The organism is Edaphovirga cremea (genome assembly GCF_003332275.1).
Taxonomy (GTDB): Bacteria; Pseudomonadota; Gammaproteobacteria; order Enterobacterales; family Enterobacteriaceae; genus Edaphovirga; species Edaphovirga cremea.
Window position 1 is genome coordinate 1 of record NZ_QOVA01000022.1, and the last position, 56,933, is coordinate 56,933.

Genomic DNA, 56,933 nt, shown 5'->3' on the forward strand with positions numbered 1-56,933 from the left:
GCCTTCCTGGAGGGAGAACACTTTAGTACGGTGATCGCCGCCGATGGCACACTCAAGGGTTTTGCCAACATCTCGCTTGACCTGGTGGGAAAACCTTTACCGTCTCGTGAGCGCGCTGAGCAGATTGCGGCAGAGTTCCTGCGCAAGGCTGCACCCGACTTGCTGACCAGCCTGAGGGGAGCGTCTGTTACCCCCCATGATGAACCTATTCGCCTATCACACGCAGGCCGTAACGAGACCGTCCAACTCACCGGTTTAAAATTCAAGTCACGCAATCAGGCTGATGGGCGCTGGTTCTGGGTCATCGTCGGTAGCGATGAGAAACCGATGCTGTTCGAGCGCGATCTGGAATGGGCATACCTGCTCGCTCGCCGCAAAACGGAACAATGGCTGCATGACAGATGGATAAAGGTACAAGATGCCCAACAGATCGATAAACCAGGCCGTTGGAGTCTGCCATGGACTCATTGACCCAGATCGTTCTTGGTAGCAGTGTCGCTGCACTTGTCGTCTTCCCGTATCATTGACGTAGAGCACAATACTGGAGGGCGGAGTACTCGGTACCCTTGCTGATAGGGGTTATTGCAGCCTGGCGGTTTTCACCATACAAAGCCTCGCAGCAAACGAGTGGCTAAGGTCGAGACAGGGCGGCACACAACTGGCTAGCCGCAGGTTTGCTAGTGAGTTCGGTCTACCAGGCTTGGAGTGTTGCCGCAAAATCTCGGGTCGACCGGGTAACTGGTGGGTTTACTCACCTCAAAACCCGTTAACCGCAAATGTCACTACGACAGTACTTTCCTGTCCTATAGACTCAATATCCTAACAACCACTTGGAGCGATAAGCATGACTGAAAAATTAACTGTGGGTGATTTAAAGCACCTGTTATCAGACATGTCTGATGATACAGAAATCAGTTTCTCAGGTGACCTCACCTTTTACCGATTCAGACGCTGGTCAGATAATGAATTTTTACTGGAGTTTAACGAAGCGCAGGCAGCACCTAGTGAAAACTTTCGCCGCAGACACCCCTATATTCAAGTGAGCCTCGGTAAATCTGGTACCTTTAAAAATATCTGAGATCAGTCTGTGTATTGTTGAGAGGTTATAATGACAGTGAATTTCACGAAAAAGTCGCTGAGGAAAACAATTATACTTTGTGTTGTCATATTTGTTTTGTTCATGACTGTCCATGCTGAAAAACAATAACAGTTAAGTATCAACAGAAAAGGGCTATACTACGTTTGCACTTGTGATAACGAGCATAATTTAAGCTTTGCCTTGCGTAGTCACTCTGGACTGGCAGAGTGACTACGCTAACTTTAAAATAGGTTTATTTATTGTTTCGGCGTCCTTATAATATTATTTACTTCTGAATATGGCGACATTTGTTATATCCAGATATACATAGAATAAAGTGCAATAATTAAGAGAATGTATTTCCAGTCCATAGTATTTATTTACTTATTATTTTTCCCACACAAGGCTTGCCATATGCTCAGTAACTATCGCCACAAAGGCGATAGCCTTAATACATTGCATTGCAACGGGACAATGTCTGTAAATCCCAAGGGAACCTGTTGTGGGGAGGAAGAAGGTTACGTCATATTATCTCCGGTTCCCTACAACTTATTAAAGTCGTTTCGGATTCAGGGCGACATAGACCGCATCCCGTACCTCCTGTGGAAACGCCCCCGACATCCCTTCGATGGCCGTGTTCGTCAGAGCGACGACCGCGATGTCATGTACAGGATCGTAGAACCAGCTATGCCCGTAGGCACCGCCCCACTGGATGGTACCTTTCCCTTGCGGGGTTCTGGCAAGCTCCGGGTTGGTAAGGATTGCCCAGCCATAACCAAACCCCCATCCAGGCCCCAGGGTTTGCACTTGTGGCTCGGTATGGTTTCGCATCATGAGGGCAACCGTTTCAGGCTTCAGAACTCGATGTGTACTGTCAGGACGCAGGCTCAGCAGTAATTTCATAAAATCACCCGCTGTCCCGACCATGCCCGCTCCACCGGAGGGGTAAGCATGAGTATCCCACACCCTGTCCGGGTTAAAACGGATACTCCCTTCACCGATCGCGACTTCGGCGTCCGACGTCATTCTTAGCGGTCTTGTTCCACCATCCTGATAAGGGGTCACCAGACGGGCGCTATCCACGACACTAAAGCCAGTATCCGCCATACCCAGCGGGCCTGTGACTTGCTTACGCACCAGTTCTGGCAGGCTCGATTCCGTAGCGGCGCTGATCGCAGCCCCCAGGACATCCATTGCCACAGAATAACGCCAGCCGGTTCCCGGTGAATAGGTCAGCGGCACGCTGGAAATGCGGCGCAGGTTTTCTTGCATCGGGATACCCATATCCAGCCCGTCGGATACGCCCGCGCGGCGATAAGGGCCATTCAACGGCTCCAGGAATCCATAGCTTAGACCCGCAGTGTGCGTCAGCAACTGGTGGATGCTGATCGTTGGCGTGCTACCATCAAGCTCGCGGGGTTTGAACTCAGGCAACCATCGTGTGACAGGGGTCTGAAGATCCAGCTTTCCCTGCTCAATCGACTTCATTACAGCCACTGAAACGATAGGTTTGGTGACAGAAGCTAGGCGAAAGATATCATCTTCGCGCATAAGCCGGCTTCGTTCACGGTCGGATTTACCCGCCGCACGGTGGTAGACGATCTCACCCTTGTGTGCGACGAGCACGACAGTACCAACTATTTGCTGCCCCTCGGTGGCTTTAGCGATCGCGTCATCAAGGGATGTAAACAATAACGATTGCGCATTGGCAAAGGGTATCGCGACGGTAAGTGCAGCGCTCAACAGGCAGGGTTTTAGCATGATTTTGTCCATATAGACGGATAAGATTACCGGGTTGCTTGTAAGGATTGGGGCAACGCCGTACTATAATCACAGTGATCGTTCCGTAATTTACACTTGGTTTAATTTATTTACAACAATGACCGTTATGATAAATGAAAATAACAAGCCACGACGCCGTGGACGTCCCCCGAGTTTTAATAGAGAAACTGTGCTGAACCTGGCCATGTTGACCTTCTGGAAGCTGGGCTATGAAGGCACGTCTATCGTCGATCTCACGGTGGCCATGGGCATCACCCCACAGAGCCTGTATGCGGCCTTCGGCTCCAAGTCTGCGCTATACCATGAAGTGCTGAGTCACTATCAAAAAACCGTCGGTGCCTTCTCTACACGTGCTCTTAATGAGGAAAGTTCCGCTGTGATGGGATTGGAGCGATTGCTGAGGGAATCGGCAACAGAGTGGTGCAAGCCGGGACGACCACGTGGTTGCATGATTTCGACGGGAGTTCTTGGGTGCGCCGTCGAAAATAAAGACGAGGTCAGCTACGTCGCACAGTTGCGCATGGCAGCAATTGTGGCATTCAAGAGTCGAATAGACCGCGCCATTGAAGCGAGAGAGTTTAAGCCTGGGACAGACAGCTCGACACTGGCGCGTTACCTCGGAGCCATCATTCAGGGCATGTCCATTCAGGCTCGGGATGGCGCAACGGAGGAGGAACTGCTGGAAGTTGCAAATCTCGCCATCCAGACTTTGCGTCAATCAGCATTTCTTGGCAGGTAACATTTAAGTAGGGGTCGCCTCAGAAAACGGGTAGAGTCGAGATGTGGCACGGTAATTTTGCAGGTCAAGCATCACGTAAACAACATGGTCTGACCGCTGCCTGAACCAAGAGTGATCGGGGTTGAGTTGGTCCCCTAAAATGGGCCTGAGTTCCGTCATATCTCCCCTGACAACATACGGTAAACCTTTTGCGGCTGCATTGGTGACCTCGCGATCTCGATGCGGAAACGCGTTTAGTTGGGCCAGAAAATGGATGCATTCAAGATCGTGGCAAATCCAAACCATAGCGCGTAGGGAATAAGCAGCCATGAAGCCATTTTGTCGTGCTTTTGCGCCTGGATAATAAAAGCAGCACCGTAATCAGCAGCAGCGTGATAATAATCAGCGCCTTATCCGGTTGATGCTCCAAGAAGAATACCGGGGACCACAGCCAGTTCAGTGCCATTTGTATCACCCATAAAAGCATGGCAAGACTCCTGAATGCAGGCCGCCAGATCCGCCAGCCCGCCACGCAGTCATGAAATAGAGTAACGTCCAGACGGGCGAAAATACGGCATTGCACGGACTAAAGGAGGGTTTCACCAGATTGCCGTACCAAGCATCGGGGCCACTTAAAACGCCAAGTCCCCCATCCCACGCCGATCATCCCAAACAAGAAAATAAATCAGTACGAAAAAATCGGTCGAACGTTTTCTCGTGTCTTTTACTGCAGGCGTCATATCATCAATCCCTATTAAATGTAGCGCACTTACAAAAAGCTACGTGATATATCACGGTGTTGCGGGATGAGTTCAATGGCTCGATATATCAAGCATAGTCCGGCTTGCAGCCAGAGCCTGAGCATGCTGGTAAATTTTTAAACGCAACCAGCGGCGTAACCGATCGCTATGTGTCCGCTCATGCCAGATCTGCATCATGTCGATACGCGGCAGTGCCAAAGGTAACGGGTAAAGACACAATTCAGGATCGCGGGCAACGGCCTCTTCCCCCACCGAACGCAGGCAGGTGAGTAATAAGTCACTACCTCTGATTAAACGGCTTGGCGCAAGAAAACTGGACAACCCGGCAACGACTTTACGAGCCAGTCCCTGACGTTGAAGGTCACGATCAACCAGCCCGTTCAGATCGCCGGTCAAGGTTGTCAGGACATGCTCGCAAGCCAGATAGCTGTTCAGATCCAGCCCCTGTAACAGCAGAGGATGATCTGCCGCTGCCAGCACGACAAAATCCTCGCTCAGCAAACGCTGCTGATGAAAAGTCTCTGGAAGCTGCTCGTAAAAACCGGCAATAGCCAGGTCACAGGTGCCTTTTTCAAGCTCGTCACGCGGTAGCATCCCACGCGTGTTATGGGTTATCAACACCAGATTGGGAGCCTCCTGCCGCAAGATGGGCAACAAACCCGGCAGCAGGATCTGCTCCATGTAGTCAGTCGTATAGATATGTATCCGCTCATCCCGTGCAAGAAAATCGCGCCCTTCACATTGATCGTAAAACGTCTCGATATCTTCAACCAGTTTTTGAACCTGAGTCGCAAGCTGATGGGCACGTGGCGTGGGGGCCAGGCCTCGCGGTGCCCTGACAAACAGCGGATCGCCAAATTCATGCCGTAACTTGTTGAGCTTATGACTCATTGCGGGCTGGCTGAGTGACATCCTAACCGCAGCCTGAGAAGCGTTACGCTCCTGATACAGTACGTGAAAGAACAGCAGCAGGTTGAGGTCTTTGTTGGCTATATTCATTTTTTGAATACCTGAAATGATCGCTTTTTATTTTTAGAATTATAGCGAGCCATCTATGCTGATATCCAGTTCGCTGATTCACGCGCTGTGAGGGGGGATACTTATTGGCGGCAACCTGATCAGCGCAAGCAGGGATTAATGCCCGTTTTGCAACTGTGCTAACAACGCTTTGGTGAGAGCATGGTCAGAGAATGGGTTTTGACCGGTGATCAACTCACGATCAACAACTACATTCGGGGTCCAGGCTTTTGCCTGTGTCAACTCGCCGCCTGCTGTCGCCATGGCTTTGGCCGGGTAATACCGGATCTTATCCCCCTTCAGTGAACCTTCAAAAACCTGTTCTTCTTCGCCCGCAAAAATAGTCATGCGATATCCCTGATATATCCAGTTCTTTGCCTGTGACGTTTTACCTTGGATCAGTCCTGCTTCAAAATCCTGCGGATCGTCTTGTGCTGACAGTAGGGTAATCGGACCATGGCAGATGGCGGCGGTAGGCTTGCCTGCAGAGTGGAAATGCTTCAGCAACTCCCCCACCTGTGGGTTATTGGCAAGGTCAATCAGCGGCGCATGGCCACCTGGGATCAACAGACCGGCATATTGAGAGAGATCACCAGCCAGTACTTCTGCCAGTTTGTGCGGCTTATTAATCCCTGGCATATTTGCTACCACCGATTGAATACGCAGCATTTCCGTACTGTTACCGCCAAAATAGAGCGGATCAACCGAACGCTGGTCAACGCTCGGTGCCTGGCCGTTTGGTGTAACCAGCACCAGTTCATATCCCGCTTTTTGCAGGCCATCTGCAGGCACGCCGAATTCATTGAGATAATACCCGGTCGGATAGGTTTTTCCCTCTTTAAGCGGTAACTGGTTTTGACCGGAAAGCAGTACCAGTATCCGTCCATGGGTTTCCGCTGCCAAGGCAGTGGCACTCATACCCAGGCAAAGCAGCAGGGCAGTCACATATTTAGTTAATCGCATAAAAAACATCCATTTTATTAAGGTGTTATATTAGTAAACGTGATTTACAACAGTTTTAGCAACGCTTCAGCAGTAGCATCTGAAGACGCCGGGTTTTGTCCGGTAATCAACAAACCATCCACCGCAACGTGGCTTTGCCAGTTTTCGCCACGGCTGTAGTGCCCACCGTTGGCCTTGAGCATTTCTTCAACCAGGAACGGCACTGCCTGAGTCAGTTCTACGGCGTCTTCCTCACTATTGCTAAAGCCCGTGACTTGTTTCCCCATCACCAACGGTTTGCCTGCCGTATTTTTGGCATGGCGCAGCACCGCAGGCGCGTGGCACACCGCAGCCACCGGTTTGCTCTGCGCCTGGAATTGCTCTATTAGGGTGATAGAATAGGGGTCTTCCGCCAAATCCCATAGCGGGCCGTGGCCACCGGGGTAAAACAGCGCATCAAAATCATTGGCGCTAACCTCCTGCAGTCTCAGAGTTTTTGCCAGCGCTTGCTGCGCAGTGTTGTCCAATGCGAACCGATGGGTGGACGCAGTTTGGGCATCCGGCTGGCTGCTTTTCGGGTCAAGCGGTGGTTGGCCACCTTTGGGGGAAGCCAGGGTGATCTCTGCTCCGGCATCGCGGAAAACGTAATAAGGTGATGCAAATTCCTCCAGCCAAAAGCCAGTTTTATGGCCCGTACTACCCAGCTTGTCATGAGAGGTTAATACCATCAGGATTTTCATCATTTTCTCCGTTGAGCGCCGCAGCGTATGAATCATGAACTGGATGTCAGCTTAGGCGACTCGCTATAATTCTAAAAAACAAAACTGTTCATTTCAGGCATTCAAAAAATGAATATATCCAACAAAGGGAATAACCAGGGGCAATTTATCGTTGCCGGCTTTGAGGTGTCGCTGCATGGCGGCAATAGCATATCGCATCATGCGCAGGCCAATATGCCTGTCTGGGGTGCTTTGATGTTCGATCAACGCGTATATGTAACCGTCACCCTGCCCTGCTTTAAGGGAATACAGTACATCAGAGTAGTAGGCGCGTAGATTTTCTTCGATGAAGGAGCCAGACTCCAGTCGCAGGGTATTCAGGTCGCACGCCTGACGTAGTTCTGGCTGCAGGTGTATGTCCAGAAAGTCGCGAGCCATCTCTGAGTGCGTCAAAAACGGTTCTGTCGCATTAGCGTAGAAAAAGTTGGTGTTGTGCTGTACCTGAAGATTTGTTTTCAATATATTGATTTTAAAGTAATAAATAATTTTTGCGATTTTTATGTACTAATACATGTACTGCTCATAAAAGAATGGAGGGAAATTTGGCTGTGTCCCTTAACTGCCCGTGGTGCTGTCACAGCCTCAAAAAACCATCACTTAGGGCCGAATGCTATAGACATTTCCTGTTACCCAGGTCCCCACCAATAAATCAGCGTTACGTCCCCGACCCAGCGCGACCGCACTCCCAGATAAATCACTGACTACGATAGTCGAGTGACCATCAAACGTTACCCTCCGAACTGCGTTAGCACCGTTGTCAATAACGAACACAGCATCTTTGCCATCAGACAAAATACCTACGCCTGGACGATTGAAACTGGCCCCCATTTCCTGATGTTTCCCATCAGACGAGATCCGAGTCACTCGCCCGCCATACTGAGACGCCACCAGGCTACCATCTTCCATTTCCACGACGCCGACTGGCAGCGAAAGTGACCGAGCCACGATCTCAGCTTGTCCGGTTGAGACATCGATAGAGAGTATTTCCCCAGAACCACGGTTCGCGACAAGCAACCGCCCGTTGCGTCCAAAAGCGATCCCAGTAGGTGTAGCCAAATTCTCGGCAATTCGACGACTCTTCCCATCGGCAGCGATGTGTAGGATGTAATGGCCTGAATACGAGCTCACATAGAGTCCTCCTGCGCTATCCAGCGCCAAGCCGGAGGCCGCAGGAATGTTGCGCGCTAAGATGGTACGTCTTCCATCTGCACTGATGCGCGTTACAGTATCGGCACTCCAGTCCGATACGTAGGTCATACCGTCTTGTGCGGTTACGATAGCAGTGGGTGACTGGAACCCTGTGAATAGGGGTTCTCCGGCATGCACTGGGTTCATCAATAAACACAGGAGTGAAGCAGCCATGGTTCTGTTAGTAAGTATTGATTTTGTGAATTTATGCATTTGTAATTTTACGCCGCAATGAGTGAATCTAAAACGTGGTGTCTGCACACTACGCTGTCCAACATCAATATATCTTTTGATCACTTTTGGGGTGCTGTAGACCAACTCGGTGAAGCTGCCATAATGAGTATCAGCCGCATAGAGCAGAAGAGCTTCTTTCCTGCAAGAAGACTTCTTTAGCGGCAAGCAGGCCGTTGATTGCAGCAGGAAAGCCAGCATAAACCGCCATCTGCATGATAACTTCGATGATCTCTTGCCGAGAGCAGCCAACATTGCGAGCGCCATAGATATGCACCTTGAGTTGTGGAGATGCGTTCCCCATCGCTGTGAGGGATGCTACAACGGCAAGTTCTCGAGTTTTGAGGTCGAGTCCCGGTCTTGAATAGATGTCACCAAACGGAAACTCAATGAGTAGCCGAGCAAAGTCGGGGGCGATATCTTCCAGACTTTCTATGACGTTCTCACCCGCTTTTCCATCAATCTCTTTGAGCTTCTCCCAGCCTCTGACATAGCGTTCGTTGTTCATCATCACTCCTTAATTAACTGATGTGTGCACTTTACATTTCGCCCAATAGGTTCATCCAATACCATTTTTGTGATACCTTTTAGGTATGAATGAACCTATAGATCTACGACAATTTCGATACTTCCTTGCTGTCAGCGAGGAGCTTAATTTCGGGCGGGCTGCGGCGCGACTACACATATCCCAACCCCCATTGAGCAGGCAGATCCAGCAGCTCGAAGCGGTGTTGGGCGTTGAGCTGTTCGTGCGAACCCGGAGTGGGGTGACACTGACAAAAGCAGGTGCCGCATTTTTACCCGAGGTCAGGCGGACATTAGTGCAAGCAAATAAGGCTATAGCTGCCGCTAGAGCGGCACGCGTTATCGTTGCAGGTAAGTTCGTCGTGGGTTACACAACCGTGTTTGACCGAAGCGTTATTCCTGATGTATTTGAGCCTTTACGTCAGCGTTTCCCTAACTGGCAGATTGTTACTCAAGGCAAGCATTCGATCAGTCTTGTGCGGGATATCAAAAACGGAATAATGGATGTAGCCTTTATCGGCTTGCATACCGAGGCTAAAGGTCTGAAGGTCGAGATGCTATTTGAGGATCCACTCATAGTCGCATTGCCCGCCATTCATCCTCTTGCCCGTAAGCGCAGTCTAGGCTTTGATGACCTTCGCGGTGAGTCAATATTTCGCTTTGAACGGCGACTGAACCCAGGTTTTTATGATCACTGCCAGTCGTTCTTCGAACAGATTGACTTCAAACCCAACATGATCCCTGAACCCGATGATCACCATATCTTGCTCGGCCTTATTGCCGAGGGGCAAGGGATCGCATTCATCTTTTCATCACTACAGAAGGTCAAGCGGCAGGGCGTTGTCTTTCGACGACTAAAAGCAGAGGTTAAAAGTTTGTCCAGTGGTATCGCTGTTGTATATTCCCCAGACAACTCGTCAGAGATCTTAAAGCAATACCTGGAACTTACCAAGGCTGCGACTTTTGGCGCTACGTGAGGTGCGCTTAGCACCATTCTCAAATCAGAGTAGAGTCTTATTTTACCCATCAGTCAGCAGTAAGTTGCTCTGTTACTTGGCAGGGTGAGCACCACATTTATAAGCGAATCAGTTGAAGGCCTACACTATCCTTTAACTCTTGTATCCAGGAACGCGGGACGGCGGATCTGCCAGAGCATCCAAATAATGCCCAGGCAAACAGTGAACGCACCGACCCAGCCAGTGCTGGCCAACCCTATCGTCTCCAGACTTACCCCGCCCAGCAGAGAACCCAGTGCAATGCCGCCATTGAAGCCTGCGATATTCAACCCGGCAGCTACCGCAGGTGCTTGTGGTGCATGGATGTGCGATAGTCCGATCAAACGAGCCTGTAAGGCGGGCACTGCGGCGTAGGTCAGCGCACCCAACAGGCCGACCAGTGGCACCATGAGCGTTAGCGATGGAGCAAATATCCAGATTGCAATTAACACCACGACCAAACCGATCAGTACTGTCATCACTGCCGCATCAGCATCTCTGCGGTCGGCTAGGCGCCCCCCCCCAGACATTACCGATGGCAGCCATCACGCCATAGCCCAGCATCAGCAGGCTGGCAGTGCTTTCGCTGACTTTGGTTACCACCAGCAGGATAGGCGAAATGTAGGTATAGAGCGTGAACGAGCCAGCATAAGCCAGTACAGTGATGCCAGCACCTGCCAGGAGGCGCGGATTGAATATAGCCTTGAGGCCATCCATCGCGTTGGCCTGCGCCGAAGTATCATTGTGGTCGGTCGGCATCAGGATCAGTAGGCCCACGAAGCCGATTGTGCCACAGGCGGCCACAGCCATGAAGATCACCTGCCAGCTCAAGATACTACCCAGGTAAGTCCCTAGCGGTACGCCCAAAGCCAAGGCAAGCGTCAGACCTGCGAAGACAACTGCAACCGCAGCACCGGCGCGGTTACGCCCAACCAGTTGTGTGGCAACGCTGGAGGCCACAGCGAGAAACACACCATGACCAAGTCCGGAAGCAAAGCGAGCCACCAACATAGGCGTCAGGGCGTCCGACAAACCCACCACCGTATTTCCCAGCGTGAACAACCCCATGGCCGCTAACAGGAGACGCTTTCGCGGCCAGCGGGTGGCGAGCGCTGTCAGTCCCGGGGCGCCAATGACCGCACCCAGCGCATAAACCGTCACTGCCGTTCCCACCTGACTGACGCTGGAGTGCAGATCAGCGGAAATGTTGGACACCAGACCGATGGTGACAAACTCGGTGAATCCCAATGCGAAGGCACAGAGCGCGAAGACGTAGATAACGAAGGGCATGCGCTCGTTCATGGCTTATTCCCGCTCATAAGCGCTAGACACCAACAGAGGCAGCATCGCTTCAGCCACACCTTTAGCAGAGGCTGGGTTCTGGCCAGTCACCAGCCTCTCGCTCACCACGACCTGAACCTGAAAATCTGCTGCCGGTAGATGCCTGGCCCCTCGTTCCTGCAAGGCGTCGGCGAGCAAAAAAGGCACCGTCTCGTACAAACCAACCGCACGCTCCTCTTCGTTGGTGAATGCCGAAACTTCCTTGTCTGCGACCAGATAACGACCATCAGCGAGCTCGATATTCACCAGTCCTGCCGGTCCATGGCATACCGCAGAGACCACTCCTCCATGCTCATAAATACTCGCGGCAATAGCAGCCAGTTCTGTGTTATCTGGGAAGTCCCACATCGTCGCATGACCACCTGCATAGAAGATCGCCGCATAGGCATCGGGATCGACCTGTGACGGTGCCAGCGTGTTTTCGATGGCCTTACGAAGCACCGCATCATTCCAGAATGCAGCATTGACCGGATCCTCCAGATCCAATCCGTCGACATGGGTTTTGCCTCCCTGGGGGCTAACGAAATCAATGCTGAAACCGGCTTCGATGAGCACTTTATGTGGGTGTGTTACCTCAGACAGGTAGAAACCGCTCGGTGCGGCGTCCATTGCATCTGCAGGACCTTTTCGATCATGACTGGTCAATACGAACAGTATGCGCTGTGCCATTTGTTAGCTCCTTTAAACGTAAAGAGGGGGAGGGCATCCGTCCACAGCTCAAAACTGCTTAGGTGGGATGAACATCATCAGAGGTTATTCTGGATGATTTGCTTTAAGTATTGAAGTGACTAAAATAGACAAACACTTTCCCTTAAATGGCCCAAATAAGTTGCGCAACGATGATCTCGCCGTCTTTCTGCATGTTGTTGACTGTCTGAGCTTTTCAGCGGCGGCAAGGAACCTTCAGATTACCCCCAAAGCTGTCAGCAAGCAGATTGCCAGGCTGGAGGGGGCTCTTGGGACCACCTTGTTTGAAAGGAACACCCGTAACTTACGCATCACGGATGAGGGACGCGTCATTGCAGAAAGAGTACGTGTTGCCCTTTCAGTTCTGGATGAAGTGAAAGGGCTTGCTCAAGGCGGAAGTCAGGAACTGACCGGACACATACGCTTAACCGCGCCAGCCCCCTTTGGGCGAAAATTTGTTGCCCCAGCGATAACTGATTTTTGTCGGTTACACCCAAGAGTTGGATTTGACCTGCGTCTTTCCGATCAGATCCAGGATTTGTACAGAGGCGATCTGGATCTGGCGATTCGAATGGGTGAGTTGGCAGACTCAAGACTTCTTGCTCGTCGGGTAGCCGATAACCGACGCATTCTGGTGGCTTCGCCGACGTTTATTGCGGCACATGGAAATCCCGCACGACCGGAAGAGTTAGAGCACTACAATTGCCTGGTGTTTGCCTATCCTGGATTACTGCAAAACACATGGCCGCTGCAAAAAGGCCGATGCGAGAAGTCCATCGCCATCGACGGCACGCTCTGCAGCGACAATGGCGAAGTTTTACATGAATGGTGTCTTGCTGGCTTGGGAATTTCTTTGCGTGAAGTTTGGGACGTCCACGAGGAATTGCACAATGGCCAACTGGTGCGTGTCTTGCCTGACTGGGAAGGCGTGGCATCCAAAATCAGCCTCGTGCGAGCACGCAGAGAACCCGTGCCGCACCGACTGACCGTCTTCAGCGACTTCTTACTTGAACGATGGCAGCAGACGCCATGGGAGCACTGATGCAGTTTGCGGCCACCAATGATAGAGATGTCGAAAAATAGTCTGCCATAACTTCAGTATTCAGCGCGTTTTATAAAGCCGTATATCTCTTTTATTGTATTGATATCAGGCTGAGGCATGGGCCGCCTTCCCCGGATAAAAACGGGAATGCATTTGTGCCCATTTTTCAAAGGAGCATAATAAGGATCATCTTTTCCTGCCTGTGGGTGTCGGACGTATAAGGCATTTGAGCTCCTCCCTGGCACTGACAGAAAGCGACACTAATTTCCTCTTAAACAATGTAACAGTGCAACTTCTACAATGCTTGACATTAGATAGGAATATCTCCCAATCCTATTGGTACGCCTGTACAAATATTTTTTGGGTCGATATCGGGATGAAGAGGATTATGGGGCGCAATCAATGCCAGGACGTAACACAAAGACATGATGACGAGAGCAGGGTGTTCACGAGCGAGCGGCTCTGTCCTGTTACGGAGTCAGCGTTGCGGCAGATTCTTCGCTGTTACCTCTTGCGTTAATGCATCACATTGCACGGCGCTCAGCAAGGCATCGAGCAATCTTGGGAAGCGTGAGTCCAGATCTTCCCGACGCAGTGACAGCAGGTTCTCCCGACCGTAGGGCCGCTGCCAGATGACACCGCTGTGACGCAGCACACGCCAGTGATGGGTCAGGGTCGATTTGGGAATGCCCTGGAGCACGGCGCTGCATGCATGCTCCCCGCCATCGGCCAGCACACGCACTACTGTTAGGCGTAGCGGATTGCCAAGCGCGGTTAGCACGTTCTCTAGGCGGATCTGGTTACGATCAGGATGGTTGGGCGTCATTCAGACAGTTTATTCCATAGTATGAGTACTTACAAACCATTTATCGAGGCAGCCCGTTTTTCGAGACTATTGTTCGATTATACCCGTACTGTTATAGTACGCATTTACTCGAACTATTTAACCTTGCTATCTGGAGATCCGTTTATGCCTTCCCTCTTGTCCGCCACCATGGCACATCGTTCCCTGGGATGGAGTCTGGCGCTACTTGCCTTCGCTCAGCTCATTTACTCACTCGACATCAACATTGTGTTCGTGGCTCTGCCGGAGATTGGCGCTGACCTGGGTTTTTCCGGACAGACCCTGCAGTGGGTGGTCAGCGCTTACACCGTATTCTGCGGCGGTTTCCTGCTGTTGGGGGGGCGTGCCGCCGATCTGCTAGGACAACGGCGTATGTTTATCTTCGCGCTGTGGCTGTATGCCCTGTCATCCCTAGCCGGTGGGTTGGCCTGGAGCCCTGTGGTTATCGTGATCTCGCGTGCAGTGCAGGGTATGGGGGCGGCGCTGCTGTTTCCGTCCACACTGTCGTTGATCAACCGACTATTCGAGGAAGGTCCGCCGCGCAACCGCGCACTGGCGATCTGGGGAGGCGCTGGAGCCAGTGGCCTGACATTGGGTTCGCTGGCTGGTGGCGTACTGACCAGCGCCTACGGTTGGCCGTCGGTATTTTTCGTCAACGTCCTGCTGGCCGGTATCGCCATTGTGGCAGCGTTCTTCGTGATACCCAAGGATCTACCCAGGATTGAGCGCCGCAGCTTCGACCTGCCGGGTGCTCTGACAGTGACAGCCGGTGTCACGCTGCTGGTCTATGCGCTGGTACAGGGGCCTGAAGATGGATGGCGCACCACTCCTATTGTCGCCGCCCTGGTACTGGCTGGCGTATTCCTGTTGGTCTTCGCGCTGATTGAAGTGCGCAGCCGCGATCCGCTTATATCGGTGCGGCTGTTCAGCAACCACAGTATGGTGACAGGCATGGTGATCACCTTCATCTATATGGGCACGTTCGGCGCGTTGCCGTATTTCCTGACGGTGCTGTTTCAGAGTGTGCAGGGTTACAGCGCCTTGCAGACAGGGTTGGCCTTTATCATACCGTCGCTGGCGATCTTCTCCGGCACGCAGTTGGGGGCGCGCCTGGCGAATCGCCTGCCTATACGTACGACGTTGCTGATGGGCTTTGCAGTCGGTATTGTCGGCACACTGGCATTGGCTCCGGCTGCCTTTGTTGGTGCGCCCTATGCGAACATCGTGCCAGGGTTGGTGGTATCGGGTCTCGGCCAGGGTATAGTCTGGACAGCCATGTGGATCGCTGCGGCTTCAGGCGTGGCACATCATGAGCAGGGCATCGCTTCGGGTATGGCTTCGACCACATTGAATATCGGTAATGCGATTGGAATTGCCGTACTGGTGGTCTTCGCCAATCGCGGGATCGATGACTTGCAAGGAGATGCCTTGCATGAGGGGTTGGCGAGCGGCACGCAGCATGCCTTCTATTTGGCAACGGCAGGTCTGGTGCTGGGTTTGTTGGTGTCCTTGGCATTACCACGCAAGGAGACCGATAGCTTTAAGGTCTGAAGTTAAACTTTTATCTATATCGTCACTCAATCCCTAACACGGGAGGAGCTGTTTGATGTTTTTTTACTTCGCTGCTTTTGAAAGAAATGGTAAGGGGCAACATAATTTGACTGATTCGCATCAAGATAATCAGCCCACCACTGCATCATGTGATATCTGACCTCAAGGTACTCAGCCAGATGGCTGTAGGCTGCTCTGACGGAGTTTCTTTCCTGATGGCTCATCTGTTGCTCCACCGCATCCCGCGACCAGAGTTCAGATTCTACCAGTGCGCTACAGGCCATCGCCCGGAATCCATGACCACAGACATCGGCTTTGGTGTCATAACCCATTAAACGTAGCGCCCGGTTAATGGTGTTTTCACTCATCGGCTTATACGGGTTATGGTCGCCGGGGAAAACTAAATCCAGATGGCCGGAGATTTCCTTTATCTGTTTCAGGATGGCGATAGCCTGCCGGGAAAGTGGCACAATATGCGGGGTACGCATTTTTGCGCCACGTCCGGAGTAACGTACTTTGTCGATTGCTTCGCGGGTAGCGGGGATGGTCCAGATTTTGTTTCTGAAATCAATCTCGCTCCAGCGGGCAAAGCGCAGTTCGCTGGAACGGATAAACAGATGAAGAGTCAGCGAGACTGCCAGTCTTGTTAGTTGCCGTCCCTGCTGATAGTCATCTGTTCGGTTAAGCAGTTCGGGCAACCGCTCTAGCGGAAGTGCAGGGTAGTGATTTTTAACCGGAGGAGCGGTTACACCTTCCAGATGCAGAGCCGGATTGTTTTCAGTCAGTCCCTGCTGTAAGGCGTAGCGCATAATGTTGCAAAGCTGCTGCCGGGTACGGGACGCAACTTCCAGAAAGCCTTTATTCTCGATAACTTTCAGCAGCACCGTGAAATGCTGCGTTTTCAGCATCATGACAGGAAGGTGACCAATCGCCGGAAAGATATGGTTTTTCATGCTGGCAAGAATGCGGTCTGCATAGTCTGCCGACCATTTTTTGTTGGTTTTATGCCAGTTCAGCGCGACGACCTCAAAGCATTTCTCCGGTGAAGCGGCGGCTTTCTCAAACATACGTTGCTGTGCTGGGTTGATATTCTGCGCCAGCAGCTTGCGAATGCCATCGCGCTGTTGACGGGCGTTGGAAAGCGAAACCTGCGGATATGCGCCTAATGCAAGGCGGGATTCTTTTCGGTTGAAGCGATATTTGAGATACCAACGGCGGGAGCCACCGGGATTGACAAGCAGATACAAACCCTGCGCATCAGTCAGTTTGAAAGTTTTATCAGAAGGTTTGGTACTACGGATTTTTGCATCGCTTAAAGACATGGTGGGGGTCACTCCATCATCGAACTGAACAGACCCCAGATCTGACCACCAATTTCTTCCGATGCATGCGGATAAATGAATACACATCGGGAAGGATTTTCATGCTAACTCATTGAATCAAAATTAAATAAGGATTCGCGAAGAGGCATGAAAACAAGAAAGTGGCTCCTCTGACTGGACTCGAACCAGTGACATACGGATTAACAGTCCGCCGTTCTACCGACTGAACTACAGAGGAATCGTGTGAACGGGGCGCATCATATCCAGCCCCCCGCAGCAAGTCAACGCTAAATTTCCTGCTCTGTGTTAACTGCTCAGCAACTGAGCAGGGAAGGGTTAGGGATGCTCGTTTTCCCAGCGTTTTAGCCGCAATAACGGATCCTGACGGTAAAACTGGCTGAAGTGCTGATAAAGCGCAGGAAAGCGGTTAGCCAGTAATTCCGGCGCGCTGAAGAAATATTCCGACAATACCGCAAAACACTCTGCTGGATCGGCGGCGGCATAGGCTTCAATGCTGGTTGCGTCTTCGCCCAACATATCGATTTCATCCTGTATATTATCCATAGCCGCATGCAGGTGGAGTTCCCAACCCGCCACGTCCCGCAATGCTATGGACGGAACACCATTTGCGTGCCCGCCATTGCGCATATCCAGTTTATGGCTGGCTTCATGAATCACCAGATTAAACCCTGACATATCAAACGAATCGTGCACATCCTGCCAATTGAGAACAATCGGGCCCTGCTCCCAGCTTTGTCCTGAGTGAACCATTTGACCGGAATGCACCAAACCGTTGTCATCCTGCCAGACATCATCGACCAGGAACGGCGTGGGGTAGAGCAGAATTTCATGGAACCCATCCAGCCATTCGACGCCCAGTTCCATCACCGGCAAGGCGAACAAGAGCGCAATCCGCGCCTCCATCAGGGGAGTCAACTCCATCCCTTGTAAAGGCACAATGCGTTTATGCTGTATTATTTGGCTGGCAATGCGAACAATCCGCTGTTTTTCTTCAACGGAAAGAGGCGCTAACAAAGGGATAGACAAAGCTTCCTGCCATTCTGCAAGCCTGTCTGCCTGAGATTCACTTGCTTTCCACGGCCACTTAATCATCATCTTGCTCGTAAAGTGATCACTCGAACCAATCGGCGGGTGTAAGTGCTGTAAAAATGCCGCAAAACAGGGCATTATAGCAACTCTTAAATGCGGAGAGATGCCGGAGCGGCTGAACGGGATAGTCTCGAAAACTATTGAAGGGGTAACCCTTCCGAGGGTTCAAATCCCTCTCTCTCCGCCACTATTCAAGCACTTACACAGTTTTAATTCAACGACCCCCGTCACACGTAGAATATGGGCTAACCTCCAGACTACCATTTTTTTGAGTAGAGGGACTTCAACGGATGGTGTAACTTTCATTTTTCTATCGTACGCCAAAACTTTGTACACGATCTTACACCCACCAAATTGTTGTATACCTTAGTTACTCATATTGCCCGCTTTGCGGTCGGTTTACTCATATCTAAAACAAGTTATTTTCAGAATTCAATGAGCAAGGTGAAATGCCTGAAGAGACGGATAAAACTCACTATGTTAAAAATGTTAAATCAGGAGAATCCTGTTTTAGCCCTAATAACTTATTATCAGAAGCATCTAATTAAAAGTACAAAGTTGGATGTAGTTATCATATTAAAAACAATAACTGTTATTTTTACCCATGATGGTGCTTACTAAATGAGTAATGTGTTTTTGTTAGGTTAATAGTAAATGTGCAACTCGCGATTAGAATTTGACTTCAAAATTAATTTTTCTCGGATTAATATTATCGATTAATTCTGCAGCCGATTACAAAATTTAATGCCCCATCATAAAATAAGTACCCTCCATGAGTGAAGATCTGGCTGATAATCTGAGCTGTAAATAGCCACATCATTTCAACTGCCTTGCTGCTTAAAGTAATTTATGCACGACCTCCGGTTATAAAGCCAGTAAATGTGGGTAATATTTTCCTTGACGCAGCATAAAATATTAAACACATCAAAATAGTTGCGATGATTGAAAGGAAATAAATAGATGTCACGGCCATACTTGTTTCTGGTCGTGATAATTTATACATTATTTTCCTTGTTATTGTCATTATTGGTTCATGGCTTGCGTACACAAAGAAACTTGCACCAGAAAGCCATGTAAGTAGTGATTTCAATTTTTTAATTTTTATTAAATAGCATGTTGAATGTATCAGAAAGACACAGCCTGTCAATATCGTTACTTTGTGGATTAGAAGATTATATTTTTCACTCTCAGTAAGCGCATCCAAAACTGAAAAAACAGGAAAGGAAAATAGTACTAAAAAATTATGGTTATCAATGATTGATATCCAATTTTTTTGTTTTGACAATAAGAATCCTGCATAAAAGAAGAATAAACCTTCAATAATTATCTGCTGTATATTAAAAGCCCATAAAACTAAAAGAACAACAAATAAAGAAACCATGCTTTTCTTGCTTTTCAATAATAAAAAAAATGGAGAAATTAAGCATAGGAGAAATAGATTCCTTATAAACCAGAGTTGATAGGCAACGGGATATTCAGTTAGTCCTGTAATAACTTTAAGGCAATAGCCTATACCTTTCTCTGTAATCCTGGCTTTGTCGGGACTTAGAAATACTGAAAGACTAGGCGTTGTTTCAATTATTATATAAAATATAAAAACCAAGAGATTCCAGAAAAAATAAGGAATTAAAAGACTTTTTGATCTTTTGGTTATTTGTGTTTTGTACGAATCAATCGTGGATTTAAGCTTCAAAAATAGAAAAAATGAAGCTGTCAAAAAGAATAAAGGTACACTGATTCTTCCGAGCGAGTGTGAGAAATAGTTTATCAATAGTTCTGATAAGAGAGATGAGTTTGCCACGCCAATATTGTGCCCATTTATTTGGACGTCAAAAACAGCTGCATGTATAAAAATAACACCTAATATTAATGGAAATCTTAAAATATGTAATCTTTCAGATTGTTCCTTAGTTAGCATATGCATTCCTTTGACTGTATGCTATGTCAAACTTGATTGTTTTTTTATAGCAATCATAGTTTTTGAAAATCCAATTGTTAAAATGTCCATCTTGGAACCGCAGCAAGTGATAGTGTTGTGTTTTCAGGCGTCATTACGTAACTGAGAACTGTTAGTGAAAACCACACTACTCTAATTTTATTATAAGACTGAGCAAACTTTAGCACAACTCATAGTAATTATTAAGTATATCTTTTAAAAAAACTTCTTGCCAAGAATGATTTTAGGTGATATGGAAATTGGGGAATCGTTGTGAAGTGGTTGTGATCTCGCAGGTACTACCCAAAAATACTCCTGTAGAAGGCGCATAGAGTTTAGTTATTTTGACTGCTTAGGTGCTAATACTTGAAATATTTCATGCATGTTACAAATACACATGACTAGGAATATTCCATATTTCGGGGCAACTCCTAACAAATGCAATTTCAGTTAGAATCACTTTGGAAGCAGCTACCGAGATAATGGTTAGAAATACTTAACGGAATGTTGATCGTTTGGAGCTTATCCCTTGCAAAACCCTACGCCTAAAGAAATATTACTCTCTTTTAAAAACACGCACTCAGTGTCTCCATCTTGATAACCCGATTGCGATGAAATCAAAGACCTCATTGCGATGAAAATCATGGCATTTCTTGAGGCTACAGATTCTTTTTCCAAGTCTATAGAAACATGCAAAAGCAAGGTGGCACCTGAAGAAGTCCTCAATCATGGAACGATACTGTTTTTCGCTTGATGCAGGTGAATTCACCATGGACTGGTCATGCAATGAGTAGTTCAGCCCTGAGCTCCTCGTGCCAGGGTGGCTCATATCACCCGCAAAGAAGGCAATTGCCTTTGAACGTCGTTCTTTTTCATGATGTCCTGGTACAAATCGGTATCTCTCGCTATCTGAATTCCTGTGCATTCGCAAAGTGAATCAATAGCGGCTCTCTTTCAATCGATTATCAGGTGAAAATTCCATGGAAAACAGCGAGGTTTATTATTTATGTCTACTCACGAGTATCTAGAAATCAGGTGTGTTAATTTGCGACAAAACTGGCGTTGCCAGCAGGGGATATTATGAACGAAAAGGATCCAAATCTTTGGTCTGCGGCACTGGACTTCCTATCACAAAATAGATTGATGATGTTTACTGGCGTATCCGCTTTTATCATCTCACTTTGGAGCAGTCTGAATGATGGAAAGAGTTGGGCTCGCTCCATTTTTGGTGGAATTATTTGTGTAATCATCGCCTTTGCAGTGTTGGAGGTGATGAAGTCCAGCGGGATCCAGGGAAATTGGTTGCCTGTCGTTGGCATCTTCGTGGGATTTATCGGCGCAGAGCGATTCAGGGATGGTGTATTGAACGCCTGGGAAACCCGAAAGCAAAATGTGTTGAAGAGTAAGAAACCATAAACTGATTGTTCCCCCATCAAGGTCAGTGTTATTCACATTGGCCTTTCTTATTGGCCGTATTCGCCAACTTCCAATCCGATTTGTTGCTGAAGGGTGTTCTTAATGCCATGGAGTCAGAATATTCCTCGCTGACCTTACATTTTGGCGATAAAATGAATCAGGTTTCTTCTTGAAATGAAGGCAGTCCAGAAATGGTTTTTATCCCGAAAAATTATGCAAAACTCGAAGTCGGATATCGCGAAAAGGCACTCAAACTGTTCCCTTGGGTCTGTGGTCGTTGCTCGCGAGAGTTCGTCTATTCCAATTTGCGTGAACTGACCGTCCATCACGTTGACCACGATCACAGCAATAATCCAGAGGATGGCAGTAATTGGGAGATGCTGTGCCTGTATTGTCACGACCACGAGCATTCAAAATATACCGAGGCAGATCAATACGGTTCAACCGTGGTCGCGGGTGAAGATGCGCAGAAAGATATCGCAGCGGCGACGCACAACCCTTTTGCCAATTTGAAAGCAATGATGAAAAAATAGTCATTTGAGGTAGTGTTGGGCTTTGTCACCCTGACGGGAGAGCCTATGTACCAGAAAATTGAAGGTGGGAATTATCGCCAGATTTTTGTGGTTGGCGATCTGCATGGTTGTTTCAAGATGTTGTTGGCGACGCTTGAAGAGCATGATTTTGATCGCGAGAATGACCTGCTCATCTCCGTTGGCGATCTGATAGATCGTGGTGAAAACAGCCTTGAATGTCTGGCATTGCTTGAACAACCCTGGTTTTGCGCGGTGCTGGGTAACCATGAACAGATGGCGATTGAAGCACTCTTTGAGGGGCAAATCGAGAATTGGTTGATTAACGGGGGAGACTGGTATCTGGCATTGGAAGATGAACCTCAAATTGAAGCCGCCAGACTGATTTCACACTGCCGAACTTTGCCACTCATCATCGAGTTGATCGTGGACGATAAACGTACAATTATTGCCCATGCCGATTATCCTGCGGATCGCTATCATTTCAACAAACCAGTTAACCGCGAAGACGTCGTCTGGAATAGAAGACGCGTTCATCTCGCGCTGCACGGAAAGAGCAAACCCATCGCAGGTGCCGACCTGTTCATTTTTGGTCACACACCGCTGCAAACCCCTTTTCGCGTGAGCAATCAATTATATCTCGATACAGGCGCTGTCTTTGGCGGTTACCTCACCCTACACCGTTTGAAATAAACCCCATCTCAATCTCCGGGGACGGCTTTTCTTTTGCCCGGAGTTTGCCGCGGCAAAAGAAAAAGCCGGGCAAGCCCGGCCATTATTACTTTCTACTAATACTACACAGCAACAACGTACTAATTAACGAACGGTCGTTGTAGTAGTACTGGTGCTTGTAGAAGAGCCGTCACTGTCGTCCTCGGCAATCAGAGCAATAGCTGCCAATGCAGCGACAGCACCAACACCAACAGCGGTCGCTTTGCCTGCGCTCAGACCTGAAGCTACGCTACCAGCTGCGCCTGCCGCTAAAGCAAAAGTAGAACCCATCAGGTAGAGGGAGAGAGTCCCTGCAATCAGTAAAGCTTTATTCATAAAACCTCCACGAGAAACACGATAAGGGTCACTATTCGACCAAGCAATAGAGTAATCTAATTTTAATCAATTAAAAACAATTTGTGAATTATTATTACTGTTTTGGAATTGTCAAGTGGTTGAGAAGTGTGGTGAAATAAAAAAATAAGAAATTAAAATAGAATTAATCTATTTATATACAATGAGTTATATTTTACTTACGTTTGCAACGATTTCGGGGTACATTTCTTTTTGTAAGTTTTTTCTTAATAAAAATCATGCATTGGATGGGAATTCTCTTATAGGCATCGTCCTGGCGTGGGTAAGAATAGCTATAAAAATACATTTGCAAAATTAATCAATTCAGGGTGCTTATCTATATTTTAGATGTTTCGCCTTATCATCATATGGTTTAGTTATATTTGAGTTATATCAAATGGTTATGTTCTTTTTGGTGAGGGTTTTGATGTGGCCTACATCAGCAATATTTCTATCTGACATATCGGCAAAGCGAACGGGTTAGCGCTTTGTGCTGAATTAAGTGAAATATCACCAGATAAGTCTATATAAATCAGGTGATTAAGATTATTCTCGAAAGCGGGCGCTATTCTGAGTTGCTCATGTCTTTCTAGACGGGCAAATATCATTACGCCATAATTTTCGAGAAGCGTCATCGAGCACCATAAATCAGTATCAATGAGCAACGGGTTTTTCTGTTATGAGATGATTAAGAACCAAAAGCCTGCTCCTTACCCATCTTTTTCAGTGCTAATATAGCGGTTTGATGTAACGTTGTCGTTTGGTGACACACTAAGGGAACTGTCGATGCAGATCATGAGTTTGAATCAAATACGCTGGTTAAGCCTGATTATCGTGATGGGCGGGTTATTGATGATTCTTCCTCTTCACCTTCTGGCGTGTTTTATCGCGGGTTTTACGGTGTATGAACTGGTAAATGCGCTGACTCCTCATTTCCAGAAAATCATCAGCGGACATCGAGCCCGCTGGTTGGTGGTGGCTCTCATCAGTACGATAGTGGTCACCGGGTTGATTCTGGCAGTAACCGGTATTATCAGCTTTTTGATGGAAGATTTAAAAAACACGGCAGTTTTCAATGCCAAAGTGGCCATCTTGCTGGAAGATGCGCAATCACGAGTGTCGCCATTTATGTCCCATTATCTGCCCAGCAATATTGAGGAGTTGCAGCGTGAGTTTTTGCAATGGTTGCGTGAGCACATTGTCGTGCTGCAAAACGTTGGAAAGAATGCGGCACATGCTTTTGTAACCATGCTGATTGGTATGGTGCTGGGAGCCATTGTCTCCTTGCAGGTTTATGATCGCTCCAAGCCGCAGCCGCCGCTGAAGAGTGAGTTGTTTATGCGGGTGAGGCTGCTGGCAGGGGCTTTCAGGAACATTGTGTTCGCTCAGTTCAAGATTTCATTGATCAACACGATTCTTTCTGCGGGTTTCTTGTTTGGTGTGCTGCCGATGTTTGGTATCCATCTGCCGTTTGCCAAAACGCTGGTGATCTTTACGTTTGTTTGCGGCCTGCTTCCTGTGATTGGTAATCTCATCTCCAATACCGTCATTTTTATTGTTGGCCTGTCATTGTCACTCTGGGTAGCGATACTGGTTCTGGGGTATTTGGTGATCATTCATAAAATAGAATATTTCCTGAATGCCCGAATCGTAGGTACGCGCATCAATGCAAAATCCTGGGAAATACTCTTGGCAATGCTGGTATTTGAATCTGCGTTTGGACTACCAGGTGTTATTGCCGCGCCTATTTATTATGCTTATCTCAAGAGCGAATTGCAGCACGCCTCGTTAATCTGAGTATCAACTGGCCGAAAACTGAGCATACCGCTGACGTCATCTTTTCCCCCTCTGACGTGAGTGGTATTCTGCTCACTTTCGCCTGGCGAAGGAAAAAAAGTGCCAAAAGATTTTGATGAGTTAATCAGAGATATCGATCTGATTATTGAGAACGTGGACAGCCTGAAAATGGCGGCTCCTCGCGGTAAAAACACACAGCTAGAAAATGCACATCCTCACGCTTACGACTCTTTTTGTGAAATTTTTGCCTTGAAGGCAGTACTTAAAGCATTTATTTCGTCGGTGGATACGATTGTAAAGGTACAAATCGCCAATAAGGTCGAGCAGGATATTGATGAACAGTTGGAGCATACCGTCCGCAAGGTCAGCGGGGGCAGTGTAGATCCGGATGATTTGGCCCAGATCACTGCGTATGTCCGCCACACGGCCTCTGAATTGTTAGAATGAACGATTCTGGATGATGAAGGCGCTAGCAAAAATCCAGTTGCTAGCGCTTTTTTTTTCAACGGTTGATTAGGGTATCTGGTGCTAAACGACACATTAAAAAGGAGGCTCTGACATTTATGACAAGTAAAGCGTCGTCTTATCACACTCTTCGACAGCAAGGCTTCCGGTTATTATTTGACCATAATACGGCAGTCGGACGCAGGGCCGAAACCGTCTGGATCCTTGTGGCAATGGTCAGCGTACTGATGCTGTTCTTCGAGTCGGGCGAGTACACCGTATTTTCTGGCATACCCGACGCCTCGAATTTTTTTCTATGGTGTGAGATTACCTTCACGGTGATTTTTACGCTGGAATACCTTCTACGCCTGATTTGCACGCCAACCTCTGAACGCTACCCTACCAGTTTTTTTGGTGTTATCGATCTTGTCACCATTCTGCCTTTATATATCGTCATGATTTTGCCGGGCATCACCAGCACCACTGAATTGGTGGTGCTGCTAAGGCTGTTGCGTGTACTGCGCGTGTTGCGGGTATTAAAGTTGTTGCGCTACATGAATGAAGCTGGTGCATTGTGGCGCAGTTTGCTGCGTGCGCGGCATAAGCTGACGCTTTTTTTCGGTTTTGTCGGCATTTTACTGTGCGTCTTCGGTGGACTGATGTACGCCGTAGAAGGCGGGAAGGACGGTTTCACCACATTGGCCGCCTCGGTATATTGGGCCGTTGTGACGCTGACAACGGTGGGGTATGGCGATATTACCCCGCATACGGCGCTTGGGCGGATTCTGGCATCAATACTGATATTGGTGGGCTACTCGATTATTGCGGTACCTACGGGAATATTGACGGCCTATATGTCTGAGGAATTACAGCGAAATCGCCAGCGCAGATCCTGCTCGCTCTGTCACCGTATAGGACATGAAGAAAGCGCAAATTTTTGCGTAGAGTGCGGGGATGCCTTGCCTGCCATCCCTGGGATGTCACTCAAAGGCAAAAGATCCGCACAAGAGTAATTGATGCATAAAACGCCAGAAAGGTGGCTTTTTATACATCGGTTCTTAAAATGAGGGAGTGGCTGCTAAAAAGAGTTGCTATTATTCCGCTGTCATGAGTAAATGCTTACCGGCCTGTGGTACAGACCTATTTATGCACGACATCCTGAGTAAAGTAGTTCAAATTTAAGCGTTATCGTTGATAGCCCTTCTCTGACGAATTTCCTTCTTAGTGCCTTCATAAGTAACGACTGAAAGCCGGCTATATATCGCCCACTAGCGGCTCATTTTTTTTATTAAGGAAGTTATCATGACTATGATGAAAGGTCAGGTTAAGTGGTTTAACGAGTCTAAAGGCTTTGGTTTCATTACTCCAGCTGACGGCAGCAAAGATGTGTTCGTACACTTCTCTGCAATCCAGGACAACGGTTTCAAGACCCTGGCTGAAGGCCAGAATGTACAGTTCTCTATCGAGAACGGTGCTAAAGGTCCATCAGCGGCTAACGTTACCGCTATCTAATCTGCATGTTCCGCTGCGTCTAACCAGCGAAACCCACAGATAATAAAACCCGCTCCGGCGGGTTTTTGCTTTGTGCAATTCAAGTGAAAATTAACCCTTCACCCGCTGCTGGCGGCGCGCCAACGAAAAAGGCCCGCTCGGGAGCGGGCAAAGTTCCTTGTTACATCTTGCTTTAAAGTACTGTTTTTGGGTTTGCAGTACGTGAGCAGTGTAGATCAACCCATAAGCAGGATTCTCGCTACAGAATGTTAAGGAATTGAAAATTCCGCAATGATGCTGAGAAGCATTTTCATATCCTTTCTGCAGAATTGTGCGCTACACTGTTTTCATAGAGAAATAGTGAGGTAACGTTATGAAAGTAAACGATCTGGTGACGGTAAAAACCGACGGTGGACCACGCAGGGAAGGGGTCGTTCTGGAAGTTGAGCAATTCAGTGAAGGGATTATGTATTTGGTATCCCTCGAAGACTACCCTGCGGGAATATGGTTCTTCAATGAGATAGATAGCCACGATGGAACGTTTGTAGAACCGCGTGACGACACCGAGTAACTGCTAACCGAATTACAAGAATCGGGGGCAGATTCTGCCCCCGACTACATTCACTGATATTCCAAATGGCTTAAAAGGTTTCCCAATTCTGCGAGTCATTCAGGGATTTATTATGAGAACCCGCGAGTGCCAACGCCGGAGTAAAAGGGGGGACGTTAGCGGAATTGATGGATGCGGAAGGGCGGTTTGCCAGTTGGAAAACGGCAACGGCCTGGGTAAGACGCGCAGCCTGCTCTTCAAGCGATGCCGCCGCCGCTGAAGCCTGTTGAACGAGCGAGGCATTTTGTTGCGTTACGCTGTCCATTTCTGACACCGCCTGACTCACCTGACTGATGCCACGGCTTTGCTCATCAGACGCTGAAGCGATTTCGCCCATGATATCCGTGACATTAGTAACTGCCGTCACTATTTCTCGCATGGTTTTCCCGGCGTCAGCGACGAGTAACGAGCCTTCGCCCACCAAATCCACGGATTCTTCGATGAGTGATTCAATCTCTTTCGCGGCCTGTGCACTGCGCTGCGCAAGGTTACGAACTTCGCTGGCGACCACGGCAAAACCTCGGCCCTGTTCACCGGCTCGCGCTGCTTCAACCGCCGCATTGAGGGCGAGGATGTTGGTCTGAAAGGCGATGCTGTTGATCACATTGGTGATCTCTGCAATTTTGGTCGAGCTTTTAGAAATACTGTCCATGGTGTTGACTACGTCAGCCACGATTTCACCGCCTTTTTTGGCTTTATCGGACGCATTGGCAGCAAGCTGACTGGCGTGGTGGGCGTTTTCGGAGTTCTGTTTTACCGTTGCCGTTATCTGCTCCATGCTGGCTGCCGTTTGTTCAAGTGAGGCCGCTTGCTTTTCGGTACGGGCGGAAAGGTCGGTGTTACCTGACGCAATTTCACTGGAACCCTGATAGATGGATTCAGCGCCTTCGCGAACGATCTCCACCGTGCTGGCGAGTGAACGTTGCATCAATTCAATATTGCTGCCCAGTATGCCAATTTCATTGCGTCCATGGTGCTGTGCTGGCAAAGTCAGATCGCCTGCAGCAATGCTCTTGATACGGCTGACCAATTGATCTATGGGGTTGATAACCGCTTTACGCAGAATAATGTAGGTCAAAAGAGTCAGCGCCAGTGAGGCCAGGAAAGCAGCCCCCATCAGAATGTAGCCCAGACGGGACTCTTCATGGGCCTGCATGTTGATTTGCGTTGCCTGCTCTGTGCGATATTGAACGGCTTTCAACAGTGGAATGTTGAATGTCTCATCAAGTTTGCGCAGCGTGTCGGACTCTTCCTCAATGACCTCTTCAAAATGTCCCTGACGGGCTGACGCTAACATCGGCAGCATACCTTGATTCAGATACGCCTCATACGCCTTGATTAAATCCACATCGATCGCCTGGTCAGCCTCGGTTTTTGATGGACGATTAAGGTAGAAGGTAAAGAGGGACTGGGATTGCTCAATACGCGCTTGTGCTGATTTGATATTGGTTTTAAATATATCAATTTCACCAATTCGTGCGGCTGACGATGCCTGAATCAACATCAGGCGCGCCGTACGGAAATGGTTTGAACTATTTGACAAGGCAAGCCGGATCTCCAGCTCTTTCGTCGCATCAGCCAAAGAATCATTACTCTGTTTGAGAAAGTAACTGGACGCGCCAATTGAGAGCGCGAAGAGAACCATTATTCCAGTCAGCATCGCAATAAATAATGAGACCAGCCGAATATTACCGATCATTGGGGTTTTGTCTTTTCCTTCAGGTGTTGCGCTCATCTTCATATCCATTCGCATATTCCAACTTCTTATCGGCGTACTGCCCGTCAGCCATGACGGCACGTTACGTAGGAGGGTAAAGTTACCGTTATGCTGGCACAGCAGCGGAATTTTCCGCGGGTACTGCGACAGCCATGCAGAAAGCATCGGCATCTGGCGAAGAATGTTTAGTCGACGAATGAGATCCTGATCCCAATTCAATCATTACGTGCAGTACTCTTCTGCTTACTTGGCGTCAGAAGCCGATTTATTGGAAAGAGTAATTCTGTTGATGGGTTTTGCCATCGCTATGCGCTTAAAAAATAGGCTGAAAAAGAGGTCGGGGGACTGTGTAGATAAAAAACAAAGACTCTTGTCGATATATTATCGGCAAGAGTCTTTAAAAATTAGCGGAGGGTAAACCATTTTAATTATCAAGATAATTAAAATTCAAATAGAGAGGCTGAGAAATTTTAAAATATTTAACGGGTATTAACGTAAATTCCAGTGGTCAATGTATCGGTCAGGCGTACGACATGATAAATAACCTGTTTATTGTGTGTTTTTATCTTTCTTTTAATATTTCCTTTATGAGAGGAAACTGTTTTTGCTTTAATTTGCATTTTGTCAGATATCTGAATAGTACCTTCACCGGACATCCACATACGTAACATGTTCGATTCTGTCTGGCTCAACGTAACTGGTGTCAGATCAAGAGAAGATTTCTCTGATGTGTGCAGAGCCTTCTCCAGATAGCCTTTGAGCAGTTCATTCAGCGTAGAGGGTTTGATTGCTTTCGACGAAATAATCACATTCTTACGCACAAAAAGAAACTCTTCAAAATGGATATTGGTAATGGCCATAAAAATAAAGAAAAGCGTGTCCGGGTTCTGAGTAATTACGTTCTTAATGCGATCCGTTGCGTTTACTTCATGGATGAAACAGTCTTCATTAATAAAAACAACATTAGGACTCAGTTTACTGCATTTTTCCTGCAAACTATCAATGTCGCCAATTGCGGTAATGTGCTTCTTTTTTACCCCATTGCATGTCAAGTAATCAGTAAGACCCAATCTGGTATAGCTACATGAATCCATAATGATCGTCGGCATAAAGAACCTCTCAATTATTTAAATCTGTTTTAGCTGCGAAAAAACACGCTCGGAATAATCCCAAGGACGAAAATAGAGCAAAACATCATGTTTGGTTATGTTCTACCAACAAACATAACCCAAATTCAAAGGGATTTTCTTTATATCTTTACCCATAAGGGAGAATTATAAATTTGTTTTAAGTCAATATTCAGTGAGCCTTTAGGGTAAATCCATGGAGAGGGCGACAGGTAACTCGTTAAGGGTAGGGCAAAGGCAGGCAGTGAGCGGCACTCAGGGGATTACACGCATTTGTGTCTATCTCTCATAGTGATCTTAACCCTGCTAATTGGTAAAAATTATTCATCATTTATCGTAAAGTTGTCTTTAGATGTGTCATTTCCGACTATTTTTTGATCGTCACAACGGCAACTCATAGGATTTTTCTTAACAAACAGTCTGTTATGTTAAAAATGTCACTAATGTTGTGTCACATTTCTTCGCAAAAAGATAAAAAACAACAATAAAAGAACATAAATGAAACATCATTAACCTTATATTTGTTATTTTGTGACGTATTTAACGTTAAATGCGTTGTTTTTTTGTGCGTTTATGCGAGGTGTATGGGTTTTTAATCGGCAATTTATTTGTTTTTCTGAACTATTCAACTGTCTATCTATACAGAAGGCAGCATTTACAATTTCAAGCAGAGAGTGTGTAACGTGGGTAGAGTGTGCGAAAGGGGAGACAAGATTTCGGGCAACCGTTACAGTGAATAATTAGTGATAATTGAAAGGAAGAATCATGCCAGCAATCAATCATTTTGGTCAGCCGATTGGCGAATCACTCACAGAATGGACGCCGCGCGCCAAGCCTGCCCGCCAAGCGATTAATGGGCAATACTGCCGTCTGGAACCGGTGGATCCACTCAAACATCTGGATGCACTGTATTCTGCGTATCACCGTGTAGATAATGACGAGGACTGGACTTACCTCTTCGCAGAGCGTCCTGCCGATCTGCACAGTTTCCGTCTTTATCTGCAACAGCTTTCAGCGAGTGAAGATCCGTTGCAGTTTGCCGTTATCGATCTGGCTACGGAACAGGCAGTGGGTACCTGTGCCTTTATGCGTATCGATGGATATAACGGTGTGCTTGAACTTGGTGCTATTAACTGGTCGCCGCTGATGAAGCAGCAGCGCAGTGGAACTGAAGCCATCTTCCTGATGTTGCAACATACCTTTGATGTCCTGGGTTATCGTCGTTGCGAGTGGAAATGCGACAGTTGCAACGCACCTTCCAAATCGGCAGCCGCGCGTTATGGTTTTAGCTATGAAGGCAGATTCCGCCAGGCTATCGTGACTAAAGGGCGTAATCGGGATACAGACTGGTTTTCAATCATTGATAAAGAGTGGCCGACGCTCAAGCAGGCATTCAACGGTTGGTTGAGCGCCGATAATTTCGATCCGCGAGGTATTCAACGCCAGCGTTTGCAGGCTTTTTTACCGGACTGATGAGCGGCCTGCCTGCGGGCAGCGCCTCGCGCTTCTCATTCATAAAAATTCTGCGCCGCACTTGCCTAAGCATGTGCCATGCTGATAATCAATGTCCGTGTCGCGCGTGGCCTATCGTTGTCAGGGGCGGCCAAATGCCACAGCAGGAGAAGATTATGCCAGCGATAAAGGCGGAAGAAATACGTCATGAATGCATCAAGCCCGGGGTGTTATCTGTGGCGATCAATCTGGGAAATCCGGTATTGGCGCGTCAGGACGCTCATGGGGAATTGCAGGGGCTGAGCGTGGTTTTGGCGAAAAAGCTGACCAGCGCTTTGGGTTGTTCCTTGGAGATGCATACCTACTCCACCGCCGGTAAAGTGGTGGAAGACAGTACTCGACGCTGCTGGGATATCGCTTTTTTGGCGATCGATCCCAAGCGGGCGCAACAACTGAGTTTCACCCGGCCATATATTACGATCGAAGGCACCTATCTGGTGGCCGAATCATCCCCGTGGCAAAACGTTGATCAGTTGGATCAGGCGGCTATTACCATTAATGTCGGAAAAGGTGCGGCATACGATCTCTTTTTGACCCGTCATCTGAATCATGCTTCCTTGAACCGGTTGGAGACGTCACACTCTGCCATTGAACGTTTTCTGGCAGGGGAAGGGGATGTCGTGGCCGGTGTCCGTCAACCGTTGCAACAGGCGGCGTCGGTGCATGCGGGTTATCGCGTGCTGGCAGACAGTTTCACCGAAATCCAGCAGGCTATTTGCACCCCGCGTGGCAACGAACGGCTGTTTGCCTTTATCAGCGGGCAGATTACCGAGTGGCTTGATTCCGGCGAAGTGGCGCGAATGAAAGCCGCAGAAGAGAACCCGGCGTTTTGACCAGGCGGTACTCGATGAAATATCTGTTTATGGTCAAATAAGAACTCAAGGTTGACCCCTGGGGGGATAGGCTTCAAAATTGGCGCGACGGTATTTTTCAGGAGTTCCCATGTCTAATCAGTTTCCAGTTTCACGCCCGCGCCGCCTGCGGAGTTCTGACGCGATCCGTTCACTTTTCCAGGAGGTTGAGTTTAATCTCGGCGACCTGGTTCTGCCGATTTTTGTTGAGGAAGAGGTCAGTGAATATACCGCGATCGCGGCAATGCCGGGTGTGCGCCGAATTCCTGAGTCCAAATTGGCTTACGAAATTGAGCGTTATGCTCGTGCTGGTATTAAATCGGTGATGACGTTTGGTGTCTCGCACCATTTGGATCACGTTGGCAGTGATACCTGGAATGAAAACGGTTTGGTGGCCCGCATGACCCGCATCTGCAAAGACACGGTGCCGGAAATGGTGGTGATGTCCGATACCTGTTTCTGCGAATACACCTCGCATGGTCACTGCGGTGTGCTGCACGATCACGGTGTGGATAACGATGCAACCTTGCGCAATCTCGGTAAGCAGGCGGTCATTGCCGCGCAGGCCGGTGCCGATTTCATTGCACCTTCAGCCGCGATGGATGGGCAAGTACAGGCCATTCGCCGCGCTCTGGATGAAGCGGGTTTCATTGATACCTCAATCATGGCGTATTCCACCAAATTTGCCTCTTCATTGTATGGTCCGTTCCGCGAAGCCGGTGGCAGCGTGCTGAAAGGCAATCGTCGCAGCTATCAGATGAACCCGATGAATCGCCGTGAAGCGATCCGTGAGTCGCTGCTGGATGAGCAGGAGGGGGCGGATGCGTTGATGGTGAAGCCTGCGGGCGCGTACCTTGATATTATCCGTGATATCCGTGAGGCGTCGCGTCTGCCGTTGGCGGCATATCAGGTCAGCGGTGAATATGCGATGATCAAATTTGCGGCGGCGGCGGGTGCCATCGATGAACGTCAGGTGGTGCGCGAAAGCCTGGGGGCGATCAAGCGCGCAGGTGCAGATATTATTCTCAGCTATTTTGCGATGGATATTGCCGAACAGGGTTTGTAAATCACCATTGTTTTCCTGGCATCGCTCCTCTGCGAACAAAGCCACCCGTCTCCCTCGCGTGACGGGTGGCTTTGTCTTTTATTGCCATCCAGAATAACCGCCGCGTTAACACAGTCTCATTTCACTATTAAAGACGGGAACCAAGCCCGGTCAGATGTTACTATTTGATAATTATACGCTTATTTTGAAAATCGGCCAATTCTGGGTCTTGATGCGGTATCTGTTTTTGTGATGTATTTGTGATAATTTTAGTGTTATTATGTTAACAATTATTTTGGCAGAATGATGTAATCTTCATCGCTAAAGCTATCTTCCTTGCGGAAACAACCTGAGTAATTGCAGTATTTTGATATGAAAATAAAAGAAATCACGATGAGGGTTATCAACTCAGACGTTCTGCTGGAGGGAATCATTCTATTTGTTGTTACTTTTTATCTGTCACATGTAGGGGCTCTATCGCGTTCCTACGAAAGCCTTTCCCTGTTCTGGCCAGTAAACGCCGTTCTTGCGGGTCTCATGGTGAGATACACCATTCTGGATAGAAAGACTCACCTCATTTTCATATTCCTGGCAATGGTGTGCATGGATACACTCAGCGGTAACGGGCTGTGGGATGCAATGAATATAAATTTGGCTAATATTATTTTCATTTCATTGGCGTGTTACCTGATTAAAAGTGACGTATTGTTTTCGTGGTATAAAAATTACATGCGCCATAGCATCCTGTCGCGAAGGCTGATAAATACGCTTCCTGCCTGTTTTATTGCCTGCGCATTGTCTGCATTATGGGGTGCCATCGCCAGTGATGGCATGGTCAATAAGACTTTCGCTGTAGGCTGGTGTGACTGGTTTACTGAGCAATTTGCGACGGGTATGCTTTTTTTACCGTTGATGGTCACTCTGCCGCATATCAATAAAATCCGTCTACCGCGTTTTTCAATTATTCGGATATTTTCCCTGCTGGCGCTGATGTTATCGCTGGTGGTTTCATCTAAAATCGATGGGATAATCGGCCTTATTCTTCCGTTACCCGCATTACTGGTTTGTGCCTGGCAATATTCTTTTTTTCCTACCGCACTATTAACGCTGCTGACGGGTATTACCCAAATTGTGATGGTTGCCAATCACAAACTGGCTATTCCAGGTCTCAATACCTTGGTATCCATCGATCCCTTGACGTTGGGGCGACTGATCATTGCAGTGATGGCGATTTGTCCGTTGCTGGTCGCCATCAACCTGTCATCGCCTAGAAATATACCTTGCGTTCAATAACCTATGAGAAAGAGTATGCGTCATTTGCGCTTTATCGCGCTCCATATGCTGCACCGGATCCTTCTGCGTTACGCGGGTTGACGTTTCAGCAGACCCAGCACTCAGTAGCCATTTTATCTTGTGCATAAAAAAACTAGCGCCGAAGCGCTAGCTGGTAAAATTACCATACTCAGTTACACACAAATTAATGTTATTGCCCGATGCAGAGTTCAGATTATTCTTTACTGTATTTCAATTTGAATGAACCCAGCGTAATAACCAAAAAGAGGGACGACACCAGCGCAAATGCAATATATAGGTTTGTTAAGTGGGCAACCAATCCGATTAACGCCGGCCCCCCTAACACGCCGAAATAGCCCAGCGTTGCGACCAACGCGATGGACATATTGACAGGCATAACTTTTTCCTGGCCCGCGAGGGTAATGAGTACCGGCACAATATTTGCCGCGCCGACCCCGACCAGCACAAAGCCCAGCAGTGTGAACGCCCAACCAGCACACAGAATCGCCATGGCGTAACCGGCCATGGCGCACAGGCTGCCATAAATGAGCACCTGCTTGCGTCCCAGTAAACTGACGACTTTATCTCCGGTCAGGCGCATTACGGACATCGCTCCGCCAAAGAGGGCAAATCCCCAACCGGCATGGGCCAAATCCATATTGCGTTCATTGGTCAGGAATACCCCACCCCAATCAAGAACTGCGCCCTCGGCCATAAAACAGATCATGCACATCACCGCCATCAACATGAGTCTGAAGTTGGGACGCGGTTTAGTGGCTACATTCTCTTTCGCCTCCTGATGGTCGCCAAAAGGCAGCAATTGATTGAACGCCGCGAAAGACATCACCACGATGCTGGCGACAGCAAGAAATGCCACAGTCAACGGTGCTAACCCTACACTGAATAACACCGCACCGCCGCCTGCACCAACGATGCATCCGACGCTATAAAGGCAGTGAAAGCCGGACATCAGCGGTTTTTCCGAGGACTGCTCTACCAGGGAACCCTGGACATTTATCGCCACGTCCGCCAGACCGATACCCGCACCAAAGAAAAACAGGCACATCGCCATAACGGACGTTTGGCTGACGAAAGCCAATGTGGGCAGAAACAGGCACGCCAGCGTGACACCCAGAACAATGATCTTTCTGCAACCGAAGTGGCCAATCAATTTTCCGGAAAAAAGCATTGCAAGGATCGATCCGCTGCCCAGACACAGCAGCAGCATACCCAACGCACCCGCTGCAAACCCCATTCGGTCTTGCGCATAGGGTACCAGTGCGGCCCACAATCCCATGGCAAAACCTGCAATGAAAAACACGGTTCGGGTGGCGGCACGTTTACCCCGTGTATTGATGGGAAGAGCGGTATTGATTGGTAGAGCAATGGCTTGTGTAGACATCTGACGATTACCTTGTCCAAATTGAGATGCTGAGCTTATTTTGTAAAATCACTTAATAAAAGACTTTTAGTAAATGATGAAAGTATAGAGCTATTGCCTCGATCAAGTCAATCTGTTGTTTCCAATTTCTTGTTTCCTAAAACGCAGGATTTACCCAAAAGTGATGTGATGAGGTATCACTTTTGAGTCTAAGAGCCTATCCCAATAGGACTCTTGGGAAGGCTCTTAGACAGGGGGTTACTGGACTACGTGACCAAAAATTCGATATTTATTGAACGCATCCAGGGTGTATTCAGTGATGCCGTAATGGTAATCGGCGTTGATATTATCCCGTAACACAAATGTTGGCAGATGATCTTGATGAAAATTTTGCTGGAGATAACTTTTCACTGCGGCAAACGTTTCCTTTTTAATCGCATCCCCGGAGAGGGCAATGGTAACCGGATTAATAACGGCAATCAGCGATGCAATCACATTGTTCAGTTTATTGATGACATCTGTTTCAGGATCGATCTCGCGGGTACTTTCATCAATGCCTTTATAAAAAGGCAGCTTGGACACTTCACCCGCAAATTGCGTGGCTCCACGTAACATTTTCCCTGCAATAACAAGACCGCACCCCGCACAATGTCCTTCCGGCATATAAATATAGGCGACGGGAGCTTGCTCATTACGACAGTTATTACGATAAAAACCAAAAGCGGTATAGTTCATGTCGTTCCCGGCCTGCACGAAAACGCCAAATTTTTCCCGGAGTTGCTCCGTAATGGATACGCCCTCAAAAACGCTAAGGTCACATGAAAAAACATGCCCATTAACGACCACGCCGGGTAAACCAACACCAATGACCTGAATATTAGGATAGGTGTTAATACGTTGTTGAATATAATCAACGAAATTTTCGACGGTTATCGCTTGAAAAGAATCGCTACCTTCTTCAATCATTTTGCCCGTAGCCGATCTCACTGAATAGGCGATCACTGCACATTCTTTGCTTCCCTCGGCATAAATACTCAGGACGTTAAAATAATCCTGATTATACGTGTAACGCTGCGCCGGACGGCCACCACGCGACTCCTCCAGTGACTCTTCAAGCACTTCTTCTTGTGCGCAAAGGTCATTGAGGATGGTTCCGCACGTCGGCAGGCTTAATCCAGTATGGGCGGCAATCTCTGCTTTCGTCGCTGAAACCAGTGACTTGAGCGTTTCAGTAACCAATACGATATTTTTCTGTTTCATTTGCTTCGTCGTATTAGTCAGGGGAGTGTTCATATTGCCTCAGGGAATTTTTCATTATAGAGGATAAAGATACCATAGCTTCCAACGGGATAAAATCAGAATTGTTTGAGGCCGTGATGATTAAATTAAAATGATGAATTTTATATTTTCGATTTATTATATTTTATTTTATGTTTTTCTTTGTTGTTATTCGGGGTCTGGGGTTTATTAATTGAGAAATATCTATATGTCTACTTAATGCGCGTTTGGTGTGTTTTTTTTCGCCCGCCTTAAATTTATTCGTCTGTTAGTCTCTATCACATATGAATGGGATTTTTATTATTTTAAACGCTAGAGGGTTTTCTGATCTCTTTTGTCCTCATGATCTCAATATGAAATAGCGACACTGCGTAGTACCAACAGGGTTCTCTGTGCAATCCGAATAGGAGCCAAAATGGCTAACTCAATTATTTACTTTCAAGACTACACCGAAGCATCTGACGCGATAACCCTGACATCCACCGATAATTACAGCCTCACCAATTATGACTGTACGCCGCGAACACACCCTGGTCAGTCCGTCTCTCAGTTGCCCTCGGGTTCATGGTTACGTTTTAAAAGTACTATTCCTCAAGGCCAGTTTGCGGAGTGTATGATCTACGCCTCCACATTGAATTCTGCCCAGGCAATTCAGGTATGGATCGGTGAGCCCGTTGATGGTGGATCACCTTTATGGACAATCTACGTGACACCGGTATCAGTAGAGAACTATTTTACCGATTCTGTCAGCAGCTATGTCAGTTTTACTGATCAGGAAGAACAAGACATCTATTTCTATTTTCCTGATGGTTTTGACGGTTATCTTAATTGGTTCGTTTTTAGCCAATACTCAGGACATGAAACACCGGAAGATAAACTGCACCGCATGCAGTGGTTTACCGACAGCCGTTTTGGTCACATGATGCAGTGGGGCGCGTACTCAGTATTAGGTCATGATGCGTGGTATATGAATACTGCCAATATTCCTAAAGACACTTATATTACGGACGGCTGCATTCCGTTTGATCCACAAAATTACGATCCGGAATACTGGAGTGAGGTGATAGTCAATACCGGGCAAAAATACCTGACCATTACCACTAAACATCATGACGGTTTTGCGATGTTTGAAACGAATATCGATGAATTTGCGCCCTATGATATACACTGGAGATCAGCAATGGTCAGGCGATCGTGACCTTTGCCAATACGTTAGCGTCAGCACCGACGCAGGATAATTTCCGATCATGGATAAAAATAAATGACGAAATCCGGGTTGGGTTGCCTATTACTTCGTACAGTTATGATCAGCAAACCCAAAAGGTAACACTTGGTTTCACGGCCATTCCCGCGACTGCCGTAGCGCAGGATATCACTATCACCATTCAGTGATCCCGCGTCATTTGCTGAGAGTGGCAGTCAGTATGAGTGGTGGGTTGGAGACACATCTGACGGTACTTTTACCCAGATTGAAGGCGTTAATACGCAAAGTCTGATGCTATTGCCTGAACATCTTGGGAAATACATTAAAGTGGTTGTCACACCACGCAATGAACGCTTTGCTTACGGTACCCCCGTTTCTTTCGTTACCCCGCAAATCATCGGTCAGCAAGTGGGCAATCCGCGTACTGATTGGTTTATGAATGCGAAATACGGCATATCGTGTCATTTCTTACCGAACTATCAGAATTTGTCCCCAGTAATTCCTGATGATGAAAAATGGCAACCCGGTGAAACATGGGACGACTTCCTGAGTACTTTTGATGTTGATGCCTATGCTCAGGCCGTGGCTGATTTAGGGGCTGGATTTGTTCTGCTTACTATCGATCAACATTCGGGCTATAACCTGGCGCCGTCTGCTATTTATGACAGTATTCTGGATATTGCGCCGGGCGTTCGCTCGCCGTCCCAACGGGATCTCCCTATGGAGATCGCGCAGGCATTGGCAAAATATGACATTAAATTGATGTTTTACTTCATGGGTTTTCTACCGGCGAAAGCCAGCCTGACCTACTATGACGACGATGCAAATCCGCATTCGCCTGACCGCTGGGGTGTTCCAGGTAACAGTAAGGATGGGCACCACTATGATGTGGATGGCCTGACCGCATGGGTCAAGAACGCCACTGATTTACAAGGGGTCATCTCTATGGATATCAGGGTGAATAGATTTGGCGAACTTGACAGCTTTGTCTCTGGACAAATCAAGGCTGTAAAATCTGTGGTTTACCCCGATGGAGTGGTAAAAAAACGCGGCTGACTCAATAAGACACATATCTAATCTTTTGGGGCAAAGCCTCCTCTGTGATGCAGAGGAGGCTTTATTACATAGAGGCTTGATTAACTGCCGGGCTCGCGTTTGCGGTTCATTTTGTGACGGTTTTCAGCAGGAATGGGCCGCAAGAGAGTGTTATTTGATGTAAGCAACAACGACGTCACTCAGCCTGGTGGTATACGCCGGGGACAGCATCTCCCTTTTCATGGCCCAGCCGCGTTGAATCCCCTGGCCGGCAAACCAGATCTTTCCTTTGCCCGACTTATTGATGACATCCAGCGTTTGCATCAGTTGTTCACTGTTACGCTTTGGCTGATAGTCATCGAACAAATTCAGTTGTGCGACGCCCTGACTGAAGAAATCCCCCAGCATGACGCCGCCTTTCTGATAGTGATAACCGGGTTTCCAGATTTGCGCAAGGCAACGCACGGCAGCATTGAGGATGTCACGGCTGTCCTGAGTGGGGGTAAGCAGTGTGATACCGGCAGAATTACCGTAATAGGGGACGTTGGCATCGTGCGGGCTGGTTTTGATAAAGGCTGAAATATAGCGGCAGTACTGGTGTTCACCCCGCAGTTTCTCTGCCGCCCGCACGGCATAGGTACAGATCGCTTCACGCATATCCTGATAGTCGGTGATGCGCTCGCCAAATGAGCGAGAGCAGAGGATCTGCTGTTTGGTGGGGACGAACTCTTCGGCCTGTAGACAAGACTCACCGCGCAACTCGCGTACTGTGCGCTCAACCACCACGCTGAAATGTTTGCGGATCAGCGCTGTCGGGCAATCGGCGAGTTGCAACGCCATCTTGATTCCCATCTGATTCAGCGTTTTGCTCAGGCGGTGGCCAATTCCCCAGACCTCCTCGACCGGGATCAGGTTCATCAGTTTTCGTTGCCGTTCTGCCGAGGAGAGGTCCACCACACCCCCCGTCCCCGGCCATTTTTTTGCTGCATGATTGGCGAGTTTGGCCAGAGTTTTGGTCGGGGCAATGCCAACAGCCACGGTTAGGTGCGTATCCTGATGGACTTTTTTTCGGATATCGCGGCCAAATTGCGCCAATAAAGGCGAATCACTGAAATCAGAGAGATCCAGGAAAGCCTCATCGATCGAATAGACCTCAACGGAGGTGACGAGCGATTCGAGCGTAGTCATCACTCTTAACGACATATCGGCGTAGAGCGCGTAATTGGATGAAAAAACCACCACGTTATGTCTGCGCAGTTCATCGCGCAGTTTAAAATAGGGCGCACCCATTTTCAGCCCGAGCTTCTTTGCTTCCGCGTTTACCGAGATCACACAGCCATCGTTATTGGACAACACAATGATGGGCCTCCCTCGCAAATCAGGCCGAAAGATACGCTCGCAGGAGGCGTAAAACGTGTTCACGTCCGCAAGGGCAAACATTTTAGCGCGCGGCATGGAGAATCCATGTCACGACGCCGAAGATCTCCAGATCCTCTTCATGGTGCAGCAGAATCGGCGCAAAAGCCGGGTTCATCGGGAGGAGTTGCAGGGTGGGGTGCAATTGCAATTTTTTCACCGTAAATTCTCCCTCAACGGAGGCCACAACAATACTCCCCTGTTTTGCCGTGAGTGAACTGTCGACCACGAGCATGTCGCCGTCGTTAATATTGGCGTCAATCATGGAGTCACCTGACACCCGTACAAAGTAGGTCGCGCTGGGGTGCGAGATCAGGAGCTCATTCATGTCGAGACGCCGTTCAACATAATCCTGGGCAGGGGAGGGGAAACCGGCGGAAACGCTATCTTGAAAAAGGGGGATTTTGACAATTTCCGCAAGCGTTGTGGCACGTTGAATAAGCATAATGGAAATCCTAAATATACTGTGTTTATGTACAGTATACACAGAGGATTCCTATCTTGAAAAGGTACTGTTTCGGGTTTCTTTCTATCAGGACAACGGCGGGAGGAACTTTACTAACTTTTTGAGGGCCAAGCCCAGTAGGCGTTATTGTTGCAGACAGTCTGAGCACTGCGCAGGTTCAAAATGGCCAATAAAATAGCCCTAATGGGATAGGCTCTAAATAATTACAATGAGACGCTCGAGAACGTCATGGTTATTTACCGTGCAGAATATTCAGTGTTCGCAAATAAAAATACAAATGATATTTTTCTTAAAAATAATGATTTCATGCTCATACTCATGTTTATAAATTAAATAATAAAAATATCACACAGGAAAGTGTTTATTTTCCACTCACCAAGAGTGCGTTTTTTGCCCATCTTAACCGGATGAAGTCTATTACTCTGAATGAATAAGGAATGGAGATTTTATTTAGATAATTAGTTGGTAAGTATTATCTTTAGAAAATATCTGTAAGAAAAACCTGTTTAAAAATCTTATGGATTCCAATCACTAAGATTTTTATTGCTGACTTTCATCATACTAGGACATTCTATGAACAGAAAAATAGCTTTGGGTTATCTTGGAGGGGTGCTTTTTATCCTCACGACTTCATGCTGGGCGGCACCTCAGGCGCAGGTTCAATGCGATTATGACCATACATTGGCTGATGATCCTATCTTAATGCCAGGCGAACCGGGTATGGCCATGCTGCATGATTTTTTTGGTAATAAACATACCAACGCCAATTCGACCAATGCGAGCCTTAAAGCGCACCAAAACGCAAGCTGCAATAACGCGGCCGATGCCAGTGCTTATTGGGCACCCGCGTTGAAATTACCCGACGGAAGAATAATCAAACCCGCATATCAGAAGACTTATTACCAGGCCAACGGTAGTTCACTTCCCAATTTGCAACCATTCCCAGAGGGAATTCAGATCCTTGCAGGGAATCATGAAGGGACTTCGAGCAATGATGGTGTTATTTCATTTCTTTGCAGTAATAGCAGTTATTCTTCTGTAGCAACCACTAATTGTGGCCCGGCGGCAGGGGCAGATCATGTTCAGTTGGACATCGGAATCATGTTCCCTAATTGTTGGGATGGTAAGACGTTGATTCCTAAAACCTACGATGACCCTACGCTGGTCTATACGACGGGTCCTAATACCTGCCCGGCAGATCATCCGGTTCAACTGCCCCAAGTCAATATGAATGTGGCATACATTATTCCAGGTACAACGCCGTTTGATTTGAGTAAAACGTTGTTGTCGCTGGATCCTGTAATGGTTGATGGAAAAATGCAAGCACAATGGGGTTCCATCTATACCGCGCATGGCGATTTCATGCATGCCTGGACCACCCAGGGAGCGGAATTCATGGCGGTTCTCTGTATGAATGTGGGTATGGACTGTGGCACAAATATTCCCTACGCCTATTCAGTAGCGCAGGATACTTATGTCTCAAATCTCGCAGATAGTGATAAAAACTTCAGTACCGAAACCATCGTCAAGGCTCAGGATACCTGGAATGATTCTGGGCCAGATAATACGCAGCCACAGTCTATTGGTTTGATCAAGGTTGATATCCCCCCTCTGCCAGATGCGTCCACAGGGTATCCATCCGATCCAAACGTTATGCTAAATTATGCGCTGCGTATCTACGGTGCCAATGTCAGTACATCAGACTCCGAGGCAGTTTTCTTTCATGTCGTTGATAACAATTGGAACGCCAGTACGGTGACCTGGAATACACAACCGACGTGCGACCAATACAGCGCCTCCGTTAATCCGGTGCTGTCATCTACGATGGGCTGGCTCTATGTTGATGTGACGGACATGGTCAAGACGGCTATGGATGCTGGAAAAACACAGATATCCTTCTGTTTAACCGGAGCGCGGGAAGGTCAGGTATTTAATATCACCTCAAGTGAAGACCTTCATTCACTGGTATTGATGCAAAGGCTCACCCGCAAAATTACCAGCGAATAGTTTTTAGCAAATGTCTTTATCTGGTGTGCCGTAAAACCTCGGCCTTCATTCAGGCCGGGGATATAAGGCACGTTTTTCCACCTAACCACCGCGCGCTGCTGCTTCAAGCCCGGCGATATCCAGCTTGATCATCTGGAGCATAGCCTGCGTGACACGTTTGGTTTTCTCCGTATCGGGACCGCTAATCAACTCGTCCAGACATTTTGGTACGATCTGCCAACACAAACCCCAACGATCGCGCAACCAGCCGCACTGCTCGATAGATCCCCCTTCACCCAGTGCGTCCCACAACCGGTCGATTTCAGCCTGATCATCACACTCAAGGATAATAGAGAAACTGTGGTTAAAGGGGTCAAGCGGTCCAGCTTCAATGGCCCTGTAACGTTGACCACCCAGTGTGAATGCGGCCAACTTGACACTGCCTTCTGGCCCGGATGGCGTATCCGCGGCCAGCACCGATTGCCATTCCAGTTCCGAGCCTGGGATCAGTGAGGTATAGCAGCGCAGTGCATCCTCCATGTCTCTTTCAAACCAAAGATGTTGTATAACCTGAGTCATTTCGGTGTCCTCATCAATGTCTACCCTGATCTAGTGTAGACCTCATAACGTCAGGATGTAGACAACGTGGCCGCTATTTCAAGATTGGGGCGCAACTACAAGCTCGGGGGGCAACTACAAGCTCGGGGCGCAACTACAGGCTCGACTTTTGATACTGCTTAACGAAAATTTTCCTGCCCGTGGCCCTCCTATCCCACTTAAGACAATTTCGTTCAATACTCACTCTTCGCAACACGGCACGCTGGCACCTGTAACTTTCTTTACAGGTGCTGACTATGACGCTTTACCTTTCCATGGCCGCTTTTGCGTTGGCCTCCTCCATTACTCCCGGTCCAGTGAATATCGTTGCGCTCAGCAGCGGGGCACAGTTTGGTTTTAACGCCAGTCTGCGGCACGTCACTGGCGCGACACTGGGTTTCACACTATTGCTGATGTTGGTTGGCCTGGGAGTACATGAAATCCTTTCCCTATGGCCTGGGCTGACAACCGCAATCCTCTGGGCAGGCGTGGTCTTTCTGCTCTACATGGCCTACCAGCTTGCCACCGATAATGGGCAATTGGGGCAGGGAGGGCAGCAAAATGAGCCCTCTTATTGGTATGGCGCTTTGTTGCAGTGGCTGAATCCAAAGGCCTGGCTGGCTTCGATCGCCAGTATGGGGGCCTTTGTTGGCGACGGGGAGATACTGTTGTTGTGGCAGTTTGCTGTGATCTATTTTGTGATTTGCTACGCCTCTGTGGCCAGTTGGGCCTACGCCGGGGCGATGCTCAGTCGTCTATTGCAGAGTCCGCGCAACGTGCGGCGTTTTAACCGCCTGATGGCATTGCTGTTGGTGTTGAGCGCCTATTATTTGTTGCTCGAAGGGGTTTGATACTGGCCGGGTGTGGCCGCCAGCAAATGCTTGAAGGTGCGTTGAAAGTGCGCCTGATCGGCAAATCCACTTTCGTTGGCGGCTGCGGCAATAGGGAAGCCGCGCCTCAACAACCGGTGACCATACTGGATACGCTGGTTAACCAGATAGGCATGCGGTGTCATGCCATAGCGTTTTTTGAATGAGCGGATCAGGTAGGAAGGTGAGAGTGCCGATACCTGGCAGATCGCCTCCAACGTCAATGACTCGGTGCAGTGGGCGCTGATAAACGCAGCGGCTCTTTCCAGTTTTGGATTGATCTCTAACGGGGGAGCCGATGCCATCCCCAAGCGTAATGGCAGGTTGCTAAAATAATCCACCAAGGCAATCTGCTTTTCCAGATGACAACAGACCGAACTGGTTAAAACCTGATAAAGCTGATTCAGGCCGGAAAATAGTTCGGTATCCTGGCTAATAACCTGGGCAAAGGGGATAAACGCACTGGTTTTTTTGCTGCCGGTATTTTCCTGCTGCAACATTGCCAGCCAGTTCGGGTCGATATAAAACATGATATAGGCCCAGCGCTGGTCGCCAATTGGGTTACAGCCATGAACCTGCTGCGGATTAATGATCACCACATCGCCGGTGTTAACCTGCAGGTGCTGGTCTCCGTTGATATAGGTACTGGTGCCGGCAGTGATAGCACCGATAGAAAAAAACTCATGGCTGTGAAGCGAATAGCACAGCTTGCGACCGTCTTCGATGGCCCGGGTTTCAACAAAAGGCAGGCGTTCGTCGCGCCAGAATTGCGGGGCATCATTGACCATTGTTTTCTCCTCTGCTGTGCAATGAGTAGTTCTTGTTATAGCGTAAATTTCGTTGCAGGTCAGCTTTGTCGCCAGCCATTTTATTGATATTGCTGCCTTGAGTGGCGGTAATGATAATAAGATCTTATTCTCAGTGTAATAGCATCCTTGTGAGATGATTATGGCCAAATCAACCACCATCCTGTTGGTAGAAGACGATACCCGTCTGGCGACCTTGACGGCGGATTTTTTAACCCGGCAGATGTTTGATGTGACTATCGAAGGCAATGGTATTGCGGCGATAGCCTATATTGAAAAACATCAGCCGGATCTGGTTTTGCTGGACATTATGCTGCCCGGTGCCAGCGGTATGGATGTCTGCAAAGCCGTACGCCCCTTCTATAGCGGGCCGATTATTATGCTCACGGCCATGGGTGAAAGTCTGGATCAGGTTCTGGGTCTGGAACTCGGGGCGGATGATTACATTATCAAACCGATCGAGCCCAGGGTGTTACTGGCTCGCGTGCGCGCCCAGCTCCGTCGGGTTAATCAGCCTGCCCAGCCGAAAGACGATCGACAAAACAGTACGCTGACGTTCGGTCAACTCTCCATCAATCCCGATTCAAGAACCGTTACCCTCTACGATCAACAGATTCCCATGACCACGGCGGAATTTGACGTGCTGTGGTTACTGGCCAGTGAGCCAGGAAAGGTGCTCACCCGCGATATGCTGCTATTGGCGTTGAAAGGGATAGATTTCGATGGGCTTGACCGAACTATCGATATCCATATATCACGACTGCGCAGAAAGCTGGACGATGATGTCGATTCACCCCAGAAAATAAAAACTGTCCGGGGCAAAGGGTATTTGCTGAACCGCGATGGCTGGAATTGATATCCAACGTTGAGGCAGGAAAGATGAAAAGCAGAATAGGCATAAGAACTCGGACTTTTATTAGCTTTTATCTGTTCTGGCTCTGTTCTGCCCTGGTGATCTATCTGTCGATAGATTTTGTACAAGAGCGGATTCTGGAGAGACTGGTAGCGACAGCGCAATCCGAGTCAATGCGTGAGGCGGTGAAGCGGGTCGAGGCGCGGCTCCTCGCGCATCCCAACACCGACTGGGAAAAAGAAGTCGACAGCATGGGCGATTATTTTATCTACCCCATGGCGATCAAGAAAATTGATGTGTTTTCCGCTCATATGGACGCAGAACAATACCAATCGCTGAAGGATGGCGTGATTATATTGACGTCTGACGGGTTCGTATTGAAGAAAATCAGAAGCACAAACGATGTGCTGAAGATTGGCCCGATAACACCGGAGTCGCCGTCAGTGGTCAGTGAGCTTTCCACGATGCAACTCATCATCTACGTCTGGGGACTTACGGCGCTCATGATCGCCCTGTTTTCCTATTTATGGTTAAGACCGGTGTGGAAAGACATGATGAACGTGCGCAAAACCGCGCTGTTACTGAGCAGTGGTGATTTTAGTGCCCGTACCGAGTGGGCCTCGTCGGAGATTTTTATTCCTATCGCGACCGCCATGAACAGCATGGCCGATCGAATCCAGCGGTTGGTGACATTCAGAAAAGAAATGACCCAGGCGATGGCGCATGAACTCCGCACGCCCGTTGCCCGCATCCGTTTTCTGCTGTTCGACTATTTTGAACAGAAGAAAGAAGAATCAGAGACATCCTCCATTAGCCGTATTTACCCCGAAATAGACGAAATAGAATCACTGATTACCATGGGACTGAATTACGCCCGTATCGACAGTGACACAATAGAACTCGTTCCTTCCAAGCAATATGTCTTGACCTGGATTGAAGCTCAGGTCAGCGCGGCCAGCCTGGGAGCTTCACACCTTAAGTTTGAATCTCATTATGGTGAGGATTTGGGCTGGTTCGAAATCGACACGAAAATGATGCCCTATGTATTCCGTAATTTGCTGGGAAATGCCAAAAAGCATGCGAAATCCATGATAAAAATTTCTGCCGAGAGAAAAGGAAATCATCTGGTGTTTGCCGTGGAAGACGATGGTCGAGGCATTCATCCTGACGAATACAGCAATATTTTCCAACCTTTTCATCGGGGTGCAGAGGATGAAGAGAAAGGCATCAGTGGCTTTGGCCTCGGTCTGGCTATCGCAGAGAAAGTGATTCTGCTGCATAAAGGCACGATCAGCGTCTCTGCATCTTCACTCGGTGGTGCCTGTTTTACCGTAGAGATCCCGTGTAAATACCCCTCCTGATTTACGCGTTGAAATATGCACTACAAAATACAACACACCCGCGACAAAACCCCCGAACATCCGCCGAAATAAAGGGCTATTCTGGTTCCCATAGCATCAGGAACCAAACAAAGGGAATAAGTAATAAAGATTCGATGGCATATTTAACCCGGAGCCTGATTATCTTCCCTTAGACGGAAATTACAATTTGAAACACTCAGTACAAAACACAACAGGGAAGCGACAAAAGTCCCGAACATAACAGGAAATAAGCCGTTAATATTATTTCACACCAAGGGAAAGGTAAGGGAAGAAGTAAAGAAAGGAATCGGCTAGGTAATTACTGTGACAAAGGAGAAAGGACCGAAGTAAAGAAGGGAGTCGACACAGTAATGTTCATAATAGGGAAGAAAGGAAGAAGGGACGCGACACGGTGATAACCGTGGCAAGGGAAAAGGAAGGCAGTACAGAAGGGAGTCTACGCAGTAATGAATGTAATAAAGAAAAAGGAAAGAAGTCACGAAAGGAATCGATACAATAATTATTGCAGCTAGGGAAAAGGAAAGCAGCAAAGAAAGGACGCTACGCGAAAAATATCGCGATAAAAAGGGACTAAAGTCACGAAAGGAATCGGCCAGGTAATTACTATGATAAAGGAGAAAGGACCGAAGTAAAGAAGGGAGTCGACACAGTAATTACCATTACCACACCAAGGGAAGTAAAAAATAGAAAGGAATCGACGTACCATAGAAAATGCAAAGGAATATACCATTTTAAGAACAGGGATGTTCGTTACTTTAACTGAAAACATTCTGCCCCCGCCCAACACGGATGGTACTCAATACCACCAGCGACTTGTAATACCCTTTACCCGACCTGAAATAATAAGTACTTATCCAGCCCCTCGAAAGCCGGATAAGCGGCGGTTATCGGGCAATCACACTCATTCTTTCCCAGGTGCAGTCAACGAAGCCAGATTGGCGGAGATCACTTTCGCATACCGCGCGATGCGTTCGCCCTGATAGCGGGACGCCACCAATTTCTCATCCGGCAGATCTGCGCCCTGGGCATCGGTATAGCTGACGCCATAAGGGTTCCCGCCCGCCGCATACAGCAGCGGATCGGTGTAACCAACGGGAACAATAATGGCACCCCAGTGATAGAACACATTCTGCAGAGCCAATAGGGTCGATTCTTGGCCGCCATGAATATTCCCTGCACCGCTGAACGCGCCTGCCACTTTATCCTGCAATTTTCCAGCAAACCATTTACCACCGCAAAGATCGATAAACTGTTTTAACTGGGCGGAAGGTAAACCAAAGCGGGTCGGGGTACCAAAAATATAGCCGTCAGCCCACTCCAGATCGTCCGGCGTGGCTTCAGGGATATCTTTGGTGGCGTCCAGATGCTTGCGCCAGGCGGGATTGCTGTCAATGGCGACAGCGGGTGCCAATTCTTTTGCCTTGCGCAGGCGGACTTCTGCGCCAACTGCTTCGGCACCCTCCTTGGCTGCCAGGGCGAGTTGATAGGTGTTACCGGTACTGCTGTAATATACGATGGTGATCTTGGCCATCTGCGTCTCCTCATGTGAATGAAAATGAATCGCGTCCGGCTAAGTATAGTTTTACTTCAGCAGGGGTCGGGGTTTTCCGGATTAAGACTGACGGATAGCCTGGTCAAACCATCCACAGATATGTTCAATACGGGTAATAGCAGACCCCACCGTCACGGCATAGGCCCCGGCACGAATGGCTTCGGCGGCAAGGGCCGGGGTATTGTAACGGCCTTCGGCAATCGTCCGGCAACCGGCAGCCGTCAGGCTGGAAACCAGCACCAGATCCGGTTCGATCGGCACGTGATTGCCCGTATAGCCCGATAACGTGGTGCCAATGAAATCGATGCCGAGCTGGTGGGCAGCAACGCCGTCGCCATAAGTGGCGCAGTCCGCCATAGCCAACCGCTGGTGGGATTGAATACGTTGAAACAGCGCCTCAACGCTGACTGGCCGGGGGCGATCGGTGGCGTCAAAGGCAATGATATTGACACCGGCATCGCTGAGCCGATCGATATCTTCTAGCCAGGGCGTAATCCTGACTGCGGTATCCGTCAGATCGCGTTTTATGATGCCAATGATCGGTGCATCCGTCAGTTGACGCACGGCAAGAATGTTATTGATCCCTTCAATTCTCAACCCTACGGCACCCCCTGCCAGCGCTGCCATTGCCATGGCGGCAACGAGTTCAGGTTTATCCATGGCGCTTCCCGGCACGGGTTGGCAGGAGACAATCAGCCCTTTATGAAACGAGGCGATGAGAGATTTATGACTGCACATGATTTTTACTCCAATGTTAAATTATTAATGAAGTTTTACTCCAGTGAGGGTAATTCGTCCCATTTTTTGCCGCAATCCATTGCGAAGAGAATTGTGATCGACCTCAATGAAGTTTAACTCCTTTTTAATTTATTTTTTGGAGTAAAAGCGTTATAACTAAGCCCAGTCGTCGCAACATTACTCAGGAACTGTCTGATGGCACAGTGTTTGGCTTTGGATATTGGCGGCACCAAAATTGCTGCTGCATTGGTGGATGAACGCGGTGCGATCAGCGCCCGCCAACAAATTGCTACCCCGCGTGGCAACAAAACCCTGCTGGCTTCCGCGTTGGAATCGCTGGTTTTACCGCTGCGGGCCGAGGCCGATTTCATTGCTGTTGCCTCAACAGGTATCATCCAGAATGGCAAACTGTCAGCGCTGAATCCTGCCAATCTGGGCGGACTGGCGGACTTTCCGTTGGCTGAATGCCTGGAGGCATGCAGCGCGCTGCCGGTGGTGTTACTGAATGATGGTCAGGCAGCCGCGTGGGCGGAATATTTGTCCCTCAATGGGCAGATCGACAATCTGCTGTTCGTCACGGTATCCACTGGTGTCGGCGGCGGCATCGTGCTGAACGGATCGTTGCAGATCGGTAAAACAGGATTGGCAGGGCACATCGGGCATACGCTGGCCGACCCGAATGGTCCACACTGTGGCTGTGGAAGGCGCGGTTGCGTTGAAAGTATTGCCAGCGGGACAGCCATTGCAGCGGCGACCGCTGGCTGGGCAACGCCGCTCAATGCTCAGCAGGTTTTCAGCCTTGCCGCACAGGGTGAGGACGCCGCAAGAACAATTTTCAATCGCTCAGCAAATGCCATCGCCCAGATGATCGCCGACATGACGATGGCGCTGGATATCGAACATGTAGTGTTGGGTGGCAGCGTCGGGTTGGCGTCAGGATATGCAGAACAGGTGCGGATCGCCCAGCACTCGCTGCCTGCGCTTTACCGACCACCGCTGACGCTGGCTCATCATCGTCAGGACAGTGGATTGTTGGGTGCCGCACGCTGGGCATCAACGGTACTCAAGTGTCGCTAGTTGCCATTACTCTTCACCGGTACCGCTAACTGTGCGATCATGCCCTTGAGATAAACGAATCAACTCATGAGGTTGTCCGCTGTGCAAGCCATTACTCCCCGACTGAAACCAGGCAAAATTCTGGACGCATTGGGTGCCATGCAAAATAGCCTGACGCGCACGGCGCAGCGGATTGCTGCTTATATTCTGCATGATCCGGCCAGCGTCACCCAATTTTCGATTGCGGAGCTTTCCTCCGAAACCCAGACGGGCGAGGCGACTATCATTCGTTTTTGCCGCATGCTGGGGTACAAAGGCTTTCAGGATTTCAAGATGGATCTCGCCATTGAGGTGGCCACCCGCGACAGCAGCAATGACGCCCTGCTTGATGCCGATGTGCAGGACGAGGATGATATGCAGGTCATTGGTGCCAAGTTGCAGGCGACGATCAATAACGTGATGTCTGAAACGCTAAACCTGCTTTCTGCCGAGGCGCTGGAACAGGTGGTAGCGCAATTGCGACAGGCGGATAAAGTGTGTCTGTTTGGCGTCGGGACGTCGGGCATCACCGCTGAAGATGCAAAGGCCAAGCTGATGCGGATCGGTTTGCGCGTGGATGCCGCGACCAATAACCATTTCATGTATATGCAAGCCGCGCTGATGAAACCGGGTGATGTGGCTATTGGAATCAGCCATTCGGGTATTTCAGCCGAAACGGTAAAAGCATTGAAGCTGGCGCGCGAAGCGGGGGCGACGACCGTCGCGCTGACGCACAATATGGGATCGCACATCACCCAGTGCGCGGATGTGGTATTGATCAATGGCAATCGCCAGGGAGAACTGCAAGGGGATTCGATCGGCACCAAGATTGCCCAACTGTTCGTCCTGGATTTGATTTATGCTTTGCTGGTGAAGTTCGACCCTAAGGTAGCCCAATCAATCAAGCGTAAAACGGCCAACGCGGTCAATTCCGGCGAGTGATAAAAAATGTGCCGACCGGGCCGTACCCACCCGATCGGCTGACGTCTATTTTTCGTTGATAGTCGCTGGTGTGCGAGGGGTGGAGGCGATGGTGAAACTGAACGTATTGATGCCTTCAATTCCTCCCGTTACGACATCACCTGGTTGCAGCGCACCAACGCCCGCTGGGGTTCCGGTAAAGATTAAATCGCCCGGTTGTAACGCCACTGCCCGTGACAAATAACTGATGATATCTTTGACCGGCCAGATCTGGTCGGCGAGATCGCCACGCTGACGCGGTTCTCCATTCACATCCAGCCAGATGCTGCCGCTTTCAGGGTGGCCTATTTTGCTTACCGGCAGCAGTGGGCTGGCCGGGGCGGATTTATCAAAACCTTTGGCCCAATCCCAAGGGCGGCCAGATTTCTTGGCGTCAGCCTGCAGATCGCGACGGGTGAGATCGACGCCCACCGTGTAACCCCAGATGTGTGACTGCGCATCGGCAGGGGCGATATCGCAACCGCCGATCCCAATAGCGACCACCAGCTCAACTTCAAAATGAAAATCCCTGGTTAGGGAAGGGTAAGGGACTTCGCCCTCTGCGGGGATCAGTGCGTCATGAGGTTTGGAGAAAAAGAAAGGCGGTTCACGATCCGGATCGTGACCCATTTCACGCGCATGATCGGCGTAGTTGCGCCCAACGCAGAAAATACGGCGAACCGGGAAACGGGCATCTTCACCGACAATTGCCAATGAGGGTTGGGCAGGTTGCGCAATAACATACTCAGTCATGATTCTCTTCCTGTAGGGTTTCACTATGAAGTAACAGGAAAACAGTCTGGCAGAGAATGTCGCCCCAGACCTGGACAGAACCACGCAGTTATTGGAGAAAACCCGCATTCTGTAGAATACGGGTTATTTGATGAGGGAATGGCTGTGCATCTGGCGGTATTTACCCGGTGGCATACCGTGGATTTGGCGGAAACGTCGGGAGAAATAGGCGTCGTCAATATATCCGCAGGACTGGGCTATGGTACCAATGCTGTCCAGACTGGTGAGCAAACGGATGCGCGCAAGGCGCATACGCCGTTCGTGTACCAGTTCAGAAAAGGTTTTGCCGACCGATTTTCGCAGCAGGTGGGTGAGATAATTGGGTGAGAGAAATGCGGCGGCGGCGACCTCGCCAAGATTGAGATCCGGATTGGCGATGTGTTGGCGGATGTAACGCAGCGTGCGGTTCAACGCCGCTTGTTGCCCGCGTTTCTCCGCATTGTTGGCTGACAGGGCCTGTAAATCCTGCTGGAAGTGTTCGCTGAACAGCCCAAGGAATTGCAGAAGATAGCCCCGCAGGCGCAGTGCTGTACCGAATTCACGTTGCCGATCGCAGATGCGCATCTGGTCAATCAGCGCGATAATCTGCGGGAAATCCTCCTCCGCCAGCACGAAATCGAGGTATTCCTGGAAACGGAACAGAGCCAATTCGGGGGCTTCGCCAAGGGGGACATCGTCAAGATCCAGCGAGTCATAGGGCAAATGTGGCAACAGAAAAGCAGGGGCGAAGTTAATCACCACAAAACGCCCCAGCGGTGGATGCGGTATGTAGTGCAAACGGTGTGGCTGGATAAAGGCGGCCATCCGCGTGGTGAAAGGGCGGATGGCACCACCAATATGCTGCACGGTATCACTACCGAGATTCAACTGAATCTGGAAGTAATCATGCCGATGTGGCTGCATCAACGCCGGGCGTTCTGACTGATCGCGGATATAGAAATCCGGTCGGTCGCTGCGCTGATGCATGCCATAGGTCACACTGTTCGCACGTGCTGTCATACGGTTTCCGCGTATTAATAACTCAGGCTGAGAATCCGGCGTGCGGCCACTGCGTCAATATCTTGGTGCTCACCTTGCGGCAGCATATTGAAACGCTCCAGGTTATCCATCACTTCATCAATTGCGGACTCTGGCAGGCCATAGTCACTGAGCCGGGTTTTCACCCCCATGCTTTCGAAGAAATCGCGCGTCTTGTCGATGGCGGCGGTAATCCGGCTCTCTTCGCCACCCTCGCGCAGATTCCAAACCCGATCGGCGTACTGCAAGAGCTTGAGGTGTTTGGTATCACGCTGAACGTGCAGCAGCGCAGGCAGGAGAACCGCCAGCGTTTGCGCATGATCGAGATTATACAGCGCAGTCAGTTGGTGTCCGATGCGGTGCGTTGCCCAGTCTTGCGGCACACCCACACCAATCAAACCATTCAGCGCCAGCGTCGCCGACCAGGTGATGGTAGCGCGGACGTTATAATTTTCACTTTTGATCAGTGCTTTCGGGCCTTCTTCGATCAATGTCAGCAGCAGTCCTTCGGCAAAACGATCCTGTACTTTACCGTAAGCCGGATAGGTCAGATATTGCTCGATAACGTGCACGAAGGCATCCACCACGCCGTTTGCCACCTGTCGCGCGGGCAGCGTGTAGGATTTGCGCGGATCAAGAACGGCAAACTGCGGGAACAGTAATGGATGGCTGTATCCCACTTTTGCACCCAGTCCGGTGTGAGTCACTACAGCGGTACCATTCGATTCAGAACCGGTTGCAGGCAGGGTCATGACGCACCCCAGCGGCATCACGCGTTTGATGGGTAATTTCTTCGACCACATTTCCCACACGTCGCCATGATAAAGCGCGGCTGCGGCGATAAACTTGGTGCCATCCACGACCGATCCGCCGCCAATGGCCAGCAGGAAAGTGATCTTTTTTTCTTTCACAAGATCAACGGCTTTCATCAGCGTATCGAAATGCGGATTGGCTTCAATCCCGGCAAATTCGTGGATCTTACGATTACCGAGTGCGGCACGCGCTTCATCGACGGTACCGAATTTTTTGGCACTGCCGCTGCCGTAGGTGATCAGCACTCTGGCGTCTGCTGGAATGTGTTTGCCAATATCCGCGATACGCTCGGTACCAAACAATATGCGTGTCGGGTTGTAATAATCGAAATTGAACATCTGTTGCCCCTTTATTATTTGTCACACTATGCCCGCTATTTTACGCTATAGGCCAAAAATGCCTAGCGTAAGTCGTGGCGTTATGTCACAGGAGTGAGAATGGCGACGCTGTCGTTGTGGCGCAAGAAATCGTTTTGACGTCATAACAATAGTTGCGCCACCATAAAGGGAAGGATTAATCGAGATAGAAAACTTCGCGCAAATCGTCACTGACCGGGCTGTTATCGGGGTTGGACGGCATAACATCACCCATGTGTTGCCACCAGCGTTGGCAGATTTCGGTCTGCGCCACCGCGTTCCAGCGTGCTTCTGACTCAATTTCAACAAACCCGAACAGCAGGTTGCGTTTTTCATCGAGAAAAATACTGTAGTGGTGCGCGCCATGCTGCTTCAACACCTCTTCCAGCTCAGGCCAGATCGGATTATGACGCCGCTGATATTCGGCGTGTGCATCCGGGTTCACCTGCATGACAAATGCTTTGCGGATCATCTTTCTCTCCTCATGACAACGCCGGGACATGTCGGGCTTATCTTTTACTCAATGTGGACTGTTCATAGTCACGGATGTTTTTCAGCCAATCCGCGCCAACCGGCACATGACTGCATTGACAGTAGGTGTCCCACACGGCTTGCCACGGCAGGGATTTTTGCTCTTCCAGCAGTGCGAGACGCGCCGTGTAATCACCAGCCAGTTCAAGCTGGCGCAGTTGGTCGGTTGGTTCGAGCAGGGCACGCAGCAGGGCTTTTTTCATGTTGCGGGTGCCGATAACCCAGGCCGCGACACGGTTGATGGAGGCATCAAAGAAATCCAGGCCGATATGGACGCGATCAAACAGATTATTGCGGATGATTTCACTGGCAATTGCCTGGGTTTCATCGTCCAGCAAGACCACATGGTCGCTATCCCAACGTACCGGACGGCTAACGTGCAGCAGCAAATGTTCCACATACAGCATGGCGCTGGAGATTTTGTCGGAAATCACTTCGGTTGGGTGGAAGTGACCGGCATCCAGGCAGAGCGCAGTGCCACGACTCGCAGCGTAACCGAGGAAGAATTCGTTCGAACCGACGGTAAAGCTTTCCGCGCCAATACCGAAAAGTTTGCTCTCAACCGCATCAATGTGATGATTGATGTCCAGTTTTTCGCTGATGATCTGATCCAGTGAGTTCAGCAGGCGCTGGCGGTAAGCCAGACGATCGATAGTCAGATCTTTCATGCCATCGGGCACCCAGATGTTCATGACGGATGCCGTACCCAGTTCACGGCCAAAATAGGCCGAGATGTGGCGGCTGGCCTGGCAATGCTCGATCCAGAACTGACGGATTTTTTCATCCGGGTGCGACAGGGTAAATCCATCCGCGCTCAGCGCATGGGAGAAGCAGGTTGGGTTGAAATCCAGACCGAGTTTATTGTCGCGCGCCCAGGAGACCCAGTTGGCAAAATGTTTCGGTTCGATCTTGTTGCGCTCAACGGGCTCGTCAGATTCCAGATAAATGGCATGCAGATTAAGGCGCTTTGGTCCGGGGATCAGCGCCAGCGCCTGCTCCAGATCGGCACGTAATTCAGCGGCATTACGCGCTTTGCCCGGATAGTTGCCGGTGGCCTGA

General features: G+C 49.0%; 54 protein-coding genes, 2 tRNA genes and 3 pseudogenes (1 of these 59 running past the window's edge). 27 read left to right on the forward strand and 32 right to left on the reverse strand.

Going from position 1 to position 56,933, the window contains the following annotated elements; genetic code table 11:
* Together DRI82_RS19630 and DRI82_RS19635 are read left to right on the forward strand one after the other, a co-directional pair.
* Positions 1-471: hypothetical protein (locus DRI82_RS19630; protein WP_211317692.1), on the forward strand; the 471-nt coding region annotated here is incomplete at its 5' end.
* Between the two features lie 373 nt (positions 472-844).
* Entirely contained in the window at positions 845-1,078 is a 234-nt protein-coding gene (locus DRI82_RS19635) for a hypothetical protein (protein ID WP_114195607.1), read from the forward strand.
* Between the two features lie 552 nt (positions 1,079-1,630).
* Here the strand turns inward: DRI82_RS19635 and DRI82_RS19640 are convergent.
* Positions 1,631-2,839, reverse strand: a complete 1,209-nt coding sequence (locus tag DRI82_RS19640) for a serine hydrolase domain-containing protein (RefSeq protein ID WP_211317693.1) — start codon at positions 2,837-2,839, stop codon at positions 1,631-1,633.
* Between the two features lie 190 nt (positions 2,840-3,029).
* Here DRI82_RS19640 and DRI82_RS19645 point away from each other — a divergent pair, with 190 nt between their 5' ends.
* Positions 3,030-3,599 (forward strand): TetR/AcrR family transcriptional regulator, encoded by a 570-nt coding sequence (locus tag DRI82_RS19645; RefSeq protein ID WP_211317694.1) that lies wholly within the window; start codon positions 3,030-3,032, stop codon positions 3,597-3,599.
* A 233-nt stretch (positions 3,600-3,832) separates the two neighbouring features.
* Here DRI82_RS19645 and DRI82_RS24790 read toward each other — a convergent pair whose 3' ends face one another.
* The 8 genes and pseudogenes from DRI82_RS24790 to DRI82_RS19690 form a co-directional block, all read right to left on the reverse strand.
* The gene (locus tag DRI82_RS24790) at positions 3,833-3,916 is read right to left on the reverse strand and encodes a tryptophan-rich sensory protein (protein ID WP_114195609.1); all 84 of its coding nucleotides are present in this window, start codon (positions 3,914-3,916) and stop codon (positions 3,833-3,835) included.
* A gap of 35 nt (positions 3,917-3,951) precedes the next feature.
* Positions 3,952-4,181: pseudogene (locus DRI82_RS19655) on the reverse strand (TspO/MBR family protein); the annotation flags it as partial.
* 209 nt (positions 4,182-4,390) lie between these two features.
* Positions 4,391-5,338: a LysR family transcriptional regulator gene (locus DRI82_RS19665; protein WP_114195612.1), complete on the reverse strand. Its 948-nt coding sequence runs from the start codon at positions 5,336-5,338 to the stop codon at positions 4,391-4,393.
* Positions 5,339-5,473: 135 nt separating this feature from the next.
* Entirely contained in the window at positions 5,474-6,319 is an 846-nt protein-coding gene (locus tag DRI82_RS19670) for a type 1 glutamine amidotransferase domain-containing protein (protein WP_211317695.1), read from the reverse strand.
* A gap of 44 nt (positions 6,320-6,363) precedes the next feature.
* Positions 6,364-7,038 (reverse strand): type 1 glutamine amidotransferase domain-containing protein, encoded by a 675-nt coding sequence (locus DRI82_RS19675; protein ID WP_114195614.1) that lies wholly within the window; start codon positions 7,036-7,038, stop codon positions 6,364-6,366.
* Positions 7,039-7,152: 114 nt separating this feature from the next.
* Positions 7,153-7,455: pseudogene (locus DRI82_RS19680) on the reverse strand (Rpn family recombination-promoting nuclease/putative transposase); the annotation flags it as partial.
* A 219-nt stretch (positions 7,456-7,674) separates the two neighbouring features.
* Complete coding sequence (locus tag DRI82_RS24795) at positions 7,675-8,697, reverse strand: Vgb family protein (protein ID WP_425452676.1); 1,023 nt, start codon at positions 8,695-8,697, stop codon at positions 7,675-7,677.
* Positions 8,609-9,004 carry a carboxymuconolactone decarboxylase family protein gene (locus tag DRI82_RS19690; RefSeq protein WP_114195616.1) on the reverse strand — a complete coding sequence of 132 codons (396 nt, stop codon included), beginning with the start codon at positions 9,002-9,004 and terminating at the stop codon, positions 8,609-8,611. The genes DRI82_RS24795 and DRI82_RS19690 overlap by 89 nt, the downstream gene beginning before the upstream one ends.
* A gap of 85 nt (positions 9,005-9,089) precedes the next feature.
* On the opposite strand from DRI82_RS19690, the gene DRI82_RS19695 reads away from it, so the two are divergent.
* Positions 9,090-9,998, forward strand: a complete 909-nt coding sequence (locus tag DRI82_RS19695) for a LysR family transcriptional regulator (RefSeq protein ID WP_114195617.1) — start codon at positions 9,090-9,092, stop codon at positions 9,996-9,998.
* Positions 9,999-10,123: 125 nt separating this feature from the next.
* Here DRI82_RS19695 and DRI82_RS19700 read toward each other — a convergent pair.
* Both DRI82_RS19700 and DRI82_RS19705 read right to left on the reverse strand, forming a co-directional pair.
* Positions 10,124-11,318, reverse strand: a pseudogene (locus DRI82_RS19700) (MFS transporter).
* A 3-nt stretch (positions 11,319-11,321) separates the two neighbouring features.
* Positions 11,322-12,026, reverse strand: coding sequence for a type 1 glutamine amidotransferase domain-containing protein (locus DRI82_RS19705; RefSeq protein WP_114195618.1), 705 nt, complete (start codon positions 12,024-12,026; stop codon positions 11,322-11,324).
* A gap of 160 nt (positions 12,027-12,186) precedes the next feature.
* Here DRI82_RS19705 and DRI82_RS19710 point away from each other — a divergent pair, with 160 nt between their 5' ends.
* Positions 12,187-13,086, forward strand: coding sequence for a LysR substrate-binding domain-containing protein (locus tag DRI82_RS19710; RefSeq protein ID WP_114195662.1), 900 nt, complete (start codon positions 12,187-12,189; stop codon positions 13,084-13,086).
* Between the two features lie 478 nt (positions 13,087-13,564).
* Here DRI82_RS19710 and DRI82_RS19715 read toward each other — a convergent pair whose 3' ends face one another.
* Entirely contained in the window at positions 13,565-13,912 is a 348-nt protein-coding gene (locus DRI82_RS19715) for an ArsR/SmtB family transcription factor (RefSeq protein WP_114195619.1), read from the reverse strand.
* A gap of 144 nt (positions 13,913-14,056) precedes the next feature.
* Here DRI82_RS19715 and DRI82_RS19720 point away from each other — a divergent pair, with 144 nt between their 5' ends.
* Positions 14,057-15,481: an MFS transporter gene (locus DRI82_RS19720; protein WP_114195620.1), complete on the forward strand. Its 1,425-nt coding sequence runs from the start codon at positions 14,057-14,059 to the stop codon at positions 15,479-15,481.
* 26 nt (positions 15,482-15,507) lie between these two features.
* Here DRI82_RS19720 and DRI82_RS19725 read toward each other — a convergent pair whose 3' ends face one another.
* The 3 genes from DRI82_RS19725 to mtfA form a co-directional block, all read right to left on the reverse strand.
* Complete coding sequence (locus tag DRI82_RS19725; RefSeq protein ID WP_114195621.1) at positions 15,508-16,803, reverse strand: tyrosine-type recombinase/integrase; 1,296 nt, start codon at positions 16,801-16,803, stop codon at positions 15,508-15,510.
* A 162-nt stretch (positions 16,804-16,965) separates the two neighbouring features.
* Positions 16,966-17,041, reverse strand: a tRNA-Asn gene (locus tag DRI82_RS19730).
* Positions 17,042-17,139: 98 nt separating this feature from the next.
* Positions 17,140-17,916: a DgsA anti-repressor MtfA gene (gene mtfA, locus DRI82_RS19735; RefSeq protein ID WP_114195663.1), complete on the reverse strand. Its 777-nt coding sequence runs from the start codon at positions 17,914-17,916 to the stop codon at positions 17,140-17,142.
* Between the two features lie 94 nt (positions 17,917-18,010).
* Between mtfA and DRI82_RS19740 the strand changes: the two genes are divergently transcribed.
* Positions 18,011-18,100, forward strand: a tRNA-Ser gene (locus DRI82_RS19740).
* Between the two features lie 660 nt (positions 18,101-18,760).
* Here DRI82_RS19740 and DRI82_RS19745 read toward each other — a convergent pair.
* Complete coding sequence (locus DRI82_RS19745; protein WP_157968106.1) at positions 18,761-19,831, reverse strand: acyltransferase family protein; 1,071 nt, start codon at positions 19,829-19,831, stop codon at positions 18,761-18,763.
* A gap of 1,098 nt (positions 19,832-20,929) precedes the next feature.
* Between DRI82_RS19745 and DRI82_RS19750 the strand changes: the two genes are divergently transcribed.
* The 3 genes from DRI82_RS19750 to DRI82_RS19760 all read left to right on the forward strand — a co-directional run bounded on the left by DRI82_RS19750 (position 20,930) and on the right by DRI82_RS19760 (position 22,488).
* Entirely contained in the window at positions 20,930-21,265 is a 336-nt protein-coding gene (locus DRI82_RS19750) for a phage holin family protein (protein ID WP_114195623.1), read from the forward strand.
* 191 nt (positions 21,266-21,456) lie between these two features.
* Positions 21,457-21,798, forward strand: a complete 342-nt coding sequence (yajD, locus tag DRI82_RS19755) for an HNH nuclease YajD (protein WP_114195624.1) — start codon at positions 21,457-21,459, stop codon at positions 21,796-21,798.
* Positions 21,799-21,843: 45 nt separating this feature from the next.
* Complete coding sequence (locus DRI82_RS19760) at positions 21,844-22,488, forward strand: metallophosphoesterase (protein ID WP_114195625.1); 645 nt, start codon at positions 21,844-21,846, stop codon at positions 22,486-22,488.
* Between the two features lie 123 nt (positions 22,489-22,611).
* Here the strand turns inward: DRI82_RS19760 and yjbE are convergent, their stop codons facing one another.
* Positions 22,612-22,842 (reverse strand): exopolysaccharide production protein YjbE, encoded by a 231-nt coding sequence (gene yjbE / locus DRI82_RS19765; protein WP_114195626.1) that lies wholly within the window; start codon positions 22,840-22,842, stop codon positions 22,612-22,614.
* An 804-nt stretch (positions 22,843-23,646) separates the two neighbouring features.
* Here yjbE and DRI82_RS19775 point away from each other — a divergent pair.
* The 5 genes from DRI82_RS19775 (at position 23,647) to dsrB (ending at position 27,163) form a co-directional block, all read left to right on the forward strand.
* Positions 23,647-24,657, forward strand: a complete 1,011-nt coding sequence (locus DRI82_RS19775; protein ID WP_114195628.1) for an AI-2E family transporter — start codon at positions 23,647-23,649, stop codon at positions 24,655-24,657.
* A gap of 99 nt (positions 24,658-24,756) precedes the next feature.
* Positions 24,757-25,104 carry a hypothetical protein gene (locus DRI82_RS19780; RefSeq protein WP_114195629.1) on the forward strand — a complete coding sequence of 116 codons (348 nt, stop codon included), beginning with the start codon at positions 24,757-24,759 and terminating at the stop codon, positions 25,102-25,104.
* A 116-nt stretch (positions 25,105-25,220) separates the two neighbouring features.
* A complete protein-coding gene (locus DRI82_RS19785) occupies positions 25,221-26,114 on the forward strand; it encodes an ion transporter (RefSeq protein ID WP_114195630.1) in 894 nt (297 codons plus the stop codon).
* A gap of 289 nt (positions 26,115-26,403) precedes the next feature.
* Positions 26,404-26,613 carry a transcription antiterminator/RNA stability regulator CspE gene (cspE, locus tag DRI82_RS19790; RefSeq protein ID WP_170138738.1) on the forward strand — a complete coding sequence of 70 codons (210 nt, stop codon included), beginning with the start codon at positions 26,404-26,406 and terminating at the stop codon, positions 26,611-26,613.
* 352 nt (positions 26,614-26,965) lie between these two features.
* Complete coding sequence (dsrB, locus tag DRI82_RS19795) at positions 26,966-27,163, forward strand: protein DsrB (protein ID WP_114195632.1); 198 nt, start codon at positions 26,966-26,968, stop codon at positions 27,161-27,163.
* 70 nt (positions 27,164-27,233) lie between these two features.
* Here the strand turns inward: dsrB and DRI82_RS19800 are convergent, their stop codons facing one another.
* Together DRI82_RS19800 and rcsA are read right to left on the reverse strand one after the other, a co-directional pair.
* Positions 27,234-28,949: a methyl-accepting chemotaxis protein gene (locus DRI82_RS19800; RefSeq protein WP_114195664.1), complete on the reverse strand. Its 1,716-nt coding sequence runs from the start codon at positions 28,947-28,949 to the stop codon at positions 27,234-27,236.
* Positions 28,950-29,398: 449 nt separating this feature from the next.
* Entirely contained in the window at positions 29,399-30,028 is a 630-nt protein-coding gene (gene rcsA / locus DRI82_RS19805; RefSeq protein WP_114195633.1) for a transcriptional regulator RcsA, read from the reverse strand.
* 783 nt (positions 30,029-30,811) lie between these two features.
* Here rcsA and DRI82_RS19810 point away from each other — a divergent pair.
* From DRI82_RS19810 to DRI82_RS19825, 4 genes are all read left to right on the forward strand, one after another.
* Entirely contained in the window at positions 30,812-31,519 is a 708-nt protein-coding gene (locus DRI82_RS19810) for a GNAT family N-acetyltransferase (RefSeq protein ID WP_114195634.1), read from the forward strand.
* Between the two features lie 155 nt (positions 31,520-31,674).
* Positions 31,675-32,391, forward strand: coding sequence for a transporter substrate-binding domain-containing protein (locus DRI82_RS19815; RefSeq protein WP_114195665.1), 717 nt, complete (start codon positions 31,675-31,677; stop codon positions 32,389-32,391).
* A 109-nt stretch (positions 32,392-32,500) separates the two neighbouring features.
* Positions 32,501-33,475, forward strand: coding sequence for a porphobilinogen synthase (gene hemB, locus DRI82_RS19820; RefSeq protein WP_114195635.1), 975 nt, complete (start codon positions 32,501-32,503; stop codon positions 33,473-33,475).
* A 372-nt stretch (positions 33,476-33,847) separates the two neighbouring features.
* Positions 33,848-34,747 (forward strand): diguanylate cyclase family protein, encoded by a 900-nt coding sequence (locus tag DRI82_RS19825; RefSeq protein ID WP_157968107.1) that lies wholly within the window; start codon positions 33,848-33,850, stop codon positions 34,745-34,747.
* A 214-nt stretch (positions 34,748-34,961) separates the two neighbouring features.
* On the opposite strand, the gene DRI82_RS19830 is transcribed toward DRI82_RS19825, so the two are convergent.
* Together DRI82_RS19830 and DRI82_RS19835 are read right to left on the reverse strand one after the other, a co-directional pair.
* Positions 34,962-36,149: an MFS transporter gene (locus tag DRI82_RS19830; RefSeq protein WP_114195637.1), complete on the reverse strand. Its 1,188-nt coding sequence runs from the start codon at positions 36,147-36,149 to the stop codon at positions 34,962-34,964.
* Between the two features lie 237 nt (positions 36,150-36,386).
* Positions 36,387-37,421, reverse strand: coding sequence for an ROK family protein (locus DRI82_RS19835; RefSeq protein WP_114195638.1), 1,035 nt, complete (start codon positions 37,419-37,421; stop codon positions 36,387-36,389).
* Between the two features lie 400 nt (positions 37,422-37,821).
* Here DRI82_RS19835 and DRI82_RS19840 point away from each other — a divergent pair, with 400 nt between their 5' ends.
* Positions 37,822-38,604, forward strand: a complete 783-nt coding sequence (locus DRI82_RS19840) for an alpha-L-fucosidase (RefSeq protein WP_114195639.1) — start codon at positions 37,822-37,824, stop codon at positions 38,602-38,604.
* A gap of 297 nt (positions 38,605-38,901) precedes the next feature.
* The gene (locus DRI82_RS19845) at positions 38,902-39,666 is read left to right on the forward strand and encodes an alpha-L-fucosidase (RefSeq protein WP_245956886.1); all 765 of its coding nucleotides are present in this window, start codon (positions 38,902-38,904) and stop codon (positions 39,664-39,666) included.
* A gap of 150 nt (positions 39,667-39,816) precedes the next feature.
* Here DRI82_RS19845 and umuC read toward each other — a convergent pair whose 3' ends face one another.
* Positions 39,817-41,085, reverse strand: coding sequence for a translesion error-prone DNA polymerase V subunit UmuC (umuC, locus tag DRI82_RS19850; protein WP_114195666.1), 1,269 nt, complete (start codon positions 41,083-41,085; stop codon positions 39,817-39,819).
* Between the two features lies 1 nt (position 41,086).
* A complete protein-coding gene (gene umuD, locus DRI82_RS19855; RefSeq protein ID WP_114195640.1) occupies positions 41,087-41,506 on the reverse strand; it encodes a translesion error-prone DNA polymerase V autoproteolytic subunit in 420 nt (139 codons plus the stop codon).
* 594 nt (positions 41,507-42,100) lie between these two features.
* On the opposite strand from umuD, the gene DRI82_RS19860 reads away from it, so the two are divergent.
* Positions 42,101-43,534 carry a DUF1996 domain-containing protein gene (locus DRI82_RS19860; protein ID WP_114195641.1) on the forward strand — a complete coding sequence of 478 codons (1,434 nt, stop codon included), beginning with the start codon at positions 42,101-42,103 and terminating at the stop codon, positions 43,532-43,534.
* A gap of 81 nt (positions 43,535-43,615) precedes the next feature.
* On the opposite strand, the gene DRI82_RS19865 is transcribed toward DRI82_RS19860, so the two are convergent.
* The gene (locus DRI82_RS19865; protein WP_114195642.1) at positions 43,616-44,092 is read right to left on the reverse strand and encodes a VOC family protein; all 477 of its coding nucleotides are present in this window, start codon (positions 44,090-44,092) and stop codon (positions 43,616-43,618) included.
* A 275-nt stretch (positions 44,093-44,367) separates the two neighbouring features.
* Between DRI82_RS19865 and DRI82_RS19870 the strand changes: the two genes are divergently transcribed.
* On the forward strand, positions 44,368-44,961 hold the full coding sequence (locus tag DRI82_RS19870) for a LysE family translocator (protein ID WP_114195643.1): 594 nt from the start codon (positions 44,368-44,370) through the stop codon (positions 44,959-44,961).
* Here the strand turns inward: DRI82_RS19870 and DRI82_RS19875 are convergent.
* Positions 44,937-45,767, reverse strand: a complete 831-nt coding sequence (locus tag DRI82_RS19875) for an AraC family transcriptional regulator (protein WP_114195644.1) — start codon at positions 45,765-45,767, stop codon at positions 44,937-44,939. The two genes, DRI82_RS19870 and DRI82_RS19875, sit on opposite strands and share 25 nt — an antisense overlap.
* Before the next feature lie 160 nt (positions 45,768-45,927).
* Between DRI82_RS19875 and DRI82_RS19880 the strand changes: the two genes are divergently transcribed.
* Positions 45,928-46,641: a winged helix-turn-helix domain-containing protein gene (locus tag DRI82_RS19880; protein WP_211317696.1), complete on the forward strand. Its 714-nt coding sequence runs from the start codon at positions 45,928-45,930 to the stop codon at positions 46,639-46,641.
* Positions 46,642-46,664: 23 nt separating this feature from the next.
* Complete coding sequence (locus DRI82_RS19885) at positions 46,665-47,999, forward strand: ATP-binding protein (protein WP_114195646.1); 1,335 nt, start codon at positions 46,665-46,667, stop codon at positions 47,997-47,999.
* Between the two features lie 922 nt (positions 48,000-48,921).
* Here DRI82_RS19885 and wrbA read toward each other — a convergent pair.
* Positions 48,922-49,551, reverse strand: coding sequence for an NAD(P)H:quinone oxidoreductase (gene wrbA, locus DRI82_RS19890; protein WP_114195647.1), 630 nt, complete (start codon positions 49,549-49,551; stop codon positions 48,922-48,924).
* 81 nt (positions 49,552-49,632) lie between these two features.
* Positions 49,633-50,310 (reverse strand): N-acetylmannosamine-6-phosphate 2-epimerase, encoded by a 678-nt coding sequence (locus tag DRI82_RS19895; protein ID WP_114195648.1) that lies wholly within the window; start codon positions 50,308-50,310, stop codon positions 49,633-49,635.
* Positions 50,311-50,505: 195 nt separating this feature from the next.
* Here DRI82_RS19895 and DRI82_RS19900 point away from each other — a divergent pair, with 195 nt between their 5' ends.
* Both DRI82_RS19900 and DRI82_RS19905 read left to right on the forward strand, forming a co-directional pair.
* Positions 50,506-51,387, forward strand: coding sequence for an N-acetylmannosamine kinase (locus DRI82_RS19900; protein ID WP_114195649.1), 882 nt, complete (start codon positions 50,506-50,508; stop codon positions 51,385-51,387).
* A 66-nt stretch (positions 51,388-51,453) separates the two neighbouring features.
* A complete protein-coding gene (locus DRI82_RS19905; protein ID WP_425452678.1) occupies positions 51,454-52,347 on the forward strand; it encodes a MurR/RpiR family transcriptional regulator in 894 nt (297 codons plus the stop codon).
* 45 nt (positions 52,348-52,392) lie between these two features.
* On the opposite strand, the gene DRI82_RS19910 is transcribed toward DRI82_RS19905, so the two are convergent.
* From DRI82_RS19910 to DRI82_RS19930, 5 genes are all read right to left on the reverse strand, one after another.
* A complete protein-coding gene (locus DRI82_RS19910; protein ID WP_114195650.1) occupies positions 52,393-53,118 on the reverse strand; it encodes a fumarylacetoacetate hydrolase family protein in 726 nt (241 codons plus the stop codon).
* Positions 53,119-53,241: 123 nt separating this feature from the next.
* Positions 53,242-54,156 (reverse strand): helix-turn-helix transcriptional regulator, encoded by a 915-nt coding sequence (locus tag DRI82_RS19915; RefSeq protein WP_114195651.1) that lies wholly within the window; start codon positions 54,154-54,156, stop codon positions 53,242-53,244.
* Positions 54,157-54,170: 14 nt separating this feature from the next.
* Complete coding sequence (locus tag DRI82_RS19920) at positions 54,171-55,325, reverse strand: iron-containing alcohol dehydrogenase (RefSeq protein WP_114195652.1); 1,155 nt, start codon at positions 55,323-55,325, stop codon at positions 54,171-54,173.
* Positions 55,326-55,500: 175 nt separating this feature from the next.
* Positions 55,501-55,815, reverse strand: a complete 315-nt coding sequence (rhaM, locus tag DRI82_RS19925) for an L-rhamnose mutarotase (RefSeq protein ID WP_114195653.1) — start codon at positions 55,813-55,815, stop codon at positions 55,501-55,503.
* A 37-nt stretch (positions 55,816-55,852) separates the two neighbouring features.
* Positions 55,853-56,933, reverse strand: the 3' portion of a protein-coding gene (locus DRI82_RS19930; RefSeq protein ID WP_114195654.1) for an L-rhamnose isomerase. The gene runs 176 nt beyond the window's last position; only the last 1,081 of its 1,257 coding nucleotides appear in the window; its start codon lies off the right edge, out of view; it ends in the stop codon at positions 55,853-55,855.

What these genes read in the sequence shown, in the direction of transcription:
- DRI82_RS19635 (WP_114195607.1), top strand. Translation starts at nt 845, where the DNA reads ATGACTGAAAAATTAACTGTGGGTGATTTAAAGCACCTGTTATCAGAC.
- DRI82_RS19640 (WP_211317693.1), bottom strand. Translation starts at nt 2,839, where the DNA reads ATGCTAAAACCCTGCCTGTTGAGCGCTGCACTTACCGTCGCGATACCC.
- DRI82_RS24790 (WP_114195609.1), bottom strand. Translation starts at nt 3,916, where the DNA reads ATGGCTTCATGGCTGCTTATTCCCTACGCGCTATGGTTTGGATTTGCC.
- DRI82_RS19665 (WP_114195612.1), bottom strand. Translation starts at nt 5,338, where the DNA reads ATGAATATAGCCAACAAAGACCTCAACCTGCTGCTGTTCTTTCACGTA.
- DRI82_RS19670 (WP_211317695.1), bottom strand. Translation starts at nt 6,319, where the DNA reads ATGCGATTAACTAAATATGTGACTGCCCTGCTGCTTTGCCTGGGTATG.
- DRI82_RS19675 (WP_114195614.1), bottom strand. Translation starts at nt 7,038, where the DNA reads ATGAAAATCCTGATGGTATTAACCTCTCATGACAAGCTGGGTAGTACG.
- DRI82_RS24795 (WP_425452676.1), bottom strand. Translation starts at nt 8,697, where the DNA reads ATGCTGGCTTTCCTGCTGCAATCAACGGCCTGCTTGCCGCTAAAGAAG.
- DRI82_RS19690 (WP_114195616.1), bottom strand. Translation starts at nt 9,004, where the DNA reads ATGAACAACGAACGCTATGTCAGAGGCTGGGAGAAGCTCAAAGAGATT.
- DRI82_RS19695 (WP_114195617.1), top strand. Translation starts at nt 9,090, where the DNA reads ATGAATGAACCTATAGATCTACGACAATTTCGATACTTCCTTGCTGTC.
- DRI82_RS19705 (WP_114195618.1), bottom strand. Translation starts at nt 12,026, where the DNA reads ATGGCACAGCGCATACTGTTCGTATTGACCAGTCATGATCGAAAAGGT.
- DRI82_RS19715 (WP_114195619.1), bottom strand. Translation starts at nt 13,912, where the DNA reads ATGACGCCCAACCATCCTGATCGTAACCAGATCCGCCTAGAGAACGTG.
- DRI82_RS19720 (WP_114195620.1), top strand. Translation starts at nt 14,057, where the DNA reads ATGCCTTCCCTCTTGTCCGCCACCATGGCACATCGTTCCCTGGGATGG.
- DRI82_RS19725 (WP_114195621.1), bottom strand. Translation starts at nt 16,803, where the DNA reads ATGTCTTTAAGCGATGCAAAAATCCGTAGTACCAAACCTTCTGATAAA.
- mtfA (WP_114195663.1), bottom strand. Translation starts at nt 17,916, where the DNA reads ATGATTAAGTGGCCGTGGAAAGCAAGTGAATCTCAGGCAGACAGGCTT.
- DRI82_RS19745 (WP_157968106.1), bottom strand. Translation starts at nt 19,831, where the DNA reads ATGCTAACTAAGGAACAATCTGAAAGATTACATATTTTAAGATTTCCA.
- DRI82_RS19750 (WP_114195623.1), top strand. Translation starts at nt 20,930, where the DNA reads ATGAACGAAAAGGATCCAAATCTTTGGTCTGCGGCACTGGACTTCCTA.
- yajD (WP_114195624.1), top strand. Translation starts at nt 21,457, where the DNA reads ATGGTTTTTATCCCGAAAAATTATGCAAAACTCGAAGTCGGATATCGC.
- DRI82_RS19760 (WP_114195625.1), top strand. Translation starts at nt 21,844, where the DNA reads ATGTACCAGAAAATTGAAGGTGGGAATTATCGCCAGATTTTTGTGGTT.
- yjbE (WP_114195626.1), bottom strand. Translation starts at nt 22,842, where the DNA reads ATGAATAAAGCTTTACTGATTGCAGGGACTCTCTCCCTCTACCTGATG.
- DRI82_RS19775 (WP_114195628.1), top strand. Translation starts at nt 23,647, where the DNA reads ATGCAGATCATGAGTTTGAATCAAATACGCTGGTTAAGCCTGATTATC.
- DRI82_RS19785 (WP_114195630.1), top strand. Translation starts at nt 25,221, where the DNA reads ATGACAAGTAAAGCGTCGTCTTATCACACTCTTCGACAGCAAGGCTTC.
- cspE (WP_170138738.1), top strand. Translation starts at nt 26,404, where the DNA reads ATGACTATGATGAAAGGTCAGGTTAAGTGGTTTAACGAGTCTAAAGGC.
- dsrB (WP_114195632.1), top strand. Translation starts at nt 26,966, where the DNA reads ATGAAAGTAAACGATCTGGTGACGGTAAAAACCGACGGTGGACCACGC.
- DRI82_RS19800 (WP_114195664.1), bottom strand. Translation starts at nt 28,949, where the DNA reads ATGGATATGAAGATGAGCGCAACACCTGAAGGAAAAGACAAAACCCCA.
- rcsA (WP_114195633.1), bottom strand. Translation starts at nt 30,028, where the DNA reads ATGCCGACGATCATTATGGATTCATGTAGCTATACCAGATTGGGTCTT.
- DRI82_RS19810 (WP_114195634.1), top strand. Translation starts at nt 30,812, where the DNA reads ATGCCAGCAATCAATCATTTTGGTCAGCCGATTGGCGAATCACTCACA.
- DRI82_RS19815 (WP_114195665.1), top strand. Translation starts at nt 31,675, where the DNA reads ATGCCAGCGATAAAGGCGGAAGAAATACGTCATGAATGCATCAAGCCC.
- hemB (WP_114195635.1), top strand. Translation starts at nt 32,501, where the DNA reads ATGTCTAATCAGTTTCCAGTTTCACGCCCGCGCCGCCTGCGGAGTTCT.
- DRI82_RS19825 (WP_157968107.1), top strand. Translation starts at nt 33,848, where the DNA reads ATGAGGGTTATCAACTCAGACGTTCTGCTGGAGGGAATCATTCTATTT.
- DRI82_RS19830 (WP_114195637.1), bottom strand. Translation starts at nt 36,149, where the DNA reads ATGTCTACACAAGCCATTGCTCTACCAATCAATACCGCTCTTCCCATC.
- DRI82_RS19835 (WP_114195638.1), bottom strand. Translation starts at nt 37,421, where the DNA reads ATGAACACTCCCCTGACTAATACGACGAAGCAAATGAAACAGAAAAAT.
- DRI82_RS19840 (WP_114195639.1), top strand. Translation starts at nt 37,822, where the DNA reads ATGGCTAACTCAATTATTTACTTTCAAGACTACACCGAAGCATCTGAC.
- DRI82_RS19845 (WP_245956886.1), top strand. Translation starts at nt 38,902, where the DNA reads ATGCTATTGCCTGAACATCTTGGGAAATACATTAAAGTGGTTGTCACA.
- umuC (WP_114195666.1), bottom strand. Translation starts at nt 41,085, where the DNA reads ATGTTTGCCCTTGCGGACGTGAACACGTTTTACGCCTCCTGCGAGCGT.
- umuD (WP_114195640.1), bottom strand. Translation starts at nt 41,506, where the DNA reads ATGCTTATTCAACGTGCCACAACGCTTGCGGAAATTGTCAAAATCCCC.
- DRI82_RS19860 (WP_114195641.1), top strand. Translation starts at nt 42,101, where the DNA reads ATGAACAGAAAAATAGCTTTGGGTTATCTTGGAGGGGTGCTTTTTATC.
- DRI82_RS19865 (WP_114195642.1), bottom strand. Translation starts at nt 44,092, where the DNA reads ATGACTCAGGTTATACAACATCTTTGGTTTGAAAGAGACATGGAGGAT.
- DRI82_RS19870 (WP_114195643.1), top strand. Translation starts at nt 44,368, where the DNA reads ATGACGCTTTACCTTTCCATGGCCGCTTTTGCGTTGGCCTCCTCCATT.
- DRI82_RS19875 (WP_114195644.1), bottom strand. Translation starts at nt 45,767, where the DNA reads ATGGTCAATGATGCCCCGCAATTCTGGCGCGACGAACGCCTGCCTTTT.
- DRI82_RS19880 (WP_211317696.1), top strand. Translation starts at nt 45,928, where the DNA reads ATGGCCAAATCAACCACCATCCTGTTGGTAGAAGACGATACCCGTCTG.
- DRI82_RS19885 (WP_114195646.1), top strand. Translation starts at nt 46,665, where the DNA reads ATGAAAAGCAGAATAGGCATAAGAACTCGGACTTTTATTAGCTTTTAT.
- wrbA (WP_114195647.1), bottom strand. Translation starts at nt 49,551, where the DNA reads ATGGCCAAGATCACCATCGTATATTACAGCAGTACCGGTAACACCTAT.
- DRI82_RS19895 (WP_114195648.1), bottom strand. Translation starts at nt 50,310, where the DNA reads ATGTGCAGTCATAAATCTCTCATCGCCTCGTTTCATAAAGGGCTGATT.
- DRI82_RS19900 (WP_114195649.1), top strand. Translation starts at nt 50,506, where the DNA reads ATGGCACAGTGTTTGGCTTTGGATATTGGCGGCACCAAAATTGCTGCT.
- DRI82_RS19905 (WP_425452678.1), top strand. Translation starts at nt 51,454, where the DNA reads ATGAGGTTGTCCGCTGTGCAAGCCATTACTCCCCGACTGAAACCAGGC.
- DRI82_RS19910 (WP_114195650.1), bottom strand. Translation starts at nt 53,118, where the DNA reads ATGACTGAGTATGTTATTGCGCAACCTGCCCAACCCTCATTGGCAATT.
- DRI82_RS19915 (WP_114195651.1), bottom strand. Translation starts at nt 54,156, where the DNA reads ATGACAGCACGTGCGAACAGTGTGACCTATGGCATGCATCAGCGCAGC.
- DRI82_RS19920 (WP_114195652.1), bottom strand. Translation starts at nt 55,325, where the DNA reads ATGTTCAATTTCGATTATTACAACCCGACACGCATATTGTTTGGTACC.
- rhaM (WP_114195653.1), bottom strand. Translation starts at nt 55,815, where the DNA reads ATGATCCGCAAAGCATTTGTCATGCAGGTGAACCCGGATGCACACGCC.